This window comes from Exiguobacterium sp. s193 (assembly GCF_018618755.1).
GTDB lineage: Bacteria > Bacillota > Bacilli > Exiguobacteriales > Exiguobacteriaceae > Exiguobacterium_A.
On the sequence record NZ_JACSMR010000007.1, the window covers coordinates 1 to 56,145 of the forward strand.

The 56,145-nt window shown below is 47.3% G+C and carries 61 protein-coding genes, 1 other RNA gene and 2 pseudogenes; 23 read left to right on the forward strand and 41 right to left on the reverse strand.

Going from position 1 to position 56,145, the window contains the following annotated elements; all coding sequences use genetic code 11:
• Positions 1 to 190 precede the first annotated feature (190 nt).
• Together KNQ04_RS09795 and KNQ04_RS09800 are read left to right on the forward strand one after the other, a co-directional pair.
• Positions 191 to 376 carry an antitoxin VbhA family protein gene (locus KNQ04_RS09795; protein ID WP_214850187.1) on the forward strand — a complete coding sequence of 62 codons (186 nt, stop codon included), beginning with the start codon at positions 191 to 193 and terminating at the stop codon, positions 374 to 376.
• 6 nt (positions 377 to 382) lie between these two features.
• A complete protein-coding gene (locus KNQ04_RS09800) occupies positions 383 to 1,108 on the forward strand; it encodes a Fic/DOC family protein (protein ID WP_214850190.1) in 726 nt (241 codons plus the stop codon).
• A 146-nt stretch (positions 1,109 to 1,254) separates the two neighbouring features.
• Here the strand turns inward: KNQ04_RS09800 and lysS are convergent, their stop codons facing one another.
• The 6 genes from lysS to KNQ04_RS09825 form a co-directional block, all read right to left on the reverse strand.
• Complete coding sequence (gene lysS, locus KNQ04_RS09805) at positions 1,255 to 2,775, reverse strand: lysine--tRNA ligase (protein ID WP_214850201.1); 1,521 nt, start codon at positions 2,773 to 2,775, stop codon at positions 1,255 to 1,257.
• Positions 2,776 to 3,148: 373 nt separating this feature from the next.
• Complete coding sequence (locus KNQ04_RS09810) at positions 3,149 to 3,412, reverse strand: hypothetical protein (protein ID WP_251136986.1); 264 nt, start codon at positions 3,410 to 3,412, stop codon at positions 3,149 to 3,151.
• Between the two features lie 22 nt (positions 3,413 to 3,434).
• Positions 3,435 to 3,851, reverse strand: coding sequence for a hypothetical protein (locus tag KNQ04_RS09815; protein ID WP_214850203.1), 417 nt, complete (start codon positions 3,849 to 3,851; stop codon positions 3,435 to 3,437).
• A 33-nt stretch (positions 3,852 to 3,884) separates the two neighbouring features.
• Entirely contained in the window at positions 3,885 to 4,502 is a 618-nt protein-coding gene (locus KNQ04_RS09820) for a hypothetical protein (protein ID WP_251136987.1), read from the reverse strand.
• The gene (locus KNQ04_RS15640) at positions 4,503 to 4,829 is read right to left on the reverse strand and encodes an SMI1/KNR4 family protein (RefSeq protein WP_251136988.1); all 327 of its coding nucleotides are present in this window, start codon (positions 4,827 to 4,829) and stop codon (positions 4,503 to 4,505) included. It lies immediately after the preceding gene.
• Positions 4,830 to 4,844: 15 nt separating this feature from the next.
• Positions 4,845 to 5,789 (reverse strand): SMI1/KNR4 family protein, encoded by a 945-nt coding sequence (locus KNQ04_RS09825; protein WP_214850205.1) that lies wholly within the window; start codon positions 5,787 to 5,789, stop codon positions 4,845 to 4,847.
• A 170-nt stretch (positions 5,790 to 5,959) separates the two neighbouring features.
• Between KNQ04_RS09825 and KNQ04_RS09830 the strand changes: the two genes are divergently transcribed.
• Together KNQ04_RS09830 and KNQ04_RS09835 are read left to right on the forward strand one after the other, a co-directional pair.
• Entirely contained in the window at positions 5,960 to 6,865 is a 906-nt protein-coding gene (locus KNQ04_RS09830) for an EamA family transporter (protein ID WP_214850207.1), read from the forward strand.
• A gap of 14 nt (positions 6,866 to 6,879) precedes the next feature.
• Entirely contained in the window at positions 6,880 to 7,344 is a 465-nt protein-coding gene (locus tag KNQ04_RS09835) for a hypothetical protein (protein ID WP_214850210.1), read from the forward strand.
• Positions 7,345 to 7,426: 82 nt separating this feature from the next.
• Here KNQ04_RS09835 and KNQ04_RS09840 read toward each other — a convergent pair whose 3' ends face one another.
• Positions 7,427 to 7,903: a glutathione peroxidase gene (locus KNQ04_RS09840; protein WP_214850213.1), complete on the reverse strand. Its 477-nt coding sequence runs from the start codon at positions 7,901 to 7,903 to the stop codon at positions 7,427 to 7,429.
• A 74-nt stretch (positions 7,904 to 7,977) separates the two neighbouring features.
• Complete coding sequence (locus KNQ04_RS09845; protein ID WP_214850216.1) at positions 7,978 to 8,196, reverse strand: hypothetical protein; 219 nt, start codon at positions 8,194 to 8,196, stop codon at positions 7,978 to 7,980.
• 253 nt (positions 8,197 to 8,449) lie between these two features.
• Between KNQ04_RS09845 and KNQ04_RS09850 the strand changes: the two genes are divergently transcribed.
• Positions 8,450 to 9,418, forward strand: coding sequence for a DUF2268 domain-containing putative Zn-dependent protease (locus tag KNQ04_RS09850; RefSeq protein ID WP_214850219.1), 969 nt, complete (start codon positions 8,450 to 8,452; stop codon positions 9,416 to 9,418).
• A gap of 107 nt (positions 9,419 to 9,525) precedes the next feature.
• On the opposite strand, the gene KNQ04_RS09855 is transcribed toward KNQ04_RS09850, so the two are convergent.
• Positions 9,526 to 10,143: a hypothetical protein gene (locus tag KNQ04_RS09855; RefSeq protein ID WP_214850222.1), complete on the reverse strand. Its 618-nt coding sequence runs from the start codon at positions 10,141 to 10,143 to the stop codon at positions 9,526 to 9,528.
• A 166-nt stretch (positions 10,144 to 10,309) separates the two neighbouring features.
• On the opposite strand from KNQ04_RS09855, the gene KNQ04_RS15865 reads away from it, so the two are divergent.
• From KNQ04_RS15865 to KNQ04_RS09875, 5 genes and pseudogenes are all read left to right on the forward strand, one after another.
• Positions 10,310 to 10,639: a hypothetical protein gene (locus tag KNQ04_RS15865; protein WP_483299247.1), complete on the forward strand. Its 330-nt coding sequence runs from the start codon at positions 10,310 to 10,312 to the stop codon at positions 10,637 to 10,639.
• Positions 10,640 to 11,090: 451 nt separating this feature from the next.
• Positions 11,091 to 11,315, forward strand: a complete 225-nt coding sequence (gene relB, locus KNQ04_RS09860; protein ID WP_214850224.1) for a type II toxin-antitoxin system RelB family antitoxin — start codon at positions 11,091 to 11,093, stop codon at positions 11,313 to 11,315.
• Positions 11,312 to 11,590 carry a type II toxin-antitoxin system RelE family toxin gene (locus KNQ04_RS09865; RefSeq protein WP_214850227.1) on the forward strand — a complete coding sequence of 93 codons (279 nt, stop codon included), beginning with the start codon at positions 11,312 to 11,314 and terminating at the stop codon, positions 11,588 to 11,590. The genes relB and KNQ04_RS09865 overlap by 4 nt, the downstream gene beginning before the upstream one ends.
• Before the next feature lie 369 nt (positions 11,591 to 11,959).
• The gene (locus KNQ04_RS09870; RefSeq protein WP_214850231.1) at positions 11,960 to 12,199 is read left to right on the forward strand and encodes a hypothetical protein; all 240 of its coding nucleotides are present in this window, start codon (positions 11,960 to 11,962) and stop codon (positions 12,197 to 12,199) included.
• Positions 12,200 to 12,214: 15 nt separating this feature from the next.
• Positions 12,215 to 13,130: pseudogene (locus KNQ04_RS09875) on the forward strand (DMT family transporter).
• A gap of 330 nt (positions 13,131 to 13,460) precedes the next feature.
• Here KNQ04_RS09875 and KNQ04_RS09880 read toward each other — a convergent pair.
• From KNQ04_RS09880 to KNQ04_RS09905, 6 genes and pseudogenes are all read right to left on the reverse strand, one after another.
• Positions 13,461 to 14,012, reverse strand: coding sequence for a hypothetical protein (locus KNQ04_RS09880; RefSeq protein ID WP_214850234.1), 552 nt, complete (start codon positions 14,010 to 14,012; stop codon positions 13,461 to 13,463).
• Positions 14,013 to 14,029: 17 nt separating this feature from the next.
• Positions 14,030 to 14,302 (reverse strand): annotated as a pseudogene (locus tag KNQ04_RS09885) (cytidine deaminase); the annotation flags it as partial.
• The gene (locus KNQ04_RS09890; protein WP_214850237.1) at positions 14,245 to 14,745 is read right to left on the reverse strand and encodes a GNAT family N-acetyltransferase; all 501 of its coding nucleotides are present in this window, start codon (positions 14,743 to 14,745) and stop codon (positions 14,245 to 14,247) included. The gene KNQ04_RS09890 and the pseudogene KNQ04_RS09885, both read right to left, overlap by 58 nt.
• A 36-nt stretch (positions 14,746 to 14,781) precedes the next feature.
• A complete protein-coding gene (locus KNQ04_RS09895) occupies positions 14,782 to 15,069 on the reverse strand; it encodes a hypothetical protein (protein ID WP_214850504.1) in 288 nt (95 codons plus the stop codon).
• 39 nt (positions 15,070 to 15,108) lie between these two features.
• Complete coding sequence (locus tag KNQ04_RS09900; protein ID WP_214850240.1) at positions 15,109 to 15,450, reverse strand: hypothetical protein; 342 nt, start codon at positions 15,448 to 15,450, stop codon at positions 15,109 to 15,111.
• Positions 15,451 to 15,531: 81 nt separating this feature from the next.
• Complete coding sequence (locus tag KNQ04_RS09905; RefSeq protein ID WP_214850242.1) at positions 15,532 to 15,723, reverse strand: hypothetical protein; 192 nt, start codon at positions 15,721 to 15,723, stop codon at positions 15,532 to 15,534.
• Positions 15,724 to 15,887: 164 nt separating this feature from the next.
• On the opposite strand from KNQ04_RS09905, the gene KNQ04_RS09910 reads away from it, so the two are divergent.
• Positions 15,888 to 16,214, forward strand: coding sequence for an ABC transporter permease (locus KNQ04_RS09910; protein ID WP_214850244.1), 327 nt, complete (start codon positions 15,888 to 15,890; stop codon positions 16,212 to 16,214).
• 52 nt (positions 16,215 to 16,266) lie between these two features.
• On the opposite strand, the gene KNQ04_RS09915 is transcribed toward KNQ04_RS09910, so the two are convergent.
• On the reverse strand, positions 16,267 to 16,551 hold the full coding sequence (locus KNQ04_RS09915; protein WP_214850246.1) for a hypothetical protein: 285 nt from the start codon (positions 16,549 to 16,551) through the stop codon (positions 16,267 to 16,269).
• 320 nt (positions 16,552 to 16,871) lie between these two features.
• Between KNQ04_RS09915 and KNQ04_RS09920 the strand changes: the two genes are divergently transcribed.
• The gene (locus KNQ04_RS09920; RefSeq protein WP_214801295.1) at positions 16,872 to 17,117 is read left to right on the forward strand and encodes a hypothetical protein; all 246 of its coding nucleotides are present in this window, start codon (positions 16,872 to 16,874) and stop codon (positions 17,115 to 17,117) included.
• Positions 17,118 to 17,561: 444 nt separating this feature from the next.
• Here KNQ04_RS09920 and KNQ04_RS09925 read toward each other — a convergent pair whose 3' ends face one another.
• Together KNQ04_RS09925 and rnpB are read right to left on the reverse strand one after the other, a co-directional pair.
• Positions 17,562 to 18,707, reverse strand: coding sequence for a THUMP domain-containing class I SAM-dependent RNA methyltransferase (locus KNQ04_RS09925; RefSeq protein WP_214850248.1), 1,146 nt, complete (start codon positions 18,705 to 18,707; stop codon positions 17,562 to 17,564).
• 109 nt (positions 18,708 to 18,816) lie between these two features.
• An RNA gene (gene rnpB / locus KNQ04_RS09930) (RNase P RNA component class B) lies at positions 18,817 to 19,190 on the reverse strand.
• Between the two features lie 135 nt (positions 19,191 to 19,325).
• Between rnpB and KNQ04_RS09935 the strand changes: the two genes are divergently transcribed.
• The gene (locus KNQ04_RS09935) at positions 19,326 to 19,769 is read left to right on the forward strand and encodes a hypothetical protein (RefSeq protein ID WP_251136990.1); all 444 of its coding nucleotides are present in this window, start codon (positions 19,326 to 19,328) and stop codon (positions 19,767 to 19,769) included.
• Between the two features lie 50 nt (positions 19,770 to 19,819).
• Here the strand turns inward: KNQ04_RS09935 and KNQ04_RS09940 are convergent, their stop codons facing one another.
• The 4 genes from KNQ04_RS09940 to KNQ04_RS09955 form a co-directional block, all read right to left on the reverse strand.
• Entirely contained in the window at positions 19,820 to 21,163 is a 1,344-nt protein-coding gene (locus tag KNQ04_RS09940; protein ID WP_214850250.1) for a S8 family peptidase, read from the reverse strand.
• A gap of 58 nt (positions 21,164 to 21,221) precedes the next feature.
• Positions 21,222 to 21,635 (reverse strand): hypothetical protein, encoded by a 414-nt coding sequence (locus KNQ04_RS09945; RefSeq protein WP_214850260.1) that lies wholly within the window; start codon positions 21,633 to 21,635, stop codon positions 21,222 to 21,224.
• Positions 21,636 to 21,694: 59 nt separating this feature from the next.
• Positions 21,695 to 22,387, reverse strand: coding sequence for a hypothetical protein (locus KNQ04_RS09950; protein WP_214850267.1), 693 nt, complete (start codon positions 22,385 to 22,387; stop codon positions 21,695 to 21,697).
• 71 nt (positions 22,388 to 22,458) lie between these two features.
• Positions 22,459 to 23,454 carry a potassium channel family protein gene (locus KNQ04_RS09955; protein WP_214850270.1) on the reverse strand — a complete coding sequence of 332 codons (996 nt, stop codon included), beginning with the start codon at positions 23,452 to 23,454 and terminating at the stop codon, positions 22,459 to 22,461.
• Between the two features lie 69 nt (positions 23,455 to 23,523).
• Between KNQ04_RS09955 and KNQ04_RS09960 the strand changes: the two genes are divergently transcribed.
• The 3 genes from KNQ04_RS09960 (at position 23,524) to KNQ04_RS09970 (ending at position 24,971) form a co-directional block, all read left to right on the forward strand.
• A complete protein-coding gene (locus tag KNQ04_RS09960) occupies positions 23,524 to 23,751 on the forward strand; it encodes a DUF1659 domain-containing protein (protein WP_214850272.1) in 228 nt (75 codons plus the stop codon).
• A gap of 18 nt (positions 23,752 to 23,769) precedes the next feature.
• Entirely contained in the window at positions 23,770 to 23,976 is a 207-nt protein-coding gene (locus tag KNQ04_RS09965) for a DUF2922 domain-containing protein (protein WP_214850274.1), read from the forward strand.
• A 95-nt stretch (positions 23,977 to 24,071) separates the two neighbouring features.
• Positions 24,072 to 24,971 carry a hypothetical protein gene (locus KNQ04_RS09970; RefSeq protein WP_214850277.1) on the forward strand — a complete coding sequence of 300 codons (900 nt, stop codon included), beginning with the start codon at positions 24,072 to 24,074 and terminating at the stop codon, positions 24,969 to 24,971.
• A gap of 109 nt (positions 24,972 to 25,080) precedes the next feature.
• Here KNQ04_RS09970 and KNQ04_RS09975 read toward each other — a convergent pair whose 3' ends face one another.
• On the reverse strand, positions 25,081 to 25,503 hold the full coding sequence (locus tag KNQ04_RS09975; protein WP_214850280.1) for a hypothetical protein: 423 nt from the start codon (positions 25,501 to 25,503) through the stop codon (positions 25,081 to 25,083).
• 314 nt (positions 25,504 to 25,817) lie between these two features.
• Here KNQ04_RS09975 and KNQ04_RS09980 point away from each other — a divergent pair, with 314 nt between their 5' ends.
• A complete protein-coding gene (locus KNQ04_RS09980) occupies positions 25,818 to 26,501 on the forward strand; it encodes a lytic transglycosylase domain-containing protein (protein WP_214850282.1) in 684 nt (227 codons plus the stop codon).
• 13 nt (positions 26,502 to 26,514) lie between these two features.
• The gene (locus tag KNQ04_RS09985; protein ID WP_214850284.1) at positions 26,515 to 27,096 is read left to right on the forward strand and encodes a DUF1643 domain-containing protein; all 582 of its coding nucleotides are present in this window, start codon (positions 26,515 to 26,517) and stop codon (positions 27,094 to 27,096) included.
• Between the two features lie 685 nt (positions 27,097 to 27,781).
• Here KNQ04_RS09985 and KNQ04_RS09990 read toward each other — a convergent pair.
• The 9 genes from KNQ04_RS09990 to adhE all read right to left on the reverse strand — a co-directional run bounded on the left by KNQ04_RS09990 (position 27,782) and on the right by adhE (position 42,739).
• The gene (locus tag KNQ04_RS09990; protein ID WP_251136991.1) at positions 27,782 to 30,118 is read right to left on the reverse strand and encodes a glycoside hydrolase family 31 protein; all 2,337 of its coding nucleotides are present in this window, start codon (positions 30,116 to 30,118) and stop codon (positions 27,782 to 27,784) included.
• Positions 30,119 to 30,322: 204 nt separating this feature from the next.
• Positions 30,323 to 31,846, reverse strand: a complete 1,524-nt coding sequence (locus KNQ04_RS09995) for a cardiolipin synthase (RefSeq protein WP_214850290.1) — start codon at positions 31,844 to 31,846, stop codon at positions 30,323 to 30,325.
• Between the two features lie 114 nt (positions 31,847 to 31,960).
• Positions 31,961 to 33,079, reverse strand: a complete 1,119-nt coding sequence (locus tag KNQ04_RS10000; protein WP_214850292.1) for a GTP-binding protein — start codon at positions 33,077 to 33,079, stop codon at positions 31,961 to 31,963.
• 555 nt (positions 33,080 to 33,634) lie between these two features.
• Positions 33,635 to 34,504: an alpha/beta fold hydrolase gene (locus KNQ04_RS10005; RefSeq protein ID WP_214850300.1), complete on the reverse strand. Its 870-nt coding sequence runs from the start codon at positions 34,502 to 34,504 to the stop codon at positions 33,635 to 33,637.
• A gap of 12 nt (positions 34,505 to 34,516) precedes the next feature.
• A complete protein-coding gene (locus KNQ04_RS10010; RefSeq protein WP_214850302.1) occupies positions 34,517 to 34,963 on the reverse strand; it encodes a DinB family protein in 447 nt (148 codons plus the stop codon).
• Positions 34,956 to 35,471, reverse strand: coding sequence for a GrpB family protein (locus tag KNQ04_RS10015; protein WP_214850304.1), 516 nt, complete (start codon positions 35,469 to 35,471; stop codon positions 34,956 to 34,958). The genes KNQ04_RS10010 and KNQ04_RS10015 overlap by 8 nt, the downstream gene beginning before the upstream one ends.
• An 84-nt stretch (positions 35,472 to 35,555) precedes the next feature.
• Positions 35,556 to 38,273 (reverse strand): bifunctional 2',3'-cyclic-nucleotide 2'-phosphodiesterase/3'-nucleotidase, encoded by a 2,718-nt coding sequence (locus tag KNQ04_RS10020; protein ID WP_214850307.1) that lies wholly within the window; start codon positions 38,271 to 38,273, stop codon positions 35,556 to 35,558.
• Between the two features lie 209 nt (positions 38,274 to 38,482).
• Entirely contained in the window at positions 38,483 to 39,898 is a 1,416-nt protein-coding gene (locus tag KNQ04_RS10025; protein WP_214850310.1) for a hypothetical protein, read from the reverse strand.
• 246 nt (positions 39,899 to 40,144) lie between these two features.
• Positions 40,145 to 42,739 (reverse strand): bifunctional acetaldehyde-CoA/alcohol dehydrogenase, encoded by a 2,595-nt coding sequence (gene adhE / locus KNQ04_RS10030; protein ID WP_214850313.1) that lies wholly within the window; start codon positions 42,737 to 42,739, stop codon positions 40,145 to 40,147.
• 331 nt (positions 42,740 to 43,070) lie between these two features.
• Here adhE and KNQ04_RS10035 point away from each other — a divergent pair, with 331 nt between their 5' ends.
• From KNQ04_RS10035 to KNQ04_RS10050, 4 genes are all read left to right on the forward strand, one after another.
• Positions 43,071 to 43,622 (forward strand): beta-class carbonic anhydrase, encoded by a 552-nt coding sequence (locus KNQ04_RS10035; protein ID WP_214850315.1) that lies wholly within the window; start codon positions 43,071 to 43,073, stop codon positions 43,620 to 43,622.
• Positions 43,623 to 44,071: 449 nt separating this feature from the next.
• Positions 44,072 to 45,394, forward strand: a complete 1,323-nt coding sequence (locus tag KNQ04_RS10040) for a Na+/H+ antiporter family protein (RefSeq protein WP_214850317.1) — start codon at positions 44,072 to 44,074, stop codon at positions 45,392 to 45,394.
• A 106-nt stretch (positions 45,395 to 45,500) separates the two neighbouring features.
• Complete coding sequence (gene uptA, locus KNQ04_RS10045; protein WP_214850319.1) at positions 45,501 to 46,094, forward strand: undecaprenyl phosphate transporter UptA; 594 nt, start codon at positions 45,501 to 45,503, stop codon at positions 46,092 to 46,094.
• 59 nt (positions 46,095 to 46,153) lie between these two features.
• Positions 46,154 to 47,029: a hypothetical protein gene (locus KNQ04_RS10050; protein ID WP_214850321.1), complete on the forward strand. Its 876-nt coding sequence runs from the start codon at positions 46,154 to 46,156 to the stop codon at positions 47,027 to 47,029.
• 52 nt (positions 47,030 to 47,081) lie between these two features.
• On the opposite strand, the gene KNQ04_RS10055 is transcribed toward KNQ04_RS10050, so the two are convergent.
• The 3 genes from KNQ04_RS10055 to KNQ04_RS10065 form a co-directional block, all read right to left on the reverse strand.
• Positions 47,082 to 47,849: an ABC transporter permease gene (locus tag KNQ04_RS10055; RefSeq protein ID WP_214850323.1), complete on the reverse strand. Its 768-nt coding sequence runs from the start codon at positions 47,847 to 47,849 to the stop codon at positions 47,082 to 47,084.
• 1 nt (position 47,850) lies between these two features.
• The gene (locus KNQ04_RS10060) at positions 47,851 to 48,774 is read right to left on the reverse strand and encodes an ATP-binding cassette domain-containing protein (RefSeq protein WP_483299248.1); all 924 of its coding nucleotides are present in this window, start codon (positions 48,772 to 48,774) and stop codon (positions 47,851 to 47,853) included.
• A gap of 109 nt (positions 48,775 to 48,883) precedes the next feature.
• Positions 48,884 to 49,705: a transporter substrate-binding domain-containing protein gene (locus KNQ04_RS10065; protein WP_214850327.1), complete on the reverse strand. Its 822-nt coding sequence runs from the start codon at positions 49,703 to 49,705 to the stop codon at positions 48,884 to 48,886.
• Positions 49,706 to 49,911: 206 nt separating this feature from the next.
• Here KNQ04_RS10065 and KNQ04_RS10070 point away from each other — a divergent pair, with 206 nt between their 5' ends.
• The gene (locus KNQ04_RS10070; protein WP_214850330.1) at positions 49,912 to 50,553 is read left to right on the forward strand and encodes an SDR family oxidoreductase; all 642 of its coding nucleotides are present in this window, start codon (positions 49,912 to 49,914) and stop codon (positions 50,551 to 50,553) included.
• A gap of 43 nt (positions 50,554 to 50,596) precedes the next feature.
• Here the strand turns inward: KNQ04_RS10070 and KNQ04_RS10075 are convergent, their stop codons facing one another.
• The 6 genes from KNQ04_RS10075 to KNQ04_RS10100 form a co-directional block, all read right to left on the reverse strand.
• Positions 50,597 to 51,625, reverse strand: coding sequence for an ABC transporter permease (locus KNQ04_RS10075; RefSeq protein ID WP_214850333.1), 1,029 nt, complete (start codon positions 51,623 to 51,625; stop codon positions 50,597 to 50,599).
• A 72-nt stretch (positions 51,626 to 51,697) separates the two neighbouring features.
• A complete protein-coding gene (locus KNQ04_RS10080; RefSeq protein ID WP_029333448.1) occupies positions 51,698 to 52,120 on the reverse strand; it encodes a MarR family winged helix-turn-helix transcriptional regulator in 423 nt (140 codons plus the stop codon).
• A gap of 65 nt (positions 52,121 to 52,185) precedes the next feature.
• A complete protein-coding gene (locus KNQ04_RS10085; RefSeq protein WP_214850335.1) occupies positions 52,186 to 52,788 on the reverse strand; it encodes a VanZ family protein in 603 nt (200 codons plus the stop codon).
• A gap of 30 nt (positions 52,789 to 52,818) precedes the next feature.
• Entirely contained in the window at positions 52,819 to 54,474 is a 1,656-nt protein-coding gene (locus KNQ04_RS10090; RefSeq protein WP_214850338.1) for a M3 family oligoendopeptidase, read from the reverse strand.
• Between the two features lie 46 nt (positions 54,475 to 54,520).
• Positions 54,521 to 55,255, reverse strand: coding sequence for a nuclease-related domain-containing protein (locus KNQ04_RS10095; RefSeq protein ID WP_214850341.1), 735 nt, complete (start codon positions 55,253 to 55,255; stop codon positions 54,521 to 54,523).
• Positions 55,256 to 55,449: 194 nt separating this feature from the next.
• Entirely contained in the window at positions 55,450 to 55,665 is a 216-nt protein-coding gene (locus KNQ04_RS10100) for a hypothetical protein (protein WP_214850344.1), read from the reverse strand.
• Positions 55,666 to 56,145: the final 480 nt, after the last annotated feature.

Genomic DNA, 56,145 nt, shown 5'->3' on the forward strand with positions numbered 1-56,145 from the left:
GGTAAGATGAACATAGCTCATAACGAATCCTCCGTTGAATGTGGTGTGGTAGCTTTATTCTACACGAGGTCGTTATGGGTTTTTTGTGTTTTCAGTTAGGTGTTGCACTTAATATTACAATTCGTCATAAAAAAAATCATGGTATACTTAGCTTATATATTTGAAAGTAAAAGTATAGGAGGTAAACAATATGGAGTTCATTTCACAAAATCAAAGAGAAAAAAACGTACGGATTGCTGTCGGAATTGCATCTATTGACGGAGGTCGTCCCACATCATTTACTCAACAATTACTCCACCAATACGAAGCCGGAACTCTTTCTTCAACTCAAGTCAAAGATAAAATTTTAAAAAAATATGCAAAGAAACATGATTAATTTATTATGGATCCCTATGTATACGAAGGCTCCACCGTACTAATTAATCATTTAAATATTACCGATGATAAAGAGCTTATTGAAGTTGAAGCTCAATTTTTGATTGCAGCCATCCTAGAGATGGATACGTTATTGGAAACAGTTGATTTTCTAAGCGATGACTCTATAAATGCTGTCCATCACTACTTATTCAGTGATTTATATAGTTGGGCTGGGGAATATCGAACAATTAACATTTACAAAAATGAGCCCGTTCTAAACGGCTTATCCGTCTCTTATAGTAGCGCTTCCGCTGTCAGTGATGACATCCGTTCACTCTTTACGTGGGTCAAAGAAGTGGAATGGAGTATGGATAACACTGAGCTCACTAATGCATTCATTTCTTTCATTGTAAGACTTTGGCGAATCCATCCTTTTCGCGAAGGAAACACGCGAACGGTCTCAATCTTTTTGAAATTATTTGCTGAAAAACACGACATTTACTTTAACCTCGAGCTAATTTCAAAACACTCAAATTACTTTAGAAACGCACTTGTACTAGCGACTGTTGAAGAGGCACCTGATATTCAATACTTGAGCAAAATCATTATCGATGCCTTGACTCCGGCGTTTTTAAGTACCCATCCAAAAACGACACCATCACTAAAAAATTATCAGCAAGTCAAAGGTTATGATAGTTCTAAATATGAAGAAAAACCGTTTTATACAAACGAAGATTCTGAAAACGACTAATAAATGACTACATTATTATTTTCATCTTACTGACAGAAATCAGTGTTTATTGACTCCATATCATTTGGATATCGCATCCAGATGATATGGAGTTTTTGCATCAAAAAAGTGTATAGTTTCGCCAATTCCAAACAATTGAAGGCACCTTAATAGAATGATAACAACGAACAAAAACGCTCACGCTCAATCGCCTGTACGAGTAACGGAATCCGCGGACCAAATGTGCTATCAATCGTCAATTCGTATAACATCGTCGAACGCATCTTTTGCAGCCGTATCGTTTCTTTCTTTTCTGCCAGTCGTGTCAGACGATAGAATACCGCCAGCACATCTTCCCCTTCCCGCACTGCTTCTACGAAACGGTTTAACCAGTCTTGTTCCTCTGGCGAATACGACGCAAATTTTAAATCATTTCGCTGCTCGCGAATCCGAATCTTTCGTTCCGGGCACCAGCTTGTCACGAATTGACGGGCACGTTCGACTTGGTCAGCAACCGTCTCGTCCGTCTCGCCGCATTCCAGCAATTGACGAAGTAACGGTTCATTAAAATCAACCATCGGACCAAGCGTCGTCCATTGCGAAAACGGGATCAGTTCGTTCTTCATGTCGGCTTGACTCCAACGTAAACTTTGCTGGATTTCTGGTGATTGCCGTTCATACCGCATCACCATCCGTTCATATTCCGCGTAATGCCGTAACACATCTTCGTCCATTCCGATATGAAATGCGTGCTCCGGTCGGTGTTTTGCAAATAGGAACAAAATTTGATGTGCCGGATAGACCTGCAGTAAATCCTGTGGTGTTAACCCGCCACCACTCGAACTCGACATTTTTTTCGTTTCTCCTTTTAACCGAATGAATTCGTACGGGAGATACAACGGAGGTTCCACCCCAAAAATGTCGCGTGCGATCTCGGACGAGACAACATAACTTCCGTTTGCCGCGGAGTGGTCTTTCCCCCCTGGTTCAAAATCAACACCCTCCATTGCCCAACGCATCGCCCAGTCGACTTTCCAGTTCAATTTCGTCCGGTGGTTGGTTCGCATATCAATCGTTTCGTGCCACCCGCAAGTACACCGATAGTCGTATGTCGCTTCCTGATCGTCAAACGACTCGATTGTCGTCGCATCCGTCCCGCAAGCCGTACAGTAAACGGAAGCTGGAAAATAACGTACCCTTTCCGCTTCAGAAGGAGTAGCTGATTTATATCGCATCAAGATCTCGTAAATCGCGTGACGTTCCCGAAAAGCGTGTAGAATCAATTCTGCATATCGACCCGACCGATATTCGGCGTGTTGGTACCGGTATTCCGGTTCGATCTGAAACAGCCGCAACGTCTCCTCGAACATTCCTTCGAAATAACGTGCATATGTTCCTTCACCCGTTGGTGCCGGCGTCTCACTGTACGGTCGTCCTAAATAACGATCATGCCCCGTGATATCAGTCGGCACTTTCCGAAAGCGGTCGTAGTCATCCCACGAGAATAAAAACCGGACATCCTTTCCTAAATCCCGTAACGCCTGAACGACAAAGTACGTCGTCACGACTTCGCGAAAATTACCGATGTGAACCGGTCCCGACGGACTGATTCCTGCTGCACACACGTACGTTTGTTTTTCCGGATTTCTTTTAATAATGGCACGTGCGGTTTCTTCTGCCCAATGCATATTGATTCCTCCTGAGTTCGGCAAAAAAGCTGATTTCCGCCGTTTAGTTTTCACTAAAGGACGAGAATCAGCTTCCCGTGGTACCACCTTTGTTCGTTGACCTGTCACCAGACCAACCTTTACATGTACAAACATACACGCTCTCGATAATGGGAGAACCCATCGTAGCACCATCCAGTTGGAATCCGTACGAAGCTCAGAGGCTTTTTTCAGATTGAAACCCAGTCATCCGCTCCCACCAGTTCGGACTCGCTTGGCACCGTCAGTTTCTTCCTACTCTTCTCGTCACAGCCATGTCTATTTAATTTTGATTAGCATACAAATAATGGAGAGAGATTGTCAATCTTTTCTCGATTTATTTTTTTGTAGAGCATTACTTTACTGCCTTTTCCGCTTCCAGTTGCTCCTTCTTTTTTGCCTGCCGCTTTACATCTTCTTGCCACCACCCGTTGATCAACAGGAAACTGCCAATAGCAAGGGCAGTGATTGGGAAGTACATCAAATGGTACGCCCCGAGTTCCTCACTTGCATAATCCGGTGAAAGTTCAATATAGGCACTGAATAGTTGAACGATGAAAAACAAGAAAAAGCTGACAATCAATGCCCACGTACCGTAACGATAATTTGGATTCTTCAATAGGTGTTCCTCCTGGATTGAATTATTTTAATCGAATTTCGCCGTCACCGGCTGTAGCTTCCCCTATGTTGTCACGGACGATGTAGTCAATGTCGTACACACCCGCTGGAATGACACCGGCTTTAACGGTTTTCTTCAGTGTCACCGTTGTATGCGGTTGAACTTCTTTTGACAATCGTTTTGGCTCGACTTCTTGGTACGAATCGTAGACGATTTTTTGCGTATCGTGCTTGCGCACTTGCACGTTCAACAAATGTCCGGCACGGGAGGCGACTTTAATAGGATAATCACCTGTATTCGACAGTTTGTATTCAAACGTAAATCCCTCTTTGACACTGCCTTGAACACGGTTTTCGACTGTTGTACTGCTCGGTTTCGTATCGAGGGACATGCATCCGCCTAAACTGAACAATAACGGGACGATGAGTAATTTTTTCATTTCATGATGCTCCTTTTTAAACGTGATTCTGGCTTATTCCCAGCCCGGTAAAGGACGTGGCAATTGATCTGCAAAAGCACGAAATCCATCGTACCTGTGTCCTTCACGCTGTGGTTTCTCGTTTCGAACGAGCGGGTCTCCTGACGAATCTTCATTCGCCCAAAACGAGTGCTCTGTCTGGAACACTTGAATGGAAGAAAAATGATATTGTTCGTAAGATAAATGATCACGGACGGATTGGATGACCTTCTCAAAACCGCGTCCTTCGTTATAACGCAACGCTAATTTCTCCTGCTCAAACTTGCCTACATACATCGAAATCGTGAAAGAGGAACCGTTTTTTGAAACCGGATATTCAATTTCGACCCGGACCGCGTCGACAAACCAGATTGTTACCGGGTGGCTCACCTTTTCTTCTGTCGTTTCCTCGACGAAATAATCGTCAGTCTGAATAATGAAGTCTTTAAGCTCCCAAAACGTCTCTCCTTGGGAAATGATTGAGTACTCCAGAAATGTTCCGAAATTTTGACCGATCGGATCAGCTTCTTTGGTCGACAATTCATGTAACACCCAGTACATGTAAGGCGTGTCGTCCGTTTTTGCAAACTCCCGGTTAATTAACAGATACCCTTCATTGATTTCCCCGATCACCTAGTAGTGGTCGAAGTCCTCATGAATTAACTCATATTCAATCGCCTCATTCGTTGCTTCGATCACTTTATCGAGTGCGTGCAACACAAGCCCGAAATCGTCCAAAATGAACAAATCTGCTCCGTCATGCAGTTCGAGAAAGGTTTGGTATTCACTCGGTAATTTTTGATTGAATTCGGCTTCAAATGCCGCAAGCGATTCTGCTGTCACCGGTTCCGGCAAATTAAATTTTGCTTGACCGATTTCATTGTAACGCCGTTGAATGAACGTTGATCCATGACTGATTTTTTGTTTCAATCCATCCAGTACTGCTGCGATTTGATTCATGTCATTCTCCCCCTATCATGCTTTTTCCCAGCCTGGCAATGGACGTGGCAAATCATTAACAAAGGCCTGATAGCCGTCATACCTCATGATTTGGGTTTGCGGATGTTCGACGCGTTTTGCAACCTGTTCACCGGATGCATCTTCGTTTTGCCAAATCGGTGCTTCTTTTTGGAACACAGTGATTTCTGTAAAATGGAACCGCGGTTCCTCCAAAGTGCTCACAAGAGAACGATGCACTTGTTTCATCGTATCGTAGTCAAATTTCCACCATAAATCAGGTCTTCCATTTTCATATGTATAAAAAGAAACAATAAACTCTCCCTGGCGGTAAATCGGATACTCGATTTCGATCCGGACCCGTTCCTCAGGTGCAATCGGAATGCCTGCCTGCACGTGCTCGGTTTCTTCTTCGACATAGTAATCAGTTTCCCGGACATCGAAGCTGTTGAATTCCCAGTACATATCGCCTTGCGCGATAATCGACCGTTCGAGGAATGTACCGAAGTTTTGACCGATGGCGTCGGTGTCCTCCGTTGACCCTTCATGATACTTCCAGTACATGTATGGTGTATCTTCGGTTTTTGCATGATCCGTATGAATCAGAAGGTACCCTTCGTTCACTTCACCGATGATCCAGTAATGATCATAGTCTTCATCAATCAGACCGTCTTCCTTGGCCTCAATCGTCTTTTCAATTACTTCTTCGAGTGGATACAAGATCAGCCCCTCGTCACCTAACATAAACAGTTTGGCTCCGTCATGCAGTTCAAGAAAAGTCTGGTATTCACTTGGTAACGGTTGCTCGAACTCGGCTTGGAACGCTTGAAGTGTTTCCGGTCTGACTGGTTTTGGCAGATGGAACGTGGCTTGACCGATTGAATTGTAACTGCGCTGGATGAATGTCGATCCGTGGTTGATTTTCTGTTTGAGTCCATCTAGGACAACTGCGATTTGATTCATGATCTCCATCCTTTTTGTATCTCTATCTGAGGCTTGCTGATATGCCTTCCTCGATTCTACCATTTTACCAATAATTTGGGTGATTCGTCTTTCCTGTTTCTGTGGTATTCTTTTTCTAATCATAACGGTGCCTGTATCACATCAGTCATCGATTCATTTGGAGGTGGACCATGCAGAAACAGTCTTCGATGCTACTGATTCTACTGGCCGCAATGCTGTGGGGAACGACCGGCACGTCACAAGCCTTTGCGCCGGAAGCGGCTCATCCGATTGCGATCGGCGCCGTCCGATTAGCGGTCGGCGGTCTATTTTTATTGTGTCTCGTTTTACTGACGGGAAAGTTGACGCTGAAAGCTTGGCCGCTACAGACAATCTTTCTTGCCGCTGTCAGCATGGCCGCCTATCAACCGTTATTTTTTTCTGCCGTCCTCATGACCGGTGTCGCCGTCGGAACGGTCGTCGCGATCGGCAGTGCACCGATTTTTTCCGGAGTGATTGAATGGTTGGTCCTAAAAAACCGTCCCGGTACGATTTGGTGGCTGTCGACATTACTGTCGATTGCCGGTTGTTTGCTGCTCGTCATGAATCAAGCGGCAGTCTCGGTCAATCCGCTCGGCATTTTGCTCGCTCTCGGTGCCGGACTGTCGTTCGCCGCTTACACGTTCGTCAGCCGGGATTTGGTGAAAACCCATCCACCGCTGTCGGTCGTCGCGGTCGTCTTTACGCTCAGCGCCGTCCTGTTGTCGCCGCTCCTGTTCCTGTTCGACCTGTCATGGGTCTTCAGTCTGCGCGGTGCAGGTATCAGTCTGCATCTCGGAGTTTTTTCGACCGGTCTTGCCTACCTCTTGTTCGCAAAAGGGCTAGCGCATGTCTCGTCTTCGACTGCCGTCACGCTGTCGCTTGGTGAACCGTTGACTGCTGCTTTACTCGGCGTCTTTGTCCTCGGGGAAACGCTCAGTCTGTTGGCGTGGGTCGGCATTTTACTTTTATTCTGCGGCATCGGATTACTCATCTGGTCGTCACGTCGGGTACGGCAGCCGGACATCCTCGAACTCGCCAAGGAAAAACACTCTTAAGGAGGGAATCAGTCATGCATATCACATTCGAGAAACTGTTGTACCGGGAAGACTATCAGATTAAACTCGATCACATTGTCATGAACGAGGAAAACGGTAATCGGCTGGCACTCTATTTCCGCGGCCATACGGACGAAGTCATGGTGCTCATCGGCGACTATTCCTGCAATTATTTTGAACTGTTGTTTGAAGCAGATTGTGTCTTGCTTCGTGCCCCGGATTTGTATGAACTGGATGACGGGCTGGAGTACAGTACGATTCCGATCGTCATGTATAAGGACTCCGCACTTCTGACCTTTGCGACGGCCTGGATGGGATTGAAGCGGGACCCGTCGCAAGACTGGACCCACTACGCCATCCGGGCATTTGAGGATGACATTCATATCCTATCCCCGCGTCCACCGGTTTTTACGGACCTCGGTCACAAGATGAGTGACTATGTCGTGAAACAGACGTTAAATCCACAGGCGGATCGTTGACACAAAAAAGCCCTACCTCGCCAAAGGTAGGGTGATGCGATACGCCTGTCCGACGGCTTGCGCCGGACGGGACATGGTTTCATTATACATAGCGCGCCAGTGTTTTTTCAATCGTCTGGATTGAATCGACCGGCGCAAACCGCTTAACGACCCGCCCTTGCCGATCAACAAGAAACTTCGTGAAATTCCACTTGATGTTTGACGACAATAGTCCGCCCTGTTGCTGTTTCAAGTACGTATACAACCGGTGTTCCGTCGGTCCGTTGACGTCAATCTTCTGAAACATCGGGAACGTCACGCCGTAATTCCGCTGGCAAAACTGCATCGTTTCCTCTTGATTGGCGAATTCCTGATGGTTGAACTGATCACACGGAAATCCGAGTACCTGAACGCCTTGCTCGGCATACTTGTCGTACAACCGTTGCAGGTCTCCGAGCTGATCGGCGAGTCCGCATTTGCTCGCTGTATTGACGATGAGCATCACCTCTCCGGCATAATCCTGCAAGGAAATGGTCTGTCCGGTTGCGTCTTTCACCTTAATCTCATAAAGCGATGGCATCCCGTCGCACCCCCTTTGCCGTCAGTATACGCCGCTGAAAAAACTCCGTCTTTTTTGAACATGCGACGAGCTGTTTACCAGATGGATTCTTCCCGGTCACTCAGCTTGATGACGAACGGCATGATCAGTAAAAAAAACAGGCTGACGTATCCGAGCGACAGATACCGCTGCGTATCTTTTGAAAGATACTGCTTCTCACCACAGTTCGGGCAATCCTTGCCATGCTTCGCAAAACCGACAGCCAGTATGTCTTTCGTCTTCCACTTGTAGTCACAATTCGTACAGCGCACCATCTCATCATCCCCTTTGCTCTCTTCTACTTTTTATTCTCAAAGCAGGTTTCACGATTTCGAAAATTTCTTATTCGATTAATTTTCAAACCAATTTGATACACGATACTTTTTTGTAAATAAAAGGAATTATCGAAACCTTATACAACGGTCTACCGTATAAAGTAATGTCGCTTCACTACATTGAACTTACGCTCACTGAAGTATTCATTCCTACATATTGACAAAATAATAAACACTGATGGAGGTCATCCCGTTGAAAAAAGTAATCGTTCCTTTGCTTTGCGTCCCGTTCCTTCTGTTATCCGCATGTTCAGATGAAAAAGAAAAAGCAGTGACACATTCCGAAAGTAAAGAATTCAAACCGGAAACTGTGAAAATCGGTAAGGATAGTGAATTAAACATCGTGCCGCTGTACACGCCATATCAAACGTATTTGAAGGCATCTCTTAAAGCCGATACTTCAGAAATGGATGTAAAAAATTACGCAAAATATGTTCTTGGTTACATAGATGAGATCGGAAAGAAAGAAAACTTTGATACGACCAGTCTAAAAGGCTACTTCATGTTGCAATCAACTGCTTACGAGCAAGAACTGGTGGATCGGACAAACGACTTGATGAAACACCATGACGAAATCAAAGACATCATCATAAAAAACTATACCGCTGCAAATAAGGTACTTCCTAAAAAGAAAAGTACGATTTTCATCGCACCTGCCAACTCGGAGTATTTTTCTATGAGTGAATCCATGAAGGGAGTATTCGGCGCAGCATATAAAGACACGTTCATTCTGTATCTCGATACAAACTTCGATAAAAATACACTTGCCTATTCAATCGCGCATGAATACCATCACTTGATCCTTCATGATACACCTGAATATAAAATGAATGCGATTCTTGATTCAATCATCACCGAAGGCAAGGCCGATGCCTTTGCCGATCGTGTCGTCAAAGACGTTTCAACGCCATGGAACGTCCCGATGGATGACAAGACCAAGAAACATGTAGCAAGTCTGATTGAGAGCGGTGAAGCTACTTATGAAGAAGTTGTAGGCGGTAACCACCAAAAGGACATTCCCCAATGGAGTAACTACATCTTAGGACGGGATGTCATGGATCATTACTTTAAAACGAATCCTGACCGTTCCATATCGGACTGGACATTTGCAAATCAACACGATATTTTAAAAGGCTACAAGTACCAGGATCTTCTTGAGTGATGCGTAAGCAAAATAGTAGTGAAAAGAGCACAGATTCAATTGAGTCAGGTTCGGTGAATACAAAAAAATATCGTTGCAGGATGCTTTCTTAAACGTCGAGCCCGTCCTTACATTACATTTGATAATGGCCGAATTATCTTTTCGATGATGTCGAGAGAAGCCGGAATATGAATCCATCTTTCCATCTCCGGGTCAAAATAAAGTCCCTGTTCTCGCATGTTTTCTTTGCTGTTCATTTCATCATATTCTAAAATTTGATCCAGATTTTGATCGGACTCCTCAAAGTCATCGAACGGTCCTGATCCATAATAAAAGAGTAAGCCTTCTTTTGTATATCCCTTTAATTCTTGAATCGTTTCTTCCATTAATTCGAGTGGACGTATGCGGGCTTTCGCGTAATCGATAATTGTCGGATAAACATCAAATGGTATGTCGTGTTCTAAAAATCGCTTCGAATACCATTGCCAAATCCATTTCCACTTACAGATGAAATACACGATGTATTCGACTTGTGATGTTTCTTCCAGCTCATGTATTTCGTAAGACAACGTGATAGTGTCTTGTTCCAGCTCGAATTCAATAATAAATTCACCATTCCGATTTTCATCTTCTAGAAGTTCATTGATTCGTAAATCGTTTAGTTCAAGATAGTCCAACAATGGGACTGGTCGTTTCGCTTCTTCGCGAAACAACACCCTTATATTTTTAATTATTTCGATTGTCATTTGGAACCTCCAGAATGAATCAAGCAAAGAAATCTTGCTTGATTCATTAGTTTTATCAAAACCAGGCACAAATCTGCCTATTTCTAAACATTAAGGACGAAATCCTCATGAAAGTCATCACCGCGATACCTATATACAACACATACAAAAGGAAGGAGTAGAAAACATGTTTTATGACGAATACGAACTGCTTGAATTGTTCGAATCAGAACCTGAAGAACTCTATCAGGAAGGAGCAGGGTTCTATATGTATAGTAAAATCGATAAGCTCGGGTTTCAGATATTACTGTATATCTCACAATATGAAAATAAATGCATCGTCAGTCTAAGTAATGATATATACAATTGGACGATCTTCGATTTTGAACTATATTTTATAGAATCAATTAGAAATGAAAATGAGTGTTTAAAAATCAAAGGCAATTCAGGAAAAACGGAAGTTGATATACAGTTTAAGCCACATTTCAGTTTAACTCATATTAGATTATCTGATTAAAAATATGATTGATTTTTTAAGATACCACTTGCGTAGGAGGACAGTTTCAAATGCGTAAATACATATTGATTGGTTCTGTAATGATCATCTTTGCGTTTTTTGTTCAATTCGAACCCTTATGTAATGAGCCGCCAGATCCCCGTGTCGAGATGCAGAGGAAAAGTATTCCAACGGTCGCTGGAGTGGCATGTTTAGAGGTCAATGCGTCGACAAAATCTACGCAGACTGTCTGCACATGACTGAAAAAAGTAACCCGCTTACGTTAAAAAATAAGCAACTCGTAATACCAAAAAAGAGTGGAACGTACGCATATGAACTTCAAGCAAGATGGTCGGAGAACGGTGATGGTCAGTTTGCTTTTTTAATCAAAGTAGATTGAAGTGAGAACGAACTCGTATCTATACTAACATCTAAACATGTATTACAATGTATTACAAAGGGGATGATAAGTATGAGTACGATTTCTGTTCGACTCGATGATGAGGATACGCGACTGATCAAAGAATATGCGAAAGCAAAAAACATCACGATTTCTACACTTGTTCGCGATTCCGTTCTCGATCGTATTGAAGATGAGATTGATTTACAACTCTATCATGATTCCATGGCAGCACACCGCAAAAAATCAGAAGCAATCTCGTTTGATGATATGATAAAGGCACTTGATTTAGAATGACAGCATATACAGTCGAGTTTGAGCGCGGAGCTCAAAAGTCCCTTAAAAAGATGGATCCTCAACAATCGCGGATCATCATGTCCTGGATCAAGAAGAACCTGGTCGGGACGGATGATCCGCGTCGTCATGGAAAAGGATTGGTTTCGAATCGTTCGGGTGAATGGCGGTATCGCATTGGCGACTACCGTCTGATCGCTGACATCCAAGAGGACAAAGTCGTGATCTTGATTCTTGAGATTGGCCATCGTCGTGATATCTACAAATCAGAGAGCTAAGACCTATGGATGAGTAAACATATTCGTTTTCTTCTTAGTAACTTGCAAACATCGCTTAACCATTATTCATACGTATGATGAAAAGGAGCTAAGCGCCTTCACCTTTAACAGTGATGGGATTTTGCTCCTTTTGACAACTTTAGGTGTTACTTAGTTTACGCTGTTCAGATCCCCATACCATTTCTTCTATCCTAAACTGTCTTCTATCAGTCAGCTGTAACCGGTACACCGTCCTCTTCTCGATTCATAATGCAAAAATCCGTGGTTTTAGAGGGTTACAGACAAAGACATTTAAGGCGCCCCTTCCCCACGTGGAAATTTTATGTAAAAATGTATAATAATATGATAAATCAAACAGGAAGTGATTGGATGCAAAAAACATTACTCTACCTTTCGATACTGAACAGTCTTTACCTCGTAATTAATTCATTTACGTATTCCGACAGTTTTTTCAATGCGCCGATTGGCTTAACGACGCTGTTTGCTGTCATTTTAATGGTTCTTAATGACAACGCAAAGAAAACGGGAAAATCAATTTATACCAAAACAACGGATGTCCTCAGTTTCATCAATATCCTGATTGGATTTTCGCTGATTGTCTTTATTTAGGAGTGGAAAATACCGATGACGATGTTTATGTACATCTTTTGTTTGTTGATCTGGGGGCTTAATTTCATTGCCGTCAAGATTCAAGGTACGCCGGTCAGCTTAGAGTTATCGTTGACCTATCGCTTATTCCTGACAGCGATTTTGTTTAGTATTCTGGTCTGGATCATGAAGCCAAAAGGAAAACCTTCGAAAGAGGATCTTCCGTATCTCCTGGTGTTTGGTATCTGTAACTTCGCACTCAGCTATCTGTGTCTCTATTACGCAACGATGTTCAGTTCAGCTGCGATTGTCACGTTGATTTTTTCATTGAAAGTCATCTTCACGCCCGTTGCTTTACGAATCTTTTTAAAAGAACATTTACACATCCGCATCCTGATGGGGGCATATTAGGTGTGCTGGCGTTTTGATTTTACTCTATCCGACTCTACACGACATACATCCGAATGATGTAAAAGGAATCGTGCTTGCCCTGCTCGGTACTGCCATTACAGCAATCGGCGACGCCAGTTCAGCACGGAACGCGAAGAAACAAGTCGATCCGATTTATGCGAATGCAGTCGGATTTATCGCAGGCGGTGTGCTTCTTGGCACAGTCGTCGTATTGCAGGGACAAGACATCCGTCTACCGTCCTCTATTTCTTACTTATCTGCGCTTCTCTACCTCACGCTGCTTGCTTCGTTTGGAGCATGGCTCTTTTACTTAAAGCTGGTCGAGAAAATCGGTGGTGCCAAAAGCGGCTACATGGTGGCACTGTTTCCAGCGATTGGAGGTATCGCCTCCGTCCTGATCGGTGAATCTGATCCATCGATGTACTTAATACTCGGTTGCTTGTCGAGCTGTGTCGGTGCCGCTGTTGCGTTAGGTGCAGGAACTTATTTCCGAAAGACTTTATCGCAAAAGAAACTTTCGGTTCGTGCTAGATTGAAATAATCGTTTGTATCAACCAAAAAATTCAAGATGAGCGTACACATGAAACTCATGTACGCTCATCTTTTTATAATTAAACTCGCTGATATTCATTTCATTAAGGAAGCCCCTTCATCTGGACGGTCATTTCTTCAAAATCTTCTTGAGGATATAGACCGCAAGAACAATCAGACCACATGTAATACCTAAAACCAAAACAATAAAAATGGAGAGATTTAACATAACGAGCACCACCTTTTTAAAACGAATCACCCGATGTAAATATCTGAATGATCCCCTTCTTCATGCTGACACAGTTGTTTCTTGACCTCAACAAATCCTATTTCAATCGTTTCAACCATCGATGATCTCTCGTTCTTGAAACGGATGCTCCGTAAAGTTCGCAACAAAATCAAAACCCGCAGCATCGTGGGAAATCATCAGATAGTAAATATCCTTCGAAGGAGTTGAAAAATCAAATTCAAATAGCAGCCAGTCTTCCGGATCATTGATGATCGAAACGTCTTTTTCCGTCGTAATCAAAACATTTTGTCCGTTATACGCGTCAAAATACGCCATCGGGATGTACTGTTCGGCTTCTTCGAGCGAACGTATTTCAAGCAGATGATGATACCGTCCTCTTGATAACTTTGTCGTTTTCCCCACTTTTGAAAGGCTGATTTCTGAACCGCCACTAAAAGCATGCACGTAGAGCGGATATCGTTCAATTCCCAAGACGAAGTTCTTAAGTAGAGAAGACTCCCCATTTCGGTATTCGTCGTCTTCAGGAGTCGCAGACTTATCATCTGTCCCATCAAAAAAGGCGTAAAATTGTGTATCTCCTTGAATGGACGTTTTCCATTTAAACGTATCGTCTAATCCTCCCAGTTCACGGTACAAAATCATCGACTACACCCTTTCACTTACAACTCGGTTTGATAGGCTTTTAACCAATGGTACGGCTGCAACTCATGGAGTGCTTTAAAGACCAGTGCTTGCTCGGGATTTGTGACGGCAGCTTTGACGTCCGCACCAAAGAAAAACAGACGCTCCTGGCAGACACCGCATGGGCTCAAAATCTTGAACGGTGCCTGTTCATCATCCCGCACGACACAAATCGTATGTGTGATCCGGCAGTTTAACTTATGTGCTTCGAGGATGGCACCGGTCTCGATACACAATTCGGTCGACGCATTTTGACGAATTCATAGCTTCCCCCGCTTGTTGCCTGCTGAAACTGCTCGACCGGTTCAAAACCGCTTTTAGTGTACAGCCGGATTGCCGGTTCGTTAAACGTTGCGACGGCTAATTCAATGTGACGTGGTTGATACTGCTTGATTGCAAAGGCAAGACCGGATTCCAAAAAGGCCGTTCCGTTTCCTCGTCCCGTCAAATCAGGCCGCATCCCTAACGCCAATTCAAGGCTGTCCTGTCCGGGTTCGAACACAAAAAATCCAATCAGTTGTGTACCATCCATCACCGCATAGTAATGTTCCGTCCGTTTGTCCGGATCCAAAAATTCCGCCAAGTCCTCTTGGTCGTTCGGCATATCGTAGAACGCAAAGTCACCCTCGTATGTCCAGTCATAGGCAATCTGTTCCGCCTGACGTTGTGTCAGTGGTAAATAGGTATAGGTCATCATGTGATCCCCTTTTAAAATCCATTCATGCCTCAATTAAGATCGGATTTTTCGATATTCGAGCAACAGTGGTGCCAGATTCAGTCCAATCGACACAATCGTCAAGAACCACCAGGCACGTTCCATTCCGGGAACAACGTCTGCCAAGGCCGCCCAATCCTCGGCTTCGACCCAGTTCGCAATTTGACTGTTTTCCGCACACAGCGCCAGTGCCGTGCATGATACTCCAGCAGCCATCGCCAGCTTATAGTCCTTGCCGCTGAAATACAGCATCAGATTAACTGCCGTCGTGAAGAGGGCAAGTATCCCAAACAGTAGCCATATGGCCGCATCCCCTTTTTCTTGATTGTTTGTCCTATTATTTTATTTTTTGTCTTCAAGATAGAGGGTTTGGTCGATTTCTTCATACGTTGAAACCGCGTCATACATGACAGTGAGTTCAGTGTCTTCTGACCACTGCCAAAAGTAGTCACCTTGCGCGATGATCGCACGTTCTAAAAAACATTCGAAATTTAAATTTAACGCAACAGCAGTGTCCAGACCATCTGATGGATGCACGACCGTGATATATGGTTTTTTAAAGGAGTCTCCTGTATCTGTACATTGATTTTTATCAATTAAAATCCATTTTTCATCTATTTGACCTATGATCCAGTAGTTTCCTTCTGAAAGGAGACCGTCTTCTGAATGGTGCTCTTCCGACATTTCGAGCATTTCCTCAAGCGGAAACAATTCTAGGATTAAATCGGATTCTGTCTCAAATAAACCGCATCCATTATGTAACGTTTAAAAATGTTTGTAGTCCCTTGGTAAAGAAAACGTATCTTTCAAAAAGTGTGAATCAATCTCTTTAGAAGTTAACGGTGTATTGAAGGTGCAAGTTGCCCATCCATTTCTCCCGTATCTCCCCATAATAAATCTCGGTTCGTTTTTGAACATTTGTTTGAGCAAAATCAACGTTCTTTCAATCGGTTTCATCTTATATCCTCCTGAATTTTCGTAATGCTCCTTAATAAAAGCATTTTCTTTATTCTATACCTTTAATTGGAAATAAAGATATCCATTTAGCGTGCTTATGGTATAGTCAAAACAATAATTTGAATTACATATATTACCTTTTATCATAGGACGGAGGTTTTTGAATGAGTGGTGATGGACTACTTTGGAGTGTATTATTACCAAGCTTACTCGTATTAAATGTATCAGCTATCCTTTTATACAAGAAAGGGAACATGCCTTTATGGGGATCCGGCTTACTAGTTGTCATACTCGGACCAATCATCGCTTTGATAATCGGTTCTGTTTTTTTGAAGATCGACAGTACGGGCGGAGACGGTTTTGGAGCAGCTTATGCAGCAGCTTTTATTGGGTTCGTGATCGTTGGTAACGGGATCCTGTATCTCATCATCGGTCTCGTATTAGGGATTAAGAACTTCATTAAACGACGGCAAGTAAATCAGTCAAGATGAAAATGCAGAATAGAAAAGGAACCCTAACTTCGAATCATGATGCACGGTCTGCTCACTTCAAATCTTGTATGCTCATGCGCTCCAGCTCTTTTTCCTGATTTTTTCTAAACACCTCTCGGCCTTTCCCCCACTCCGCTACCAAACAAAGCAAACCAAACCCTGTGATTAGCAAGTATTGCATTGTACTAACCGACTCGACGTTAACATATCGCCAAGTCATTCCCGCTACAAAAAGCAACGGAACAACTGCCCCTAAATACACATTCTTTTGACTCGATAATACATACTGCACTCCGAGCACAGCTGCATAAAGTAAACCTTTTAACAGAATATCCATTTCATTTTTCCTCCTAGTCGAGCATATTTTAAAACCATCAACCATTTATCAATATCAATAATTTACCATATTGAAACGGATTTTCATTCGATATTTATGATGATTACAATAATGTAAGTGAATACCTAAATGGAGAAAAACTAAAAAACGATTCTTCTCTTAAACGAGAAAAATCGTTTTCCGTCTTCAATCTCAAGCCCCTCTAGATGCTGTTCTCTATCTGTATAAAGATAATGATTTGACTAACTTTAATGAAACCAAGCATAATGATAAACAGCAAAGTGTTACACAACTCGCTCTGCAACGAAAGGATGTTGGTTATGTCATCAAAAAAAGTCTGGACAGTCGAAGGTTATGAAGAGCACGGTGTCGAGAAACATGGAGAAGCAAGTTTGACTGAATCGTTTACGAATGAGGCCGATGCTCGTAAAGCTGCTAAAAAAATGGCGGATCAGCACGATGACCTTGATGTATATGTCATTTATACAAATACATCAAGCGGAAAAACAGAAGAACGCTTCTTCAATTCTGATGGATCTTACAGTGAAGAAGGATATGAATGGTAACAGCTTAGCCGTCGATTTGACGGCTTTTTTTGTACAGCGAACTGTATGATTAAGCACAATACCTAACTCCATACAAAAGAAACGCTCTGTTGAGCAGTTCATCGGAAAACTTTTAAGGCTGACTCATGTCGGAGAATATCTATGAATCCGTACTTTTTTCATGCGTGATTCATACAAGTACTAAACAATCATGAACAATACGAATTTACATCAAAATGGCCGATAATCCCGTAAAAAGTGGGATTATCGGCCATTTGATTGATCGAGGACGGAAACGTTCATCCTCGACTCCTATGGGGAAAGGAAACGCGATTCGCGTTTCCGTCAGGAATAGGTAAGACCCGGCATGACCGCATTAAAATGCGAGCTGCCGCGGCTTACCTTCCGCCCATGGAAAGCGAGGATGGCGGAAACGTCCGTCATAAGCATTATTTTTAGTCTGACTTACGCTTGCGGACGTTTCCGACGCAATCCGTAGTACTGGTAAAATTGAACTTCAATATTCCCATTGTAAAGCTTACGGCGTTTTGTCGCCGGACGACCGAATGCTTTTTCGAACTCGACGTACGACGTGATCATGTAGACACTATAGTACGGGAATTCACGGAATGCATTCCCAATCTTCCGGTACAGCTGATGGACTTCGCGTGCGTCCTCGAGACGTTCACCGTACGGCGGGTTACCGATGATGACACCAAAGTCTTCCTTCGGCTTGAAGTCGGCCGCGTCGCGTTGCATGACGTTGATCGCGTCCCGGACGTCCGCAAGCTCGGCATTTTGTTTTGCCAGCTTGACCATCTCCGGATCCGTATCGTTGGCATAGATTTTGAGCGGTTTGTCCCACTCGGCTTTTTCGTTTGCTTCCTTGATCGCGTCGAACCAGGCTTTTTTCGGAATCGCTGCCCATTCCTGCGAGACGAACTCACGGTTGATCCCGGGTGCGATATTGCGTCCGATCATCGCCGCTTCGATGGCAAGTGTCCCGGAACCGGTGAAGACGTCGTATAGTGGCATGTCCGGCTTCCAGTTCGTCAGCATCAGCATTGCTGCGGCCATCGTCTCTTTCAGTGGTGCCGCCGAGTGGAACTCGCGGTAGCCGCGTTTATGAAGGGCGTCGCCTGACGTATCGATCGTCAGTGTCGCAATATCTTTTAAGAGCGCGACTTCGATCGGGAAGCTGGCACCGGTTTTCGGCAGCCATTCGTCCCCTTTGTTATACGCTTCCTGCATGTGCGAAACGATCGCTTTTTCGGTGATTTTCTGACAGTCACGGATCGAGAACAACTTCGATTTGACCGAGCGGCCGTTGACGACGTAGTCTGCTTCCCACGGGAGCAACTCGCTCCATGGGAGGTCCTTGACTTGATCAAATAATTTTTCGAATGATGTCGCCTTAAATTCCGCAACGACGAGTTTGACACGGTCCGCTGTCCGTAACCAGAGGTTGAGACGGGGAATGTCCTCCATCTCACAGTCGATGTATACTTTTCCGTCCTCGACCGTACACTCATATCCTAAATCGCGGACTTCTTTTGCGACCAATGCCTCGATGCCCATTGCCGCCGTCGCGATGACTAAACGTTTTGCCATGATTGTTCACGCTCCTACCTGTTTTTAAAATTTCCAAGTTCAACTCAATAAAAAAAGAGCCCAGTTGGACCTGGACTCTCGTTCAAAGTAAAAATAACAGCCTATGTGGTCCTGTAAGCCATGTTCTGTTCCCTAGTGTTGCAAACGGTTTGACCCTCACACGTGGGCGACAATCATCTATCTCCGTATTTACATACGCTCTCCTTCGCGTTCAGTTCCGCTCCAGAAATTCCCCTACCAAATTTGGGTTTCTCGCTCGTGGGGTTTACCTCGTTCCACCCTTACTGTTTCCAGTAAGGCTCCGTCACTGTGGCACTTTCAAGAAGTTTCGGCCGTATCCGAAGACTTAGGCGTTCCTTCTGCCGTCAGCACGACGCTGCCTACACTTATCTTTTCGTGTAGCACGATCACTACAACCATCGCAGGTTGTGCGAGCATGGACTTTCCTCAAAGCACCGAAGTGCCCCGCAATTGTCCGAACCAACATAGTCACTGCTTAACAGTGTAGCGCACTCCCCTGTTTCCCGCAAGGTTTATTTTCAGAAACGGCAATCGAAAAAGTTGCGTTTCCCCGTGATTTCGCGGTATAGTACAATGGTTCAGAAGGGGGCATGTACTATGAAAAAACGACGCTCTGGTACGAACCAGCGTACCGTCCGGAAGCTGACGTTCTTGATCGAAATCGATGAAGTCAAGGCGCTGCATCTCCGTAACGGGATTTTTGCCTTTTATCGTAAAGGAGAACTCATCCACGCATTCGAACCATTTAATGTGAAACAACCGGATGCGCTATCAAAACGAAGCTATCATTTCGACCAACACGATATTCTTTTGATGAACGAACGATTCCCACAACAAATCCCGCTCTATGATGAAGCGATGACATTACGCTCTTGGGCGGATCAGGTTGCCTTCGGTTTATATCAATTGATTGATTCGGGACGACTCTCGTTTGTCCATGAGGATGATACCGGGTATAAAATGGAAGCGAAAATCGAGTGGACAGGTGAGACGCTCACCATGCCGACTCCTGTCTATAAAAAAGGAAAAGACCCAAAGTAAACCTTTGAGTCCTTCCCGCTGCCAGTTCCTTTTACCGGGAACTGGCTTTTTTATTTGACCGTTAGGACACGTTCGACCGTCCGCGTATGGCGGCCGGCAGACGTCGTAAAGACGAGTTTGTATGTCCCTTTGTCTTTAAGTTTGTATGAAAACTTATGCAGTCCGTTCCGCAAATTGGCATCCGAGAACGTTTTGACGACGGCGCCGTCTTTATAGAGACGGGTCCGTGTCGGTGCACTGGCGTATTCATTGAAATAAAACGAAAACGTCTGGTTCGGTTTGACGACGGTTGGCAACGAAATTTTGGAGATCGGTGCCGGTACTTTTGCGAGCATCCCGGCATTCAGCCGTCCCGTCCCGTAATGCAAGACCGTGTCGCCCGACTTTTTCGACGCCGCCGCATACAGTTTACTGCGTAACGTATGGTTCGAGACGAACGGGTTTTTCGACTTCGCGAGGGCCATGACGCCACTGACCATCGGTGTCGCCATCGATGTCCCGTCGAGGTAGCCGTACTTGTTGCCGACGATCGTCGAGTAGACGCCTTCCCCCGGTGCCATGATATTCAGTCCCCGACCGTAGTTCGAGAACGTCGAGGCACGTCCGAGTGTCCCGACGGCACCGACACCGACGACCGACTTCATCGAAGCGGGGAACAGTAATTTATTGCGCCCGTCATTCCCAGCAGCTCCGACGACGACAATGTTGTTCGCTTCCGCCTTTTTAAGTGCTGCTTCCATATACGGGTCAAACTCATATTGACCAAGCGACAAGTTGATGACGTCCGCGCCCTGCGCGATCGCATACAAAATCCCGTCCCCGATATCAATCGAACTCGCATAATCGCCGTCGAAGACGTCGGCCCCGATCAGCTTGACACCGGATGCGACACCGACAATTCCTTTACCGTCCTGCGCCGCAGCAACGATGCCGGCGACATGGGTCCCGTGATCGTCCGGCTTGCGGATGCCGGAAATCGTCGTCGTCTTATAGATGACGTTTTTGAACTCCGAGTGTTTCGTATCGATCGCATCATCAATGATCGCGACCCGGATATCTGATTTACCGCGGCTGTACTTCCAGTAAGTAGGAATGCGGGATTGATCGAGATATGTTTGTTGCAATTGAGCGGAGTCGACCGCTTTTTCGACCGTCGTGACCGGAATCAAATCCGGTTCGATTTCCGCTTCATCGACATGCGCGAGCGGTTCGACGAGTGAAAACCCGTCTTGCTTTAAGGGACGAACTTCTTCTAATCCTTGGTCATGCAACCAGGTTTGTTTTTGTTGGTCAGTAAATGTTGGATCGTACTGGACATATTGGGAGTTAGCGAAGGCTGACGTAGGTAAACCTACCGTCATCGCGACAGTGAGTAATGCAAGTTGCTTTTTCATATCGACCCTGCCCTTCAAAAGATACACGCCGATTCGATGGATGTGCTGATTCAACGGACTAAAAAGGAACAGTGCCTTCCGACTCGTCACTGACTTCGAAGGGAATGATCTTCCCGATCGTGACATACGAATAATAGCGTGCCAGGACGGCGCGCCAACGCGTCGCATCGATTCCCGTCAAGTCTTCTCCGAGCGGTGAACCATCGAATGTCTCGAACTGCTGACAAAAAAACGCTTCCTCGTCCGCGTTCCAGGTGACGGCTTCGCCGATGAAACCCGTTGAGAACCTGACGAAATCAGCAATCGACGGGCCGATGACTTCTGCCGGGAGACGTTCACTCATCCGCCCGACCAGTTCGTAGCGGTCACGCTCTGCATGATCGGCTTCCTCTAACGTTTGACACAGTAAGACTTCGCGATTGATTTCGACGAGGACGATGTAGTCCCCGCTCGGTACATTGACGTGGATCATCACTACACCCCTTGGATTGATTTCGTGCAGTTTCTAGGTGTCAGATTCTGTTCACTAAGTTATAAAGTCCATTTTCGATCAAACATCAATTCGATCGGTTCGTTGTCCTTAGACTTTAACATACGAACGCGCGTCGTATCAATTTGATCGAGTAAATCTGCTTGCTGTAACGAACGGATTTCTGGCGCCTCTGACTCGGCAATCCGGGTACGGTATGGTTCGAGCAATGCGTGTTGTTGACTCGCAAGTGCGTACCAAGCGAGACGGGCGAACGGCTCGTCCTTCGCTGTTTCGAGCGCGTAGCTTTCGAAAATATCTGGAAGATAACTGCTAAATTGATCAAGGGCGTCAATCCGCTCGGCAAGATCAAGAACCGTCAACCAGCTCGGTAACGACAATAGAGATTCACTTGACCACCAATCAATCAGGTCGACGTGTTCCTTAAAGAGCTGTTGCGCTTCCGTCCGGTCGATGAAATGATGCATCGTCTGTATCAATTCGTTCCAGGCAATCGTCCAGTACTCTTCTGACGGATTGGCCGAGATGAAGAATTGACGGTAGACCGTCAACAATTCCGAGACGTCCTGTAATGTTTCGACGTCAAGCCGCTGGTTGAGACGGCTGACGGCTTTCGTGAAATAGCTTGGTTCTAATGTTAGTGCCATATAAAGTAATTTCGGAACATCTTTTAAGTCGCCTTGATCAATCGTTTCGAATAATTCTTGAATCCATTCTGGTTGTTCGTTTGTCATAAGTAAGTTCTCCCCTGTGTAAGTAAATTTATTTACTATACCCGAAAAGAAATCATTTTAATCCGGTTTGATTAAAAAGCCCCGATCCGTTTCGCCGTTTCTTCGCCACAGAGGACGATTAATCTTGTGTCCGGTGAGATCGTTTCATCGAGCCGGCGGTTCAGGTCGAGCCGTTTTCCGTCCGACAAGATCGTCACCCCTTCTTCAAGCATCGCATGGAACGCTTCGCGGTACGTCTTCCACTCCGGGCGGACAGGAATCGAGAACATCCCGTCCCCATCCTTCGTCAATAAGTTCGTCACGACTTTCGTGACGCCCGGGTGATGCGCGGCAAGAATCGCCATCCGGGAAATCGTTTCATCGCCAAGCAACACCTCGTCAACCTTGACCTGTTCGAAACTGTCGAGGTGTTCCTCGAGCATCATCTCGACGATCGTATAGATATTCGGATTCGCCCGTTCGATGCTCGAAGCAATCAGGAGCGTCCGACCGTCTGCTAACGCTGGCGGCATCGTGTGATCCGCGAGAACAATCGCCCGCGCCGCTTGTTTGATGTTCGCCCGTTCTAAGGTCGTCGCGAGCGCCGGGTCCCCGTTGACATAGTGGAAGCGTTCATGACTGAACGGTTCGCGTTCCAAATCATCGACGAGGATGACATCTGTCGTCTCGAGTAGTTCTTCGATTACATGTTTCGACCGACGGCTGTAGCCGAAGACGATCGTATGTCCTGCTTCTTTCACTTGCAACATCCCTCTCTCTTTTTGATCACGAATCACCTGGACCCCGTCGATGAGCTTTGAAATCAAACTCCCGACGATCCCGATCCCGAAGATGAAGACAAAAATCGTCATCACCCGCCCGAAGTCCGTATTCGGGAAAAAATCACCATATCCGACCGTGACAACGGTCGTCATCGTCCAGTAGACGGCACGGAAATACGAGCCGAACGTCTCCGGTTCGACAACGTACATGATTAAGGAGACGCCAAAGACGAAGATAAACGAGGCGTAGCCGAGCGTCCGCATCTTTAAAAAGGACATCTTCCGTAAAAATCGAAACCAAATCATCTTTTTTTCACTTCCTTTCGAACAAATCCTCTTTCTGTCCTGTTAATAAGGGCGAAGGAGGTGATACACATGACACAAGCGGAAGAAATCAAAACAAGTCTCGTCGTCGTTTACGAACGACAAGATAAAGTCTCGCCGAACGGTGACGCCATCATCGCAAAACGTCGTTTCAACGGACTGCGCCCGAACTTAGCACCTGAAGCAGTCGCTGCGATCGGTCAAGCGATCGGGACATTAATCGCGGGTACCTATGCCCACAGTGAAATCAGTCGTGATTACGCCCTACTCAACTCATAATCTTAAAGGAGGACTCTCATGGAACACACGATTCTGTTAACGTTTGAGACATCGACGAACAAACCCTTCCGCCTCCGACTCGCGGGAGCGAAAGCCGATACGACCGTCGCCGAAATTAAAGCACTTGGCGATTTGATGGTCGCCCACGATCCGTTTTATAGCGGCATCGTCAAATTGAGCGAAGCGGAACTTCAAAACAGTTCCGAATCCGCGTACGTCCTGTAAGCAATCAACTGGACCGTCATCACTACCGATTAAGGTGGTGATGACGTTTTTTTGGTATACTAGAAGTATCAACCAGCTGGAAAGGAAGTCAATTTATGGCCAAACGCCCACTTACCCCTCGCGAATGCGAACTCGTCGTCTGTAGTCTCTACGTGATGGAACTGATTCCGTTCGAAGGGATCATGGAACGACTCGAATCCATCACGCTCCGAGACATCATCGAACCCGTCGCGACTGGTGACGGGACACGCGAACAAGCAGCCGACGCGCTCGATCAATACATCAAGGTCCGGCGCCGCCGTTTCCGTAACGTCCCACCGGAACACTTATGGTCGCTCGATGACCGGATGGAACAAGAAGCCTTACGGATGATCCGGAAACGCTCCCCGCTCTCTGCCGGTGAGAAACTGCAACCGAAGGCGATCCCGTTCGAGATGGGTGACACCGTTGAGATGAAAGTCACGGAAATCCAGGAACGCAACAGCAAAGTGACCGTCATCGGCAAAGTCGGACAAGTCACGGCAAAACTTCCGGTCGCAAATCGCCAAGCCTTAAAAGGAACGAAAACGATTTCTGCCTGGGTGACGGGCATCGAGAAGAAACCGGCCTTGATCCACTTGTCGACGTCGGAATATGGCAAACACGAACCGTCATCTGAAGTCAAAGCGGCTTATGTGACGGCAATCCGTGCCCTGCGAAACTTTTTCGAGACGGACGAACGGCCGTCGACAGAAGAAGTCGATTTAGCGAAATCACTCTTTCAGCGGATGATCCGCCGCGACCAAAATGACTGGTTCACAGTTTATGTCGCGATGGGACGTCCCCAACTCGATCATGCAAGACGCTGGGTCAAAGTCATCCAGATGCTCGGAAAATCACTCCGCGGGGATGAAGACGCCACCCGCCAACTCGCGTCGCAAGAAGACCGCTTCTTTAAGGATGCGTTATTGCGGGCATGCCGCGCTGCCGAGAAAAATTTCGGGCCACATATGTAACTCTTTTCGCCTTTTGCCTAGAAGATACCTATCAATCACAGCAAATTACGAAACAAAAAAATGCCGCTTCCCTCAAGTCAGTTGATTTGAGGAAAGCGGCATTTTGAAATTATGTGATGTCAATCGTTGATTCGAGTGCCCGGCACGTGCGCCGGATCGTCGGTAAGAAATCGGTCCGTTTGGCGACGCCGCCTTTAATATGAACATGTTGAATGCCCTTCGTCCGCTGAATCGCCGTCAAGACGGTAATGAGTTCGATAAACCAGTTCGAAATCAGTTCCACGACCTGCTCATCAAAAGCAGCCGCTCCATACACATCATACCCGTTGTCGCAGAGATGGTTCGGAAATTGTTGTTTAAAGCGGAAAATTAACGTATTCGTCGTCGGAATCGCCCATTGATCGAAGAGGATCCGGTGTTCCTGATCCATCAACGTCTCGGTCACTCCGTCCATCTTTAACTTTGGCTGACTACCGATGTTTAAAATCCAACTCGTTTTCTTTCGTTCGCCAGTGGAAGTGATCGTTCGCATGGTTTCGTCCATCTCCTTTGATGTGTAAGCGTTTACTCTTTTATTCTACAAGGCGATTGACTTTTCGTGCAAGTGACAATCTAATGACGTTGAACGTTGCCTTCTTCTGACACCTAGTCTAGCAAATTTTCTCCCGCTTGACGATGTCAGTTATTAACAAGTGACCGTCTGACCGTCTGCTTTCTGCATCGTCCTTAGAACGGCAGGCGTTTGTGAGAAGAATCCGTCCTGGATTCGCCAGGAAAGAAATAGCTACTAGCGCCCTGCAAAATATGATACCATTCAGTGGAATCATCGAAAGAGGAGAGAACATTATGCGCAAGTTTTTACGTTTTAGCATCTTGTTCGTACTGTTCGTTCTCATCGCGGGTAGCTTCGTCTACTGGCAAAATCGGGAACGTGTCCAAAATGAATTGTATCGTACCTATTACGGGCAATACGGCGTCCCTGCCGAGAACATCGACATCTACGAACAAGCCGGTGACCGGTATGAAATCGATTGGAAGTTACTTGCCGCGATACACCGGGTCGAGACAATCTTCTCGAAATCGTCCGCGATGCAGTCGTCCGTCGGCGCCATCGGTCCATTCCAGTTCATGCCGAAGACATGGGTCGGTTGGGGGTATGAGGGGGGTACGTCGCTCGGTGACATCGAACATGATGGCATTGACCTGACGGATCCGGAAGCGATTAAAAAGTATGGCGGTCTTGGTGTCGACGCAAACCAGGACGGGAAAGCCGATCCGACGAACTTGATGGATAGTGCCCATACGGCAGCAAAATACCTCAACCAGCATGACGTCACGAAAACATCTGACCGCCAGACACTCGAGTTGGCACTGTTTGAATACAATCGCAGTGAACAATATGTCACCGACGTCCTCGCACAATATGACCAGTACCAGCAACAAGTCGAGACGATCGATGCGAACGATCTCACCTTGAAACAACAAACACTCGCTCTACTTCTTCGCATCAGTTCACGTTTGATTAACTAAAGGAGGCACCACCATGACACAACCCGATCTTTCAGGACTTCAGATCGAGGAATCGTCAATCCGCGTCAAAACGACGTTTGATGCACAAAAAACAAAACGTTATTTGCGGAGCTACATCTTCGATGACATCGAAGAAGGGACACACGTCGCGGCGTTAATCTATACACCGCGGACGACGGACGCTTTCTTGTCCGGGACGACGACACAACGCGCCTACAACTTGATGAAAAAATACGTTGATGATCCCGTCAAGCAGTATGACATCATCAGTCTGATGCCCGACTTACTCGTCAGTGAAGATTTACCATTCGCGCAGGCAAGCTTCGACGACATCAACTATCAGTTCGTCGAACAGACGTTGCAACAGATCCGGGCGAAAAACGGCGTCGTCCTCTGCGGCTGGGGATCACCCGGCCGCCTGATGCACCACTTGCCGGCATACGAAGAACTGTTTAATGAGTATGCCGATATCCTGTACTGTTCCGGCATCACCTCTAAAGGGGAACCGAACCATTTACGTCTGACCGTCGACGACAGTCCGATGATCACGTACCGCGATATGCAGCAAAAAGCCAAAAAATTACGGCGTAAATAATACTGAAGGTGTTCTTCGCGGATTCGATTCGCGGAAGAACACCTTTTTTGTATGACATTCAAGTGTTTACGTCTATACATGGTCGCGTCGTGCTCCCCCTCTTGCCTCGCCTTCAAAGCTTTTCGTGTTAGTACTAATACGTTATGGTCTAACCGCCTTTTACTCGGATAATTTTGGACAAATAAAAAAGCGTAGACAAATGCTTATGAAGAGTGAACATGCTATATCGAGATGCAATCCGTTCGCGCTTCCCTGTCTCGCCTCGTCTTCAAAGCGGCAATCTTCCGCGCCGCTACAGCAAGGCTGCAGGGTCGCGACCGATTGCTTTTCGCTTTAAAAGCGATTCGAGACGGATTGCGCTCTAAACCATCTTGTATGTCTGGCTTTTTCTCATGATATTACCTAAAAAAACTTCACGTTTCGTTGACTCCTACGGGAAAAAGCGCGATTGATCGCGCTGGAAAGAGTCAGGCAAGACCCTGCTCCTTGTCCGCTAGGATCAAGGAGCAACGGCTTGCGACTCGCCCGAGGAAAGCAACGAAAAGAAAAAAGCTTTTTCTAATAACTATTTTCTTTTATCAAATAACGATTTCGCAGACACAAAAAACCCGTATTCACAGATGTTTTCAGGATCTGCGAATACGGGTGATCATTACTCGATGTCCTCACTCATCCTGCTTCCTAATCAATAAAGCATCAATTCCAGTAAACAGTCGACGAGATCCTTCTCAAGATCCAGTGCTTGCAACTGATGCATCAAGTTGATCGGTTCAAGGCGTTGCGTCAACAGACGGTAAAGCCGGTCCTTCAGGTCATAGCTGATTTCCGCTTGATCAAGGAACTCGTATAACCGTTCCATCCGGTTGTCATTCGTCGACATCTCGACTTGAAGCGATAAGGTGACGGTATCCGTCACTTCACCGAGCGTCACCGTCAACGATTGGTTTTGCGGATCGTATTCGCCTGCTAACGTCTCCCCGTCACGCACGACATACCCTTCGTTGACGCCGCGTAAAATGACAGTGATGATCCGTTTTTCAGGTAAGAGATCCCGTTTACCCGTCGGTGCCGCAATCGTCATCGTCCGTGAAACCCAGTCGAGTTCAAATGCCGTCTCGACATTCTCCCCGTCACGGTGAGCGACGCCGACGTTATCATCTTCAAACAACGTAAACTGGTTCGATGCCCCGGGGAAGACATGGACGTCAAGATGTTCCGGGTTATACAAGGCATTCGAATGTTCCTGATGGCGGCCGAGCGGAACGATCGCCCCGGCTTTCGCAAGCACTGCCTGTTCTTCGAGACGTCGGAACAGACGCATCTGTTTCCCGCCTGTATAGCGGTGTCCGGAGAAGAAATCGAACCACTCGCCTTCCGGCAACCAGGCAGTCGTCGCCGCGACGTGCAGTTTCCGGTTCATCGGCTCGACGATCGGTGCGACCATCAATTCCGTTCCGAAATAATACTGGTTCGGGACGGCATAAGCGAGCTCGTCCTCCGGATGTTCATAGTACATCGGTGAGACGAGCGGAAGTCCGTCAAAATGATTGCGGGCATTCATCGTGTAGATGTATGGAACGAGTTGATGGCGCAGTCGTAAATACCGTTTCATGACTTGCTCCGCCTCGATCGAATACCGCCACGGCTCCTTGCCGTTGAAGATACTCATCGTGCTATGGAGTCGCATGATCGGACTGAAGACGCCGTATTGGAGCCAGCGTGTCGACAACTCATCATCCTTTTCTCCCCGTTGGTGACCACCGATATCGTGACTCCACCAACCGTAACCGATGTTCGACGCCGTCGCCGTGAAATACGGCTGGAACTTGAGCGATGCCCATGAGATGATCGTATCCCCGGAAAAACCGACCGGATAACGGTGACTGCCGGGTCCCGCATAACGCGAGAAGATTAACGGACGATTGCCGTCACGGGCGATGTCGAGTGCGTGGTAGTGATTGAGCATCCAAAGCGGGTCGAGTCCCTTAATCTTCGAGTTCGCTCCTTGTTGCCAATCGATCCACCAAAAATCGACGCCGTCCGCTTCGTGCGGGTGATGCAATTTCGTGAAATAGTTTTCGATGAACGTCTTGTCGGAGAAATCGAACGGAATCCGGTCATCCATATCTGGATCAAGCCCCATCGCGACCGCCATCGCTTCATACGCTTCCTCAAACCCCCGCACGCCGTCTGCCGGGTGCAAGTTGAGCGTTACCATCCGGTCATCATTTTTGAGCCATTGCAGGAAACCGCGCGGATCGGGGAACAAGTCGCGGTTCCACGTATAACCGGTCCAGCCGCTGCCGTATTTTTCCGGAATGTCGGTCACGTGCCAATCCATGTCGATGACGCTGACGGAAAACGGGACGTCTTCTTTTTTGAATCGCGTCATCAAATCTTTGTATTCTTTTTCGTTGTATCGCCAGTAGCGGCTCCACCAGTTTCCAAGCACTTGACGCGGCAACATCGGTGTCGGTCCGGTCAGGCGGTAAAAATCCTTCAACGCTTGTTTATAATCATGGCCGTAGCCGAAATAATAAATGTCTTTCGCCCCGCTCTGTCGCGGTTCGACGAAATGATCCTCCGTCAGGACGAACGACGCCGAATCATCGATCGCTGCGTAGCCTTGGCGGGAGATGATTCCTTCCTCAAGCGGAATTTCCCCGTCCGCGTGGTCGAGTGTCCGGGCCGTCCCTTTCAGCGTCCGTAGTGGACCTCCGAACGTATAGCGGCTGTAGTACGTACTGAAGTTCCCGAGCACATCGACATACAATGTATTCTCGGCGAACGGACCTTTTGTATAGTGCAGGTGGACGTGTTCCGTGATGATTTGCAGTTCCGTGTCATCCTCAACAATCCGGAATGAAGGGACTGGGAAATCCCGGTTCCAGACCGTCTGGGTCGCCCGGTCCTCAAATCGGCCGTCTTCTGCATACTCCATCCGAATCAGTCGGCTCGTCAAAATCGTAAAGCGATAATCTTTTCCTTCGATGATGGCTTCCGGTCGTGCGATTGGTCTCATGTCACGCGTATAAAAATGGGATTCGTCGGTTGTTCGCATATGAAATCAGGACAGTTTCGTCCTTTTCACTTCCTTCCACATAATAAGTAGCGCAACAAAATGACACGTTGCGGTGTATAAAACTGATTGTTCCCCGTTCGAGGTCCACTTAATCAAAAAAATGGGAGTCCACTCAATAATTGATTGATTGGACTCCCGCTTTCCTTATAACAATGGTGAAATCAATCGCGAAAACGATTCGAACAGACGGAACCGGAGCGACCGTTTGACATAATCATTCGACGACAATTGAATCGACACTTCAAAATCATCGATGAAATCACGTTCAAGTTTCGAGGCGCTCTCCGTATCATAGAGAAACGCCATGATTTCATAGTTGAGGACGAAACTCCGGATGTCCATGTTCGCCGTCCCGACGACACCGATTTTACCGTCAATCAAAAACAGTTTTGCATGGATGAAATGACGGTTGTATGTGTAAATCTTGACCCCATCTTTTAACAAGGGTCCGAAATACGACCGCGTCCCGTAATAGGACGTAAAGCTGTCCCCTCTGCCTGGCGTTAGTATCCGGACGTCGAGTCCGGCCCGTGCTGCAAGTCGGAGCAACGTCATCGTCTCATTGTCCGGAATCAAGTACGGCGTCGCAATCCAAATCGACCGTTGGGCGGAGATGATTGCCGCTATCAAGGCGTTTCGGATTGCCGGATCTTTCGATGTCGGCCCACTCGTCACGACCTGGACGGCACCGTCCGATTCCGCATCATGTTTCGGGAAATACTGTTCCAAACCTTCTTCTCCACCGAACGTCTCCCACGTATCCGATCCTTCGAGATGCGCATAGAGCCAGTCATCCAGGAACGTCGCCTGCAGTTCTTTGACAGCGCGTCCTTCTAAGCGCAGGTGCGTATCACGCCAAAAGCCGAACTTCTTACTTTTCCCGTCGTATTCGTCCCCGACGTTCAAACCACCTGTAAACCCGACCTTGCCGTCGATGACGACAATTTTACGGTGATTGCGGAAGTTCGCCGTGAAGATGAACAAGGGGCTCGAAATCGGATCATAGGCAGCGATCTTCGCCCCGGCTTCACGGAGCGGCTTTAAAAACCCTTCGCCGAGCATATAACTGCCGAGCCCGTCGTACATGAAGCGGACCTCGACCCCGGCTTCGAGGCGCTCAATCAATGCTTCGCGAATCGCCTTCCCTGTCTCGTCATTCCGGTAGATGTAGTACTGGATGTGGACATGATGCTTGGCACTGCGGATTGCGTCAAGAATTGCCGGGAACGTCTCCGTTCCGTTCGTCAAGATTTGACTCGCCGTATTGACATCGACCCCGCCGCCACCAAAGTTTCGGATTGTGTTGGCAAGCTTCAAGTGATTCGACGGCAGTTCGCTGACCGCAAGCGAGCGGACCGGCCGCGTCGCCTGTTTGAGTAACGTCCGCTCGTCATGCGACCGCCGGTTCCGACGACGGCGGCGTGGATTGCGCCCGAACATCATCCAGATGATGACACCGAGAATCGGTAAAAAGATTAAGACTAAAAACCAAGCAATCGTCGACTCCGCCGTCCGATTTTCGATGAAGATGATCATGATGACGGCAAGTGGTACGACGACGGCGGAAATCGTCAGGACATAAAACAGATAATCGAGTTGATACAGTGTCCAAATGATACCACCGGCAACTAAAAATACGAGCGCGAATTGTAAAATCCGATTGCGCAATAGACTTCCCCCTCTAACATCAGCGTTTTCTCTTTTCGTTATTTCCCTGTTCCCTCTAAAAATATAGCAAAAAAAGAAACCACAGATGTGATTTCTTCAAAAGTTGACCTGAATTTAAAAAACTTCATCGTATTGTTCGCGTCCAGGAAGCGGGTCGGAAAGTTGTGACCAATCGGTTTCCTCTTTCTGGACCAAACAGGCATCAAACTGTGCTTCCAGTCTGAGCTGATCAAAACCAATCCCAATCAGGACGAGTTCCGTCCGGCGGTCCACTTGCGTCTCGAACCGCCCGGCATATTCCATGTTCGACGCATACCCGGCCTGATTAAATAACAGGGCAACTTCCGGTCGCGTCGCAAGGAACAGGAAACCTTTCGCCCGGACGACTTCTTCCGGCCAAGACTCAATCAACTGAAGCAACCGCTCCGGATGAAAAGGGACATTCCGGTTGTAGACGAATGAGCGGATGCCGTATTCTTCCGTCTCCGGGACGTGTTCCTCGGCATTCAGTTCCCGAATCCAGCCGGCACGTGACGCCGCCTGTTCGAAGTCAAACAGGTCGACATCAAGAATCTCAACCGGATCGACCTGTCCATACGTCGTTTCAATGATTTTTGCGAGCGGATTGAGTGCTTTTACATAGGTTATGACTTCCTGTTTTTCCTCGTCCGTCAACCGGTCAATCTTGTTCAACAAAATGATGTCGGCGAATTCGACCTGGTCGACGAGCAGATCGACGACTTCGCGGACGTCCGACTCGCCGACTGCCTGTTGCCGCTCAAACAAGGACTCTCCGGACTCGAAGTCCTTCAAGAACCGGTAACCGTCGATGACTGTCACCATCGCATTGATTTTTGTCGTCTCCGTCAAATCGATTTGACTGTCTTCATCGACATAGGTAAACGTCTGGGCAACAGGAATCGGTTCCGAGATCCCGCTTGATTCGATGACGATTCCGTCAAGGTCACCTTGACTGACTAGCCGCCGGACTTCAAGCAGCAAGTCGTCCCGGAGCGTACAGCAGATGCAGCCGTTCGACAAAGTGACGAACGATTCCTCCGTCCGTGAAAAACCGGCCTGCTCAATCAAGGCGGCATCGATATTGACTTCGCTCATATCGTTGACGATGATGGCGAGCTTTCGTCCTGCGCGATTATGTAACAAATGATTTAAGACCGTCGTTTTACCTGACCCAAGATAACCGGACAACACCGTGATGGGAATGCGTGACATGCAAATCGTCTCCTTTTTAAATCGTAATGATTACGTTTTAAATAGTAACCGTTCCGATTTAGACTGTCAACCGATTTTTAACCAAATTAAAACGCCTTCTCGTCATGAGAAGGCACAGCGTGTAGACAAACTCTTAAGAAGCGTGAGCATGCGATAACGAGAGACAATCCGTTCGCGCTTCTCTGTCTCGTCTTCAAAGCGGCAATCGGTCACGCCGCTATAACAAAGTTGCAGGGTCGCAACCGATTGATTTTCGCGGTTCTAAGCGATTCGAGACGGATTGCGCTCTAAATCGTCTGCCTGCTCGGCTTTCCCTCACGGTATTATCTAAAAAGCGTCGCGTTTCGTTGACTCCTACGGGGAAAAGTGCGCTTATAACGCACTTTTAGAGGCAGGCAAGACCCTGCTTCTTGTCCGTGAGGATCAAGGAGCAACGGCTTGCGCCTCGCCCGAGGAAAACAACGAAAAAAGACGCTTGATCTCCCGATGGCATGTTGTCTACAGCCTGCGCCTTCCCGTCATGAGAAGGCATTTGAGTCGGATCACTGCTGCTATTCAATCAAAAAAGGACGTTTGAATCAAATGAACGACCGTTTCCGCCGCGTCTTTCGAAAAACCGGCAATCGTGTAATGGTTCGTATTCGGTATCACATGAAACGTCGCATCCGGTAAACTCTCGGCAAACCGTTCATGGGCTGCATTGATCCGCTTCGTCAATTGCGGGTGCAGCCATTTTTCCGGCATCCCGCCTGCCCAGTCGGAAGCCGATAACACAAGGATTGGCGGTGTGACGTGTGAGACGAGTTGTAAAACATGCTGATTGTTGGCTTCGACGGTCTGCCATTCGTCAAGCGTCCCCCGCCAGTGGTTTTTCCGTGCCATGTTCCGCCACATCGGCACACGGTCTGCTTGCGGAAGACTCGTGAACATCCGTGCCCCCAGATTGTCCGGAATCAGCCAGGCGAGTGGCCGGACGTGACTCAAAACATATAAAAAACGATTCCATTCCTCTTGCGTCCGTTCGTACCAATTCGGCAGTTCCGCGTCGACTTCGGGATGCGACGGGTCGAGCAGGACGATGCCGACCGTCTCGTCCGGACGACGGCGGCCGAGTTCGAGCGAGATGTAGGCACCAAGCGAATGACCAATCAGGACGAACGGTCCGCTCATGCCTAGCAAATCGAGGACACGTTCCAGTTCATCCGCTTGTCGGGTAAACAAACGTTTCGTTTTCCCACGCGACGACTTGCCGTAACCGAGCCGTGAATATTCAAAGACCCGACCGAGTTTCAGTAACTCTCCCCGTAACCAGCCCCACTGGTGATGGCTCGACATCATCCCGTGGTCGAGGATGAACGTCACATTCCCCGTTCCGGTCAGGCGGGTATCAAACCGTCCATCCGCTGTCTCAACAATCCGTTCCATTTCAACCCTCTCCTATTCAAACAAATCCAACTTAATGTCATAACCAAGCAGATTTAAGTAATCAAATAATTGTGACCGGTGATGATACAAGTGGACGGCCGCTTCCATCAACCAACCGGACGAACTGTCTGCGACGCCCCAGTAGGTCGGTTCCGTCGCAAAACCGCACGCCAGCCGGTCTTGATAATACTGCCACGACTGATCCAAGCGGTCGGTAAGCTGATTGGGCGGCACCGGGATGGCATAAAACCGTGCCATCTCGGAAGCTGTCGCTCCGGTCGCAATCCGTAAATCCGCTTCGAGCAACACGGCAAGATGGGCGGCGACTTCATAAACGGACCGTTTCCCCGGAATCGGCTGCTTCTCCCAGTCGTCCGGTCGGATCAACTGGATCAGTTCCCGGGTCGTCCGGACACCGACGGCGACGTGCCGTTGTAATGCTTCCTGCCACTCATCCACGGTACCACCATGCGAGCGCCCGCTGTTCCATTTCTTTGACGAACGCATCCTTGCCGGCGATGTAGGACTCGATGTCGACCGGATACTGCTCCGCCAGTTGTTCTTTGATAGCGCTATAGGCGACGACTTCATCCGGATGCTGTCGTAAGTAATCGCGAAAGACGACATGACGCCTGATTTCCGGACTGCCTTCTGCATAGAGATGGATATGGTGTGTCCGGTTATCGTCGCCTTTTCGGTAGTAGCGCCGTCCCGGCATACCGAACTCGCCTTTCACTTCGTAACCGAGTGCTTCCATCGCCGTATCAAACGATTCAATGTCACCCAGCGTATCGACGACCGGTAAGATGTCGATGATCGGTTTTGCCGATAGTCCCGGGACCGATGTACTGCCGATGTGATGGACGGCACGCAATCGCCCACCGAAAACCGTCCGCAATCGTGCCGCTTCCGTCTCAAACATTTTTCCCCACACTTCTTGATACGGTGTAACGATGACTTGTCTCATAACGACCCTCTCCTCTTCTGTTAGTATGCCAGTTTTTTAAGCAAAACAAAACGACCTCACGCGTGCGAGGTCGTTTTCGTCTGCTTATTTTTTTGTAAGGAAGTAACGTGATTGATCGAGACGATCTTTTGCTGTGTAGACATTGAGTTTATAAGACCCCGTCGCAAGACCCGTCCGCATTTTCAAGACGTAGTTGCCGTGGTTGTCGGCGACGTCCTGGGCAATCAATTGATAGCCGGTGCTCGTTTTTTCGAACAGACGGACGATTTGACGTTTTTCGACTTTGCCCGTCAACGTCTTTTTACCTGTCCATTTTTTGACCGGGTACGTGTTTTTAATCGTGAATGATGCTTTTTTTGTAACTTTGTGTGAGATATCCGTCGACTTGACTGTGTATGTCCCTGTCGTCAGACCGTTTTTGACAGGAAGCTTAAAGCCGCTCGCTGTTGTTTTCGCTTTGGCGATTTTCGTTGAACCTTTGTACAGCGTGACATCAAGTCCTGCTGTCGCTTTACCCGTCAAGACCGTCGAACCGTAGACGGCCGACTTTTTATCGATTGCCGGTGTCGCGACGAAGCCTGTTCCGACCGTGACCGTTGCTGATTTTTTCATGAATCCGAGTTCCGAGACGACCGTCAGTTTGTCACGGAGCTTCACCGGACGAACTGTTACGGAATACTTCCCTGTTTCGTCAGCAGTCGCCGTTCCGAGTACCGTTTCTCCATGTTTTACTGTAATCTTCGCTCCGGCAACGGCTGTTCCCGTGACGACTTTCGCTCCCGGTTTGACGGTTGCGACGCTAACGTTGAAGTTTTTCATCGGCACGTTCATTTCGAACTTCAGGAACGTTCCTGTTTCACCGGCACGTGTCACGCCTGTGTTCGTGATGCCTTCGTAGCGGTTCGTGTAGTTTGCTGCTGCTTCTGCCGAATCGAAGTTGACCGTCATCGGTTTGCTCGCGACAAGTGACCAGTTCGCATCAGCTTTATAATCAACCGGTTGTTTTGACTGGATGAAGTCTGAGATGACGTTCCGTGTTTCGTACGCTGACTTGTAGACGATGTTCTTCCCGCCGCCAAGACCCGGGAACGTGGCGCTGCCGGCACGATAGTTGTTTGTCGCAACAAGGAATTCTTGTTCATCCGTGATTTCCTTACCTTGATACTTGATGTTTTGAACGCGGTTCGCGTCCTCTTTGACGACAACACCGTTGTAGTCATACTTTGCCGGTTTCGTGATGTCGATTTCGTACGTCAGACCGTCGAGGATATCGAAGTTGTAACTGCGGAAATCTTTGTTTAACAAGTCTGTTTGTTCGCCTGATACTTCATTGAATTGACCGGCAGACATTTCGAGCCAGTTCTTAACGTCAGCCCCTGTGACTTTGACGACTTCAAGCGTGTTCGGATAGACATACAGATCAGCGACGTTTTTCAGTGCAATCGGACCTTTTTTAATCAACGTATAATCTGCCGCGTTGACTTGATTCCGCCCGCCTGTTTTAAATGGGGCACCGGCAGATAAGAGTGGCAAATCTTTATATTTCGCGAGTTCCGCATTTTCTTTAAGTTGTTTCTCGACGTACCATTTTTGTGCATTCGTAACGAACTGGACCGAGTCATCATCTTGGACGAGCGCAAAGAAGCTTTGGATGTCGTCATTGATCGTTCCGACTTCCTGACGGATGTACTCGAGTGTTCCTTGATGTGCTTTCTCGATCAGCTTGACAGCACCTGCATCAGCGACCGTCTCTTTCGTGACATCAGCAAGTTTCGCTCCGGCTGTATCGACTGTCCACTTGCCGTCGACTTGTTTTAATTGCAGGTCGATGACACCGACATTTTTCCCTTGTGTGTTCGCCATGACGACCGGTTTCCCGTTGATGAGCCCTTTTTCTGCATCGACGTTCGGTAATTTATTGAAGGCCGATGTCGCGTCCGGGAACTTTCCGTGTTGGTGACCGGTCATCAAGACATCGATGTCGGCAATTTTTGATAACGCATAGCCGACGTTTTCATCGCCGTCTTTTTGGTCGATCGTATCCCCGATTCCTGTATGTGCGAGCGCGACGACAACATCTGCGCCGGCATCTTTTAATTTTTTCGCTGTTGCTTTAGCCGTCGGAATGATATCTTCCGCCGTTACTTTCCCCGTTAAGTTCCCGGCATCCCATGCCATGATTTGTGGCGTGACGACACCGAAGACGCCGACTTTGACTGTTTTCGGTTGATTGTTCTGGTCCATCACTTGACGTTCAATGATTTGATAGTCTTTGCCATCTTTATTGTAGTCCGAGACGATTGGTTTTTTCGTCACAGCGTCGAGAACATTCGAGTTGACGAACTTGATCGAGCCGCTAGAAGCACTCATCGCCGACTTCAGGAAGTCGAGTCCGAAGTTGAACTCGTGGTTGCCGAGTGTGACCGCGTCGTAACCGAGGTATTCCATTAATTCATACATCGGGTGTTTGCCTTTGTTGCCTTTATCGTACTGATTTTTGACATAATCCCCGAACGGTGTGCCTTGAAGAGTATCCCCGTTATCGAACAGGAAGCTGTTGGCTTCGCCGACGACGTTCTGTTGCTGTTTGATGACCGTCGCTGCTTTGACAAGACCAATCGACTCATCTTGCGCGTCTTTGAAGTAATCGTAGTTCATCGAGTTCGTATGTAAATCCGTTGTTTCTAGAAAACGTAGTTTGACGACACTGTCATCTGCTGCAAGTGTTTTGACTTGGATGACCGGTGCTAACATCGGTGCGATCAACGTGGTAGCGATAATAATTTTTGTAGCCTGTTTCATCTGGTTTCCCCCTAAGAAATAAATGACTGCTCAATTAATTTAACACGCTTTCATTGTAGCTTATAGCCTCTTTGAATAGGTCGGACATCCGTCTTATTTAACCTTCTTAACTAATTCCACAAATTGGGTTTACAACGGCTTTACACTTTTACAAAACCGTTATTTCGAAAAAAAAACCGCTCCCCGAACTTACGGGAAACGGTCATCCTTCATCTATCAACCGGGCGTTGTCGTTTAATCGCAAACCCTATGAAACCGGCAATCAGTGCCAGGACTGAAGCGTAAAGAACCGTTGTAACTACCGCCGTCTCCTGGCTCAAGCTGACGAGGGCGTCGTCTTGCCACAAGAGTGCAAATGACGTGCCCGTCAGCGAACAGATGAACCAGCTGATCAACCCGGTCGTCACGGCAAACAGGACAGGATCATATAACCGTCTAAAGGCACGGATGCTGACGAGGATATAAACGATAATCGGGACAAACAGAAACAGCCAAAATGGAAACGGTTTGTCCTGTTCGACTTGATCAGCAACAGCCGGTTGACCGGCCGATCTGGCATCCATCGCGAGGACGACATTCCGTGCCGTGCCATAATCGACCGCATCGAGCGTCAGCCGGGTATCCGATAAATCAGGCCGTTCGCCACCGATGACGGTCAGCAATTGATTCGTGACATGCTCGGCGTCGATTCGGTTGACGACGTCATCAATCGACTGTTTCAATCGTGTCACGTCAGTCTCGCCATTCAAGAACGTCACTGGCACATTCAATTTTGCGCCGAGGACATTCGCCTTATAGGTCACTTGACTGCCGTGCATCAAGTCATACCAGCCGTCACTGCCCGCGTTCAGACTCGACACGGTCAACCACGTCCGGGCCGAGGCATCACCGCTGTATTTCGTTTCATCCGTCACCGTAAAGTACAGCTGGACACTGCTTGCGACGAGCAGGATGACGATCGCGGCACGGGCAGCCGCTGTCATGCCGGACAATTGCCGTGGATAAAACGCTAGATAAAACAGACCGGCCAGGAAAAGTAACATAAAGATTCCGTTCCAGACGGTCGCTTGACGAATCGTCAAAACCTCAATCCCGAGCGCCGTGTTGAGCGTAAAAGCGTATAACACGAGACTTGCTGCTAAAAAGCTGACTGTCCGAATCGTCCACGTCACGCGTGTGGCACCAATCCGTAAGATTAAAAATAAAATCAGGAACAGACCGATTCCGAAGACGGATAAAAAAGGACTGCCGTAAACGGCGCGAAACGTCAACGGTTCTAAAACTTGGTTAAGGTCAATCCCGAAAATCGACAAGATGTTCCCGGCATCGTTTGCACCAAGGAGTTGGTTGATGCCACCCTCTTTGACGGCTTCCGGTAACGCGACGTCGATGCCGCTGATGAAAAAAAGTAAGAATACGAGCGTCAATTCGAGCGTCGTCCATGACACGTCAGCCCGCTGCATCAGTTCGACGAACGATTGATAATCGGCAGAGCCTTCAACTTGTTGGACAAGGATGGTCATCACACCAAACAGGACAAGAAAGCCGACACAGGCGAGTAAAACGCCGAACAGGATGTTGCGTAACATATGCGAGCGTTCCTTTCGCTGTTGTCTGCGCTCCATACAAGCACCTCCCAATTTAATTAGAGTGTTTGTATTGTTATTCCTGTTCCAGGTGATTTGAAAACGAATCCTGCAAAAATAACAAAACCAGATCGTCATTCATGCAGTGACACCCTACCGGCTGCAATTGATTCATATGTCCCGACGCGTCAGGACTATTACTGTTTACTGCTTTCCCTCCAGACGAAAGCCTTGCCTCCGTCGACCGGAAGCAAGGCTCTTTTATTGCCATGATTGTTTTCTCTCTTACACACCTTCGTAGGCAAGTTCCATGATGTGGCGCAGTTCCGTCACAAGCGGCATTTTCGGATTCGCTGTCGTACATTGATCTTCGAACGCATCGACGGCCATCTTGTCGAGTTTCGCTTCAAAGTCGGCTTTTTTGATGCCTTGGGCTTTGAATGACATTTTGATGTTCAACTGTTGTCCGAGTTCTGTGATCGCTTGGATCAAGGACTCGACACCTTGTTCCGTCGTCGCTGCCGGAAGTCCGAGGTAACGGGCGATTTCCGCGTACCGTTCATCGGCGATGAATGATTCATATTTCGGGAACGAAGCGAGTTTCGTCGGTTTCGCCGCATTGTAGCGGATGACGTGTGGCATCAGAATCGCATTCGTCCGACCGTGTGGCGTGTGGAACTCCCCACCGATTTTGTGCGCGATCGAGTGGTTGATCCCGAGGAAGGCATTGGCGAACGCCATGCCGGCCATCGTTGAGGCATTGTGAACTTTTTCGCGTGCTTCGGCGTCTGATCCATTTGCATAAGCACGTGGCAAGTACTCAAAGATCATCTTGATCGCTTTTAATGCCAGTCCATCCGTATAGTCGTTCGCAAGGACCGAGACGAATGCTTCCGTCGCATGGGTCAGGACGTCCATTCCGGTGTCAGCCGTAATCGATGCCGGGACCGTCATGACGAATTCCGGATCGATGATCGCGACGTCTGGTGTTAACGCATAATCAGCAATCGGATACTTGACGTTTTTCTCTTTGTCCGTGATGACGGTGAATGGTGTCACTTCAGAGCCTGTACCGGATGTCGTCGGAATCGCGACGAACTTCGCTTTGTTACCGAGCGCCGGGAATTTATAGGCCCGTTTCCGGATATCGAGGAATTTTTGACGTAAGTTCGAGAACGTTTCGTTCGGTTGCTCGTAGAAGAGCCACATCCCTTTCGCAGCATCCATCGCTGATCCGCCACCGAGGGCAATAATCAAGTCCGGTTTAAAATCACGCATCGCTTGCGCACCGACTTGGACGGTTGTTACCGATGGATCCGGTTCGACTTGGTCGAAGATCCGGTAACTGACGCCTGCCGGCAAGTTACGGATGACTTTGTCGGCATAGCCGAACTCAACCATCGCTTGATCAGTGACGATCAACGCCCGTGAGACATTTTGAATCGATTTCAAGTATTGGACTGAATTTTTTTCAAAGAAAATCTTTTCCGGTACTTTAAACCACTGCATGTTCACGCGTCGTCTCGCCACCTTTTTGACATTGAGTAGATGTTTCGCCGTTACGTTTTCAGAAACCGAGTTTTTCCCGTATGAACCGCAACCGAGTGTCAGCGATGGTGTCAATTCGTTGTACAGGTCACCAATCCCACCGTGAGCCGACGGACTGTTGACGAGAATCCGGCAAGCTTTCATCCGGAGACCAAACGCTGTCATCAAGTCGTCATTCGTCGTGTGGATGACCGCCGTGTGACCAAGTCCACCGATTTCAAGCATCCGTTCCGCGACATGGAACGCGTCTTCCGTTGATTGGACGCTATACGCACCGAGGACCGGACTTAATTTTTCATGAGAGAGTGGTTCTTCTGAGCCGACTTTTTCAAGCTCTGCGACGAGCATGACGGTGTTGCTCGGGACGTCGATGCCGGCTTTTGCTGCGATCCAGGTTGCCGGTTTTCCGACGATGTCAGCATTGACGGCACATGTATCGGTTTTGATGACAAGCGCTTCGAGACGTTTTTTCTCGTCCGGCGTACAGAAGTAGCAGCCGAGTGCTTCCATCTCTGCCCGGACTTCCGCGTAGATTTCTTGATCGACGATGACCGCTTGTTCCGATGCACAAATCATGCCATTATCAAACGTTTTTGAGAGGACGAGATCGCTGACGGCACGTTTGATTTTTGCTGTTTTTTCGATGTAGCACGGGACGTTCCCCGGTCCGACACCGAGTGCCGGTTTACCTGTTGAATAGGCTGATTTGACCATGCCGGCTCCGCCTGTCGCGAGGACCATTGCAATATCCGTGTGGTTCATCAAAACTTTTGTTGCTTCGAGTGACGGTTGTTCGACCCACTGGATGCAGTCACGGGGTGCACCGGCTTTGACGGCCGCGTCGCGTAATGTTTTTGCTGCTTCGAGTGAACAGTTTTGAGCGGATGGATGGAACGCGAACACGATCGGGTTACGTGTTTTAATTGCAATCAACGCTTTGAACATCGTCGTTGATGTCGGATTCGTCACAGGTGTGACGCCACAGACGACACCGACCGGTTCCGCGATGTACGTGATACCGTTTTGAACATCTTCTTCTAAGATACCGACCGTTTTTTCCTCACGGAGACTATTATAGATATATTCCGTCGCAAACATGTTTTTAATCATTTTATCTTCAAAGACACCACGTCCTGTTTCTTCAACGGCGAGTCGCGCCAGTTCAACGTGACGTTCAAGACCGGCGAGCGCCATGTCCCGGACGATTGTATCGATTTTTGTTTGATCAAATGTCAGTAATTCTTGAAGTGCCGTTTGACCTTTCGCGACGATTTGATTGATGGATTGTTCGACAGGTGATACGTCTTGTTTGATTTTTTCTTTGACAGCCATGTTAGGTTTCCTCCCTATTTTGGAACGAATCTGAGTCTGCATTTCCCTACTAGATGTTAGGAATGCCAAGCTGATATTCAATAGTTTGTGCTTTCCTTCACAAATCAATCATACCGCCTTTTTTGAGATTTGTGCATGACCATCCTGTGAACTATTTCACACCGCTGAAAACGCTCTCATTCTTAAAAGGTGTTCCCAGGGAAGGACTCCTTCCTTAAACCGCCTCCTGTGAGATTTATCACAATCCTAATTTTCTGGACTTGTCTGACCAAACAAACATCGTGTACTCTAATGAAGGATACATATTTATTTGTTTGAAGGAGGAAATTTCATGACAATCGTCAATCAAATGCTTGCGTTCAACGAACAATTCGTCGAAGAAAAACAATACGAACAATTCATCTCGGATAAATTCCCCGATAAAAAGGTCGTTATCTTAACGTGTATGGATGCCCGCTTGACGGAACTCCTCCCCCACGCGCTCGGTCTCAAAAACGGTGATGCAAAAATCATCAAAAATGCCGGGGCCGTCCTCTCGCATCCGTTCGGTTCCGTCATGCGTTCGATCCTCGTCGCCTTGTACGCACTCGGGGCGGAAGAAGTCATCGTCATCGGTCACCACGACTGTGGCATGAGTACGATCGATCCGGCAAACATGATTGCCGAGATGGAAGGACGCGGTATCAATCCGCAAGTCTTGCAGACACTCGAAGCATCCGGTGTCGACTTGAAACAATGGTTACGTGGATTCACGTCAGTCGAAGAGAACGTCGGTCATTCCGTTGGTTTGATTAAAAACCATCCTTTATTACCACCAGGCACGAACGTCCACGGACTCGTCATCGACCCCGGCACAGGGAAACTCGACCGCGTCGATGGCTAAACCTGTCTTTATATAGTAGAAAGGAGGCACGACCGACACTGGTCGTGCTTTCAGGCTGTAGACAAACTCTTATGAAGCATGAGCATGCGATATCGAGACGGATTGCGTCCCAAACCGTCTGCATGACTGACTTTCCGTCATAGTGTTACCTAAAAAGCGTCACCTTTCGTTGACTCCTGCGGGGAAAAGTGCGTTTTTAACGCACTTTTAGAGGCAGGCAAGACCCTGCTCGTTGTCCGTGAGGACGAAGGAGCAACGGCTTGCGCCTCGCCCGAGGAAAGCAACGAAAAAAGATGCTTGATCTCCCGATAGCACGTTGTCTACAGTCTGGAGGCACGACCGACAGCGGTCGTGCCTTTTTTTGTTTTTTTCTTGACAGCAAAAAGAACGGTCTGTATGATACTTTAGTATAGTACAGTGATACCAAAAGAAAGCGTGGTTTTAAAGTTATGTTTAATGCTGTTGTTTTAGCCGTTATTTTATTATTTGTCTTAGCCATCTTCCGTGTCCACATCGTCCTCGCGATGGTCATCAGTGCCATCGTCGGTGGTTTGCTCGGTGGTCTCGGCTTAACGAAGACAATCGAGAGTTTTTCGGGTGGCCTTGGAGCAGGAGCAGAAATTGCCCTCAGTTATGCCTTGCTCGGTGCGTTCGCCGTCGCCTTGTCAAAAACCGGGCTGCCGGACGCGCTTGCGCACAGTTTGATTGCCCGCTCAAAAGGTAGTGCCGATGCGGCGTCCGTCAAGAAGTTAAAAGGGTTCATCATGTTTGCGATTTTATTACTTGCGATCAGTTCCCAAAACGTCTTGCCGATTCACATCGCTTTTATTCCAATCATCATTCCGCCGTTACTCGGGCTGTTCAATGACTTGAAGATTGATCGCCGCCGGATGGCAATCATCATGACATTTGGTCTCGTCACTCCGTATATGTTCTTACCGATCGGATTCGGTGACATCTACCTCAACCAAATTCTGTTGCCGAATTTAAAAGAAAACGGCATGGACATCGCTGGTGCTTCCGTCATCAAAGCGATGGCGATTCCGGCACTCGGAATGGTCTTCGGTCTATTGCTCGGGTTATACAATTACCGGAAGCCACGTGAATACGAAATGCGTAACATCGCACCGGATGATTACGAAGTTCCGGTCATCACAAAATCAAAATTATTTTTGAGCGCCCTCGTCGTCATCGCGACACTTGTCGTCCAATTGACAACGGAATCAATGATCATCGCCGCTACGACCGGTCTCCTCCTCTTCCTCGTGTTACGGCTCGTGCGCTTCAGTGAAGCAGATGATGTCATCACACGTGGCATGCGGATGATGTCGTTCATCGGATTCGTCATGATTTCAGCAAACGGCTTCTCAAACGTCTTACGCGAGACGGGCGATATCGCCCCGCTCGTCGAAAACTCAAAAGCCTTGATGGGCGATTCACAGCTCGTCGCCGCTTTCGTCATGTTATCGATCGGACTCCTCGTCACGGTCGGCATCGGTTCAAGTTTCTCGACGATTCCCGTCATCGCCGCGATTTTCGTCCCGCTTTGCATCCAGTATGGCTTTAGTCTCGAAGCGACGATCGCCATCATCGGGACAGCCGGTGCACTCGGTGACGCCGGTAGTCCGGCGAGTGATTCAACACTCGGACCGACGAGCGGACTGAATGCCGACGGACAACACGATCACATGCGTGAGACCGTCATTCCGACGTTCTTGCACTACAACTTACCGTTACTGATTTTCGGTACGATCGCCGCCGTCATTCTTTAATGAAGGAAATCACCTCGTTTTTCCTGACGGGGTGATTTTTTTCTTCCCATTTCGACCGGACTTCTCTAAAATGAAGGAATGAAGTGCAACTAAAGGAGTGTGAAACGTGTTATCTAGCGTCGTCAATACCGTTTTATTATATTTAGCTGATTTAGGTTATTTCGGCATCGCCCTCGGTCTGATGATTGAAATCATTCCGAGTGAGATTGTTTTATCATATGGTGGGTACATGATTTCTCAAGGGACGATCGGCTGGCCACTTGCGGTCGTCGCAGCCGTCATCGGCGGATTGTTCTCCCAACTGTTTCTGTATTGGTTTGCCCGCTACGGCGGTCGTCCGCTCATCTTGAAGTATGGTAAATATCTACTGATCACAGAGCACCATCTCGATCTTGCAGAACGCTGGTTCGTCAAGTACGGCCAAGGTGTCATCTTCGGCGCACGGTTCATCCCGGTCGTCCGCCATGCCATCTCGATTCCTGCTGGTCTCGCGAAGATGGATCAGACCAAGTTTTCTGTCTACACGATCCTCGCCATCATTCCGTGGTCAATTTTATTCCTCTACCTCGGTGAAACACTCGGAACAAATTGGCGCTCCATCAAAGAAGTCGCCGCCCCTTATACGAATGGAATTTTAATCGCCGCCGTCGTCATGATCGTTCTTTATGTCGTTCTCAAAAAACGTCAACGCACCACCTAAATTATATGCTGACAGTCTGCCTGAAGCGGCAGGCTGTTTTTCAAAAGGAGTGATTCGGATTGGAGACTTCCAAAACGGTAACGATGCATTTAGATCGCGTCACCGCCTCGCACATTCGCGGGAAACATGTTGCGACCGGACTGGCGTGCGACGGTGATCTTTTGCTCGTCGAACAAATTTATGACGAAAAACGGAAGCGTCCCGTTTTACACGTCCACCGTATTCAAAATCAATGGCGGACGACCATCATCATTGCGCAAGAAGAAGTCGATTTCAGTTATGTTGAATCATTTTCTGACGGCCGCATCCTGCTCGTTGCTTCACGCTGTGATGATGATGTCGACGGTTCCTGGCTACCGAATGCCTTCATTTATGATCAGGTCGGTCACCTACTTGATAGTTACTGTCTCGATGACGGCATTCAAAACGTTCAAGTCGATGAGCAGGACCACATTTGGGTCAGTTACTTTGATGAAGGGGTTTACGCTGATGCAGCGACGAATTCTTTAGGTTCGTTCGGTCTCGTCGCCTTTGACGATAAAGGTCACGTCGTCTTCAAAAATAAGGAGCATCCGATTGATGACTGTTATGCCCTAAACGTCGTCAATTCAGATGATGTCTGGTTTTTCTATTATTCCGATTATCGGGTCGTCCGCCTTCAAGAAACGTCAAGCCAGTCGTTCGCGGCACCGAAACGTCAGTTTTCGGACTTCGCCGTTTACAAGGATTACCTCGTCACGACCGATAACGAGCACACCTTCGTCTTACAGCAACAAGGAAAACAGTATATCGAACAAGGACGGATGACCTTTATGTCAGAGCAGGACGAGCTTTTATCCGGGACCATCAAGATGCGCAAAAATCAAATCGTCCTAACGACGGAGACACGTCTTTATACAGGGCATTTAAATGATTCAAGTTTTGAAAACAAATGAAGCACCTTGGATTCGAACGCTTTTTCCCGTTCAAATCCAAGGTGCATTTTTATTATTTTTTTAATGCGCCCCGCGCGTTGAGTGCAGCAAATACAACCATCGCGAGACTGAGGACGAGGGCGACGGCGAGCCCTTGTAAAAATGCCGTCCAATCAATCGTACTTCGCAGTAAGACCGCCCGCATGCCTTCCATGATATACGTCGTCGGATTGATTGTCGCAGCGATCTTTAACCATTCCGCTTCAATCAACTCTTTTGGAACGAACGTCGTCGATAAGAAAATCAGCGGGAAAAACAGTAATGTACCGGCTTGCGCTGCTTGGGCATTCCGGGTTTTCAAGGCGACTCCGACCGAATAGCCGGCAAAGGCGAGTCCGAAGCCGAGCGCAAGGATGATCGTCAAGAAAAATCCAGCAGCACCGGCTGGAATCGATAATCCGAGCAAAAAACCCATGCCGAAGATTAACAACGTCTGGACGAACAGTTGTAACATTCCGGCAAGCATCGGTCCGAGGACGATGGCTGTCCGAGAGACCGGTGTCAGTAACAACCGGGCGAAGTAACCGCTCTCGATATCTTTGACAAGCGCCTGCCCGGCACCCCCTGCCCCGCCGACCGCGCCGGAGACGATCGAGACCGGCAAAATGAAGTTCAAATAATCGACGCCACCGAACTGGGGCAGACTCGAGATACCGGACAACCCGCTCGTATAGACGAGTAGGAAAAAAACGCTGATGATTAAGTTCGGAATGAATGAGAACGGATTGCGCAACGTCACGAGTAAACTGCGTTTTGTCAAAATCAAGGTTTCCCGCCACATATCACTTGTCCTCCTTGTACGCTTGACCAGTCAACTGAATAAAGACATCATCGAGTGACGGCTGTTTGACGACAAGCGATCGCGCTGCCAGCTGATGATCATCCAAATAGCGGACGACCTGTTTGAGTGTCTCTGTTCCTTCTGACTGTAGGAGAACCGTCTCTTTTTCAATCCGTCCGAAAAATGCCGCTCGAAACGCTTCACTGGCGGATTCGTCTTCAAGAACGACTTCAATCCGTTCAGCTCCGTTCATCGCTTTCAGTTCTGCCGCTGTTCCTTCCGCAATCAACTTGCCGTCATTGATGATCGCAATCCGGTCAGCCAACTGATCCGCTTCTTCCAAGTATTGTGTCGTCAAGAAAATCGTCGTTCCGTATTCTTCATTTAGCCGACGGACTTCCGTCCAAATCTGTAACCGGCTTGCCGGATCAAGACCGGTCGTCGGTTCATCAAGAAACAGGACGGTCGGTTGGTGAACGAGCGTCAGTGCCAAGTCAAGCCGTCGCTTCATCCCGCCGGAATACGTCCCGGACCGGCGTTTTCCATCTGCTGCTAAACCGACAAGCTCCAACAATTCATCTGCCCGTTCGACTGCCTTCTCCTGGGAAAAACCGAACAGCTTTCCTTGTAGCACGAGCAACTCCTGCCCCGTCAAATCATTATCGATACCTGTTTCCTGCAAGGCAACGCCAATCTGAAGCCGGACGTTTTTTTGATCTCGTTCGATATCATATTGATTGATCGTCGCGTGCCCGGACGAGACGGCAATCAGCGTCGTCAGCATTTGGACCGTCGTCGACTTGCCGGCACCATTCGGTCCAAGAAAGGCAAAAATCTCTCCTTTTTTCACATGAAACGAAATCTGGTCGACTACTTTTTTCCCGTTGTACTCCTTCGTCAACTGCTCTACTTCAATCACGGTCATCCGTCCTTTCTGCGCTAAGACTATCTGTACGTTGCTTGATTACCTTTACCCCCTTTTGAAGCACAACAACGGGCAAACCCCAAATGGATTTGCCCGTAGCTTTGATTCTCTATACTACGTCGTGTGCGACCGAAGCGACACACCACTTGTCTTTTAATTGTTCAATCCGTTGTTTTCCTTCGTAGGAGTTCATCCAAAGGTTCATGACATCCAAAACTTCCGTTTGCCGATCTTGAATGAGGTAACTTTTTTCGGCCGGAATCCATTTTTCCGTAATCTTCGGGGCACCTAACCGCCCATCGAGCGATGCGTAATAAATCGCTTCGACGGTATCCGTGATCATGACATCGACTTCTCCTGTCGCGACCGCTGCCGGAATTGCCAAATTATCCGCATACATGACGATATGCGCCTGATCAAACGTCTGCCGGACAAACTGTTCATTTGTGCCGCCCGGATTCAAGCCAATTGTCACATCCGGACGATTGATCTCTGCAATCGACGTCAATACATCAAGATCGGAAGCACGGACAAGAGGTGTCTTTTGGAACGATAAATAGCTTTTTGTGAAGTCGCCGACGATTTCCCGTTCGATGTTCTTCGTGACGCCGCCAACGACCATATGGAATTTCCCGGCACGTAAATCACGTGTCAGCGTCCCCCATGTCGTAGGGACGAATTCGACTTCCAGTCCAGCTGTCTTAGCAAACGAGCAGATGACGTCGATGTCAAACCCTTCATATTGATTCGATTGACGATTCAAGTACGTAAACGGTTTATAATCTCCGGTCGTCCCGACGACAATCTTTTTCGTCATGAAGACGTTTTGTTTCCCCACACTGAGTGAACCGGTGACATCTTTTAATCGTGTTGCTGCCAAAAGACCGGAAAGCAACAGACTTCCTCCAAGTGCTAATCCTCTTTTATTCACTCTGCTCGCTTCCTCTCTCTGTCTGACACTTTTTTCTGTGTAATACTCAAAACAGTATCATATTGTTTTATGTTATCCAAGATTTTTTTGATTATTTCGTCAAATCTCTTTTGTCGCTACGTGTCCCGAAGTCCTCTCGATTGCATTCAATGACACGTTTCTTTCATACTAAGAAAGAATCAACTAGCGAAATGGAGGAATGGAAAATGAGTAAAGTATTCATTATCGGAGCGAACGGGAAAGTAGGACGGCACGTCGCCAAACAATTGAGTGACTCGACTCATGAAGTCCGTGTCGGTCTACGGTCACCTGATCAATTTTCAGACTTTGAAGCACTTGGACTGACACCTGTTCTGCTTGATCTCGAACAGAACATGGCATCGATCCAGGACGCACTCGGAGATAGCGACGTCGTCATCTTCACGGCAGGATCCGGTGGACACACCGGTGCCGATAAGACGATGTTAATCGACTTAGACGGTGCTGCAAAATCGATTGCGGCAGCAGAGCAACAAGAAGCGAAACAATTCATCATGGTCAGTGCCTTGAACGCCGATTCGCCAGATACATGGTCGGACAGCATGAAACCGTATTATGTCGCAAAACACTACGCCGACCGGTTGTTACGTGACAGTAAACTCAACTATACGATTTTACGTCCCGGCGGTTTATCGGACGAAACCGGCACAGGTGCCGTGACGACCGATCCATCTGATGCGGATACAAAATCGATTGCCCGCGAAGATGTCGCAGCCGTCATCGTCGCTTCAATCGGACAAGAAGCCGCATCCCGTCAAACAATCACACTCCTCGAAGGCGATACACCGATCGCCGACGTATTTGCATAAAACGAAAAGCGAGCGACCCCGATTCCGGAGGTCGCTCGTTTTTTCATGACGCGTGTTTCACTTCAACGATGTGTGCTTGATCGCGACGGATCGCCGTCACGATCAAGGTGACGACTAGCGTCACGAGTAAGATGATGGACAGACGCAACACATACTGCGAAATATCCCCATCAAAGTAAAGTAAACGTGTCAGTCCTGCGACGGCATTCGGTACGGGGAGAACATGTCCAATCGACTGATAGAACGGAGCGAGCATCGATGGTGGCACGATATTCCCTGCCGTCATCAACTGGAACGGAATCAAGGCGACGTTGACGAGCGGCGCGATCGGTCCAAAGATCGCAAAGTTCATTTGCGTGACACTGATACAAGTTGCCGTCAATAAGACTTGAAATGCCCAGACTTTAAAAAATGAAGCTGCACTATCCGAGAACAAGAAGGCAATCGTCACCATGACAAGTGGCACGACGACGAGGACGATGCCATGCAACAGTTGTTTACTCCAAAAGAGCGACCACTTTTGATGTTGCTTCTGAAGAATTTGTGTAACGAGATTAAACTGAATCCCCATCGTCATGACCGCGATGTAAATGACGAAGCCGAGGATGATCGGTAACATCGACGTCGAGAAATCTGACACGTGGTGTTCGATGATGATATCGGATGTGAACGGGACGTCTCCATTCAGTTGGTTGACGATTTGTCCTGCCCCTTGCTTCAGGATTCCATTTGCGAACTCTGCATTGGCCTGGTTGACGTGGAAAGTCAAGTGCTGTTCATTCGTCAAGTCGGCGACGAGTACCATTTCGACGTCGCCCTGGTCAAGTTGCTTCAGTCCGGCTTCTGTTGAATTGACTTGCGAGACGGTAAATGGACTTTCAGCTTTGAACTGTTGATAGAAGTCTGCTGAGCCTTGATCCGCCACGACCGCGACGCGTAATTGATCAAGTCGTTCCGTCGCACCTTGGTACCCTGTCATCCAGACGACGAGGAAGAGAACCGGTACGACGAGGGCGAACATCAGCCCGACTTTCGTTTGTGTGATTGCAAATACGTCTTTCATTGTCTTCATTTTTTGTATCCCCTTTTTATATGCATTACTTATAATAGCATGTGCAACTATTTAGCCGAAAAAGAAAACCACTCACGTCACATTTTTGTGAATGGTTTCAAGCGTCCGAATGAAGTGTTCAATCTCCGTTTTCGTCAGCCCCTGAAACGCTTCCGCTTGCAACGCATCAAGCGTCGGTTCAAGGGATTCCAGGACGCGGACACCTTCTTTTGTTGTCAAAAGAATGAAGGCACGGCGATCTCTCGGGTCAGACGTTCGCATGACGAAACCTTTTTTGACAAGCTTATCAAGAATCTTCCCGACGGTTGTTTGATCCCGTTCCGTCACGAGCGCTAACTGCTTCTGGGACACTCCCTCTTGCTTATGCAGTTCACTTAAAACGGAGAATTGTTCCGGTGTCAGACCATGCACGTCCATCCGCTTCGTCGCCGCCCGTTTAAATGAGTGATAGCTGCGCGACAAGTGCATTCCAAGCGACCAATCGACTTCCTTCACATGCTTCCCCTTCTTTCCGATAAATAGTTGCACTACTTATTATTTCGACTTACTCACTATACTGGTCAGGAAGAGGAGTTGTCAATGACATTTCTTGAATCGTCGATGTTTCTATTTTTCTGTTGCGCGGAACGGATCCTTTTCAAAAATCCAGATATGATTAGCACACCAAGCATCGTCCCTAATACGTTCAACCACAAATCATCGACGTCAAAACTTCGGTAGTTGTAGCCGATGAACAGACCCGTAATCGCTTGTGTCGATTCAATGCCTATACTCATCAACAACCCAAGCAAGATGACGTTCCGTCGCTTCATCCTCGGATAAAGAACTAATACAAAGATTCCTAACGGTACAAACAAAAGGACATTTCCCATGACCTGGATCAAAAAAACTTTGCCTTGTCCTGACACTACCGTATCAAACAGCAATTTGAACGGAATGAAGTTATGCTGTTCTCCATACTGTTCACGAATTACATCATCAATCAAGCTTCGTTGAACGGGTAATGGGAATAACGTAACTGCCACGACGCCGGCAAGATACACGGAAAATATCATCCAGTAACTAAAGCGTCGTCCTGATGTTTTACCTTGTCTAACGCGGTAAGAAAGAATAAGTAAACAGATTGTAATCATCAAAAAACAAGGAAGTTCAAAGGTTAGCATGCAAAAGGTAGTCCTTTCTTAAATGGTTTTTCATTCAGGATGAATTGCTTCTAATTCACTCGTAATGAACTGTGTCAAAGGACGTAACGTCGCTTCAGAAAAATCAAATTTGACACCGGCAAGCTCATAAATTTCTGTAACGGAACGACTGCTGCCCATCGCCAAAGCCCGTTTGAATCGCTCTAGCGTCTCCATCGGGTCTTTTTTATAGTGCATGTACAGCTGGAGCGCAGCAATTTGAGCAATCGCATACTCGATATAATAAAACGGTGTTTCGAAAATATGGATGACACTCATCCACTCTTGCCCTTTCCATGCTGATACAGTCCCCCAATCAACGACACCCGTATCATACATGTCGGTGAGCGACTCGAATTTTTTTCTTCGCTCTTCATGGCTGTGAGCAGGATGATGATAGACCCAGTCTTGAAACTGATCCACGATGATGGTTTGAGGAAGAAATTCGACGATTAATCTCAAGTGTTCCAGTTTAGCTTGATAAAGCGAGAACTGATCAGTGACAGCGAGATTCCAGTGTTCCATTGAGAGCAGCTCTAACGACATCGCAGCAAACTCTGCCACTTCCATCGTAATTCGCTTGTCTTCACTGAACGGAATGTCCTTGATTAAATCATGGTGGATGGCGTGACCGATTTCATGCATGAAAATAACAAGATCATCAAATGTCCCTGTCATATTCATAAATATAAAGGATTCACGAGAAGCCGGGAGAAATTCTGAAAACCCGCCCGGTGCTTTATTCGCTCTAGGTTTTAAATCAAAGTTTTCTTTACGGTGTAACGCATTGAAGACGGTGTAAAAGTACGGATCAATTTTTCTTAAGATATTGCCAACCGTTTCTAGTAATACGTCTTCTGAATCACCGTAAACATGCGTTATGTCAGAGTAAGGTGACACTTTGCTATCCCAAGGTGAAAGGTGTTTCTTTCCTAAGTAATTTTCCTGTTCTCTTTGTAGCTTCTCTTTAATCGGCAGGAAGTGCTGTTTAATCGCTCCAGCGATTTCCTTACACTTTTCTTGTGTATAATCTGTTCGTCCGAGCTCAGCAAATGCATATTCAGAAAACGCATTTAAGCCTACATTGTCAGCTTTTTTTATCCGCAAGTTAATGAGTCGATCAAAAATCAGGTTAACGTCTTGTTCAATTTGACTATAAGCAAGTGCTATATTACGAAATGCACGCTCTCGAACGTCTTCGTTTTTGTCGTATAAAGAACTGTACAAGTCGCTCAAATCCTGATTTTGATTGGACGGTGAAGTTAATCCACCTGTAATTTTTAAGTATTGATTTACGAGTTGATCTTCTTCTAGACGGACTGCTGTATTAGATTCCGAATAACTATTCTGTTTGCTTTTCAGTTTCTCTCGCAGTCTGGTGTAGTCCGGTTTATCTCCGATATACTGTAAAGTCTTCTGATCCATTTCATGCTTAAACTTCGACAATAACGGCTTTATCTTAGTTTGCACAAAATCCAGTTCTTCTTCATACAGTTGGTTTGCAGTATCTCGTTGAAAAGCAATGTACTTTTTGGTAATCAGCTCTTCGTATGTATCAATGAGTTTTGAATGACGCTCAAGAAAAGTTTCGATATCCAAACCATCCGACTCGTCTTCTTTCATCAATCTTGTATAACCAGTTTCAAGTGCGCTCAAGGCATCTTTCATCAAAAGCAATCTCCCTCACTTACAAATTCAGAATGTATACAGTTACTTACGACGTAAACGATTTTATCGACTCGATATGCGCGTCTTTAATCGTTTGGTCGACTTGCGACCGTTGCTTGAGCTGCCCGTAAACGATATCGACTTGTGCTGGTGTCAAACGATTAACCGTCGCCAGTTTCTTGATGGTCCGGCGTAACTCATTCCGTTTGATGACATGGACATGGCTCGAATCGACCGTGATTTTCTTCAATTCACACCGTTCACTGAAGACGATCAGTGACTTGAAAACCGCTTCGTCCACCGTACCGGACAAAAGCTTTTGAAGACTCTTCAAGTGCTGTTCATTTTGTTTGATCGGGTTGTAGAATTTTTGCTTGAACCGATTCTTGAACATCTGTGTCCACTGGCGGTCCGCTTCTTTCCCGAAAATCCAGCCGCTGTAGTTTTTCGATTCGAGGACGTAAATCCCGCTCTCATGAATGAACGTGACGTCGATTTCCGTCAAGCCTGTTCCCCGTGCTTTTGGCACATATGTATTGATGACAAATTTTCCATACCCGTCGACTTTATCCAACTCGCGTGTCGTCAAATACTCGCCCCACAGTCCTTTGTCACGGACCGCTTTGAGGAAACGTTCTTGCGTCATTTGTTTGTAGGTACTGCCTTCAAACGAACGGTGCCGGAAATAATACAGACTACCGAGCGTCACGAAGAAACCAATGAACAGGACACCACCTATGAGGAGCAACAACGGAATTAATGATTCAATGAGCTCTTCCACTTTTTTCATTCCCTTCATTCAAAAAACCTTTATTTACCACTTACTAAGAATAATCATAATTTCATCAAATTTCCACTATTTGTTGTTTGCTCGTTTTCTAATCGCTATACTAGACAAAAAAACCAGACACCTTCCTCATGTCCTGAAGAAGTCGTCTGGTCTGTTCACGGCTCGGATGGAGATGTAGTTTACTTTTACGAATTGTACCCGAATGACAATGTACTGACGATGAAACCAATCGTCGCAAAGATGAACAACGTACAACACATCGTCAACAGGAGCAACAACGGTTTTGGCAGCTGAACTTTTACTTTCCAAATCGCCACGAGGAGCAGGGCGTTCAGGAGCAGGAATGCGAATAAAAATGCAAACAAACCGAGCCGTTCCTTCATCATGAAGATTAAATCCATGTCATTCTTCCCTTCTTCGATCTGTCAGTCAAACGTATTAGCGATTACTTTCTTCAACCTATCCATTGTTACAAAAATATCCAAAAATGACAACATGATTGATTCTTTCCAAGCAAATAATAGACTTCCTTATACGTCAAAACTTGACCAATCTTATAAGCTTATGAATGTTCGTGTTAAATCCGGACGAGTCTTTTTAAACTTGTAATTGCGATTGTCTTATTCCCTAACAAGATTCAAAGCAGCTCGTTTTGCTTCTCGTGAAAAGTGAGCTCATCGGCCATTCGATTGAAGCGGGATGGAAACGTCCATCCTCGACTCCTATGGGAAAAAGAAGCGCGCTTCGCGCTTCTGTCAGGAATAGGTAAGACCCGGCATACGAGCATGAAATGCGGGATGCCGCGGCTTACCTTCCGCCCATGGAAAGCGAGGATGGCGGAAACATCCGTTTCAAGGATTTATCTGGGGATAATTTATGAA

Excerpts from the sequence above, each read along its gene's own strand:
- KNQ04_RS09795 (WP_214850187.1), top strand. The coding sequence starts at position 191 with ATGGAGTTCATTTCACAAAATCAAAGAGAAAAAAACGTACGGATTGCT.
- KNQ04_RS09800 (WP_214850190.1), top strand. The coding sequence starts at position 383 with ATGGATCCCTATGTATACGAAGGCTCCACCGTACTAATTAATCATTTA.
- lysS (WP_214850201.1), bottom strand. The coding sequence starts at position 2,775 with ATGCATTGGGCAGAAGAAACCGCACGTGCCATTATTAAAAGAAATCCG.
- KNQ04_RS09815 (WP_214850203.1), bottom strand. The coding sequence starts at position 3,851 with ATGAAAAAATTACTCATCGTCCCGTTATTGTTCAGTTTAGGCGGATGC.
- KNQ04_RS15640 (WP_251136988.1), bottom strand. The coding sequence starts at position 4,829 with ATGAATCAAATCGCAGCAGTACTGGATGGATTGAAACAAAAAATCAGT.
- KNQ04_RS09825 (WP_214850205.1), bottom strand. The coding sequence starts at position 5,789 with ATGAATCAAATCGCAGTTGTCCTAGATGGACTCAAACAGAAAATCAAC.
- KNQ04_RS09830 (WP_214850207.1), top strand. The coding sequence starts at position 5,960 with ATGCAGAAACAGTCTTCGATGCTACTGATTCTACTGGCCGCAATGCTG.
- KNQ04_RS09835 (WP_214850210.1), top strand. The coding sequence starts at position 6,880 with ATGCATATCACATTCGAGAAACTGTTGTACCGGGAAGACTATCAGATT.
- KNQ04_RS09840 (WP_214850213.1), bottom strand. The coding sequence starts at position 7,903 with ATGCCATCGCTTTATGAGATTAAGGTGAAAGACGCAACCGGACAGACC.
- KNQ04_RS09845 (WP_214850216.1), bottom strand. The coding sequence starts at position 8,196 with ATGGTGCGCTGTACGAATTGTGACTACAAGTGGAAGACGAAAGACATA.
- KNQ04_RS09855 (WP_214850222.1), bottom strand. The coding sequence starts at position 10,143 with ATGACAATCGAAATAATTAAAAATATAAGGGTGTTGTTTCGCGAAGAA.
- KNQ04_RS15865 (WP_483299247.1), top strand. The coding sequence starts at position 10,310 with ATGTTTTATGACGAATACGAACTGCTTGAATTGTTCGAATCAGAACCT.
- relB (WP_214850224.1), top strand. The coding sequence starts at position 11,091 with ATGAGTACGATTTCTGTTCGACTCGATGATGAGGATACGCGACTGATC.
- KNQ04_RS09865 (WP_214850227.1), top strand. The coding sequence starts at position 11,312 with ATGACAGCATATACAGTCGAGTTTGAGCGCGGAGCTCAAAAGTCCCTT.
- KNQ04_RS09870 (WP_214850231.1), top strand. The coding sequence starts at position 11,960 with ATGCAAAAAACATTACTCTACCTTTCGATACTGAACAGTCTTTACCTC.
- KNQ04_RS09880 (WP_214850234.1), bottom strand. The coding sequence starts at position 14,012 with ATGATTTTGTACCGTGAACTGGGAGGATTAGACGATACGTTTAAATGG.
- KNQ04_RS09890 (WP_214850237.1), bottom strand. The coding sequence starts at position 14,745 with ATGACCTATACCTATTTACCACTGACACAACGTCAGGCGGAACAGATT.
- KNQ04_RS09900 (WP_214850240.1), bottom strand. The coding sequence starts at position 15,450 with ATGTCGGAAGAGCACCATTCAGAAGACGGTCTCCTTTCAGAAGGAAAC.
- KNQ04_RS09905 (WP_214850242.1), bottom strand. The coding sequence starts at position 15,723 with ATGAAACCGATTGAAAGAACGTTGATTTTGCTCAAACAAATGTTCAAA.
- KNQ04_RS09910 (WP_214850244.1), top strand. The coding sequence starts at position 15,888 with ATGAGTGGTGATGGACTACTTTGGAGTGTATTATTACCAAGCTTACTC.
- KNQ04_RS09915 (WP_214850246.1), bottom strand. The coding sequence starts at position 16,551 with ATGGATATTCTGTTAAAAGGTTTACTTTATGCAGCTGTGCTCGGAGTG.
- KNQ04_RS09920 (WP_214801295.1), top strand. The coding sequence starts at position 16,872 with ATGTCATCAAAAAAAGTCTGGACAGTCGAAGGTTATGAAGAGCACGGT.
- KNQ04_RS09925 (WP_214850248.1), bottom strand. The coding sequence starts at position 18,707 with ATGGCAAAACGTTTAGTCATCGCGACGGCGGCAATGGGCATCGAGGCA.
- KNQ04_RS09935 (WP_251136990.1), top strand. The coding sequence starts at position 19,326 with ATGAAAAAACGACGCTCTGGTACGAACCAGCGTACCGTCCGGAAGCTG.
- KNQ04_RS09940 (WP_214850250.1), bottom strand. The coding sequence starts at position 21,163 with ATGAAAAAGCAACTTGCATTACTCACTGTCGCGATGACGGTAGGTTTA.
- KNQ04_RS09945 (WP_214850260.1), bottom strand. The coding sequence starts at position 21,635 with ATGATCCACGTCAATGTACCGAGCGGGGACTACATCGTCCTCGTCGAA.
- KNQ04_RS09950 (WP_214850267.1), bottom strand. The coding sequence starts at position 22,387 with ATGACAAACGAACAACCAGAATGGATTCAAGAATTATTCGAAACGATT.
- KNQ04_RS09955 (WP_214850270.1), bottom strand. The coding sequence starts at position 23,454 with ATGATTTGGTTTCGATTTTTACGGAAGATGTCCTTTTTAAAGATGCGG.
- KNQ04_RS09960 (WP_214850272.1), top strand. The coding sequence starts at position 23,524 with ATGACACAAGCGGAAGAAATCAAAACAAGTCTCGTCGTCGTTTACGAA.
- KNQ04_RS09965 (WP_214850274.1), top strand. The coding sequence starts at position 23,770 with ATGGAACACACGATTCTGTTAACGTTTGAGACATCGACGAACAAACCC.
- KNQ04_RS09970 (WP_214850277.1), top strand. The coding sequence starts at position 24,072 with ATGGCCAAACGCCCACTTACCCCTCGCGAATGCGAACTCGTCGTCTGT.
- KNQ04_RS09975 (WP_214850280.1), bottom strand. The coding sequence starts at position 25,503 with ATGCGAACGATCACTTCCACTGGCGAACGAAAGAAAACGAGTTGGATT.
- KNQ04_RS09980 (WP_214850282.1), top strand. The coding sequence starts at position 25,818 with ATGCGCAAGTTTTTACGTTTTAGCATCTTGTTCGTACTGTTCGTTCTC.
- KNQ04_RS09985 (WP_214850284.1), top strand. The coding sequence starts at position 26,515 with ATGACACAACCCGATCTTTCAGGACTTCAGATCGAGGAATCGTCAATC.
- KNQ04_RS09990 (WP_251136991.1), bottom strand. The coding sequence starts at position 30,118 with ATGAGACCAATCGCACGACCGGAAGCCATCATCGAAGGAAAAGATTAT.
- KNQ04_RS10000 (WP_214850292.1), bottom strand. The coding sequence starts at position 33,079 with ATGTCACGCATTCCCATCACGGTGTTGTCCGGTTATCTTGGGTCAGGT.
- KNQ04_RS10005 (WP_214850300.1), bottom strand. The coding sequence starts at position 34,504 with ATGGAACGGATTGTTGAGACAGCGGATGGACGGTTTGATACCCGCCTG.
- KNQ04_RS10015 (WP_214850304.1), bottom strand. The coding sequence starts at position 35,471 with ATGAGACAAGTCATCGTTACACCGTATCAAGAAGTGTGGGGAAAAATG.
- KNQ04_RS10020 (WP_214850307.1), bottom strand. The coding sequence starts at position 38,273 with ATGAAACAGGCTACAAAAATTATTATCGCTACCACGTTGATCGCACCG.
- KNQ04_RS10025 (WP_214850310.1), bottom strand. The coding sequence starts at position 39,898 with ATGGAGCGCAGACAACAGCGAAAGGAACGCTCGCATATGTTACGCAAC.
- adhE (WP_214850313.1), bottom strand. The coding sequence starts at position 42,739 with ATGGCTGTCAAAGAAAAAATCAAACAAGACGTATCACCTGTCGAACAA.
- KNQ04_RS10035 (WP_214850315.1), top strand. The coding sequence starts at position 43,071 with ATGACAATCGTCAATCAAATGCTTGCGTTCAACGAACAATTCGTCGAA.
- KNQ04_RS10040 (WP_214850317.1), top strand. The coding sequence starts at position 44,072 with ATGTTTAATGCTGTTGTTTTAGCCGTTATTTTATTATTTGTCTTAGCC.
- KNQ04_RS10055 (WP_214850323.1), bottom strand. The coding sequence starts at position 47,849 with ATGTGGCGGGAAACCTTGATTTTGACAAAACGCAGTTTACTCGTGACG.
- KNQ04_RS10060 (WP_483299248.1), bottom strand. The coding sequence starts at position 48,774 with ATGACCGTGATTGAAGTAGAGCAGTTGACGAAGGAGTACAACGGGAAA.
- KNQ04_RS10070 (WP_214850330.1), top strand. The coding sequence starts at position 49,912 with ATGAGTAAAGTATTCATTATCGGAGCGAACGGGAAAGTAGGACGGCAC.
- KNQ04_RS10075 (WP_214850333.1), bottom strand. The coding sequence starts at position 51,625 with ATGAAGACAATGAAAGACGTATTTGCAATCACACAAACGAAAGTCGGG.
- KNQ04_RS10085 (WP_214850335.1), bottom strand. The coding sequence starts at position 52,788 with ATGCTAACCTTTGAACTTCCTTGTTTTTTGATGATTACAATCTGTTTA.
- KNQ04_RS10090 (WP_214850338.1), bottom strand. The coding sequence starts at position 54,474 with ATGAAAGATGCCTTGAGCGCACTTGAAACTGGTTATACAAGATTGATG.
- KNQ04_RS10100 (WP_214850344.1), bottom strand. The coding sequence starts at position 55,665 with ATGGATTTAATCTTCATGATGAAGGAACGGCTCGGTTTGTTTGCATTT.